The organism is Streptomyces sp. NPDC021093 (assembly GCF_044333135.1).
GTDB lineage: Bacteria > Actinomycetota > Actinomycetes > Streptomycetales > Streptomycetaceae > Streptomyces.
The window spans coordinates 170,045-227,517 of the sequence record NZ_JBIRQJ010000010.1 but is presented as its reverse complement, the minus strand read 5'-3'; the positions used below and the strand labels follow the sequence as shown (position 1 = coordinate 227,517).

Genomic DNA, 57,473 nt, shown 5'->3' with positions numbered 1-57,473 from the left:
CCGCCAGAACCTGGAGATGTTCGGACGCCTCTACCACCTGGGCGCACGCCGCGCGGGCACCAGGGCCGACGAGCTCCTCACCCGCTTCGGGCTCGCGGACACCGGCAAGAAGGCGGTCAAGCAGTACAGCGGCGGCATGCGGCGAAGGCTCGACCTCGCGGCCTCCCTCATCCCCGAACCACAGGTGCTCTTCCTGGACGAACCCACCACCGGGCTCGACCCGCGCGGCCGCACGGAGGTGTGGAACGCGGTCCGCTCGATGGTCGGCGGCGGCACGACCGTACTCCTGACCACGCAGTACCTGGAGGAGGCCGACCAGCTGGCCGACCGGATCTCGGTGATCGACCACGGAAGGGTCATCGCGGAGGGCACGGCGGACGAGCTGAAGTCCAGGACGGGCGGCGACCGCATCGACGTGGTCCTGCACGACACGGCCCAACTGGCGCTCGCGGCCTCCCTCCTGCCCGGCGACGCGCTCGTGGACCCGGACCGGCGGCTGGTCAGCGCCACGGTCGGCGACCGGATGGCGGCACTGACCAAGACCGTCCGGGCACTGGAGGCGGCCGGCATCGAGGCGGAGGACATCGCGGTCCGGCGGCCGACGCTCGACGAAGTCTTCCTGCACCTGACGAAGGAGGACGCGGCATGAGTACGACACGGAGCGCGGGCTCCCCGCACAGTACGAGCACGAGCACCGGCACCGGCACCGGCACGAGCACCAGCACCAGCACCAGCACCAGCACCAGCACCACCCCACCCGGCACGGCCTCGAAACTGAGCTGGGCGGCCGCCGACTCCTGGACGATGACCAGGCGCGAACTGGCGCACTGGGCACGGCAGCCCGTGCAGGTGGTCGTCGGGCTGGTCTTCCCGGTGATGATGCTGCTGATGTTCAGCTACCTGATCGGCGGCGGGCGCGGCGTCGACGGGGACTTCACGGACTACCTGGTCCCCGGCATGCTCACCATGACCATGGCCTTCGGCCTTGAGGCGACGATGCTCTCGGTCACCCAGGACCTGGGCAAGGGGGTCGTCGACCGGTTCCGCTCGATGCCGATGACCTCCGGCGCGGTCCTGGTCGGGCGGAGCGTCGCCGACATGCTGCAGTCGGTGGTCGGCCTGACCGTGATGATCGCGGTCGGCCACGCCATCGGCTGGCGCTGGCACCACGGCTTCGCCTCCTTCCTCGGAGCCGTCGGCCTGCTCCTCCTCCTGCGCTTCGCGATGCTGTGGATCGGCATCCACCTGGCGATGGTCGCGGGCAGGCCGGAACTGGTGCAGGCGGTGCAGATCCTGGTCTGGCCCGTCAGCTTCCTCTCGAACGCCATCGCCTCCCCGGAGTCGATGCCGTCCTGGCTGGGCGCGGTGGTGGAGTGGAACCCGATGTCCGCGACGGCCACGGCGGTACGCGGCCTGTTCGGCAATCCGGGTGCGGCAGGCGACTCCTGGGCCACCACGCACGCCGAACTGCTCGCAGCGGCCTGGCCGGTGGCCCTGATCGCCGTCTTCTTCCCCCTGGCGGTGAAGCGGTTCAGGAACCTGAGCCGCTAGCCGGAGCGCGGGGAGCACCTGCCGGGCCGCACGGCTAGCGGCTAGCGGCTAGCCGCTAGCGGCTGCGGACGCCAAAGAGCCCCTACCGGGTTTCCCCGGTAGGGGCTCTCAGCTGCGGTGGACCTGTGGGGATTTGAACCCCAGACCCCCTCGATGCGAACGAGGTGCGCTACCAGACTGCGCCACAGGCCCTTGCAACGAGTAGAACTCTAGCACCTCTTCCGGGGTGCTCGGTAATCCGTTCCGACCACCTACCGAGGCCCCCCACCTGCGGCGGGACTTCCGGCGGGCTCGTCGGGCGGGTCACTCGTTGGCGGCGCGGGGCCGCTCGTCCTCGTCGTACTGGTCGAAGAGCGGGGTACGTCCGTGGTCGCGCGTGCGGCGCCCCTGCTGCGGGCGCTGACGGCGCGGAGCCGAGTCGTCGGCCGCGGCGGCCGACGAAGCCGCGGGGCCCGCCGGGTCGGCGGTGCTGGAGCGGGCGGAGCTCCAGGTTCCGGGGGCGCCGAGGTCGAGGTCGCCGGTGGCGCGCGGCGCGACGGGGGCGGTGACGTACGTCGGGAGCGGGACCGGGACGGGCTCCCAGCTCTCGCCGCGCGCTCCGCCCCGCTCGCGCTCGCGCTGCTGGTCGACCCACTCGGCGTGGTCGGTCTGCTCGACCAGCGCGCGGCGGCCGGCCTCCTGCGGGGAGACGGCGGGAGCGGGCTCCGGTTCGGGCCGCTCACCGGAGTCCGCGCGCTGCTGCGAGTGGTGCGCGTGGTGGCCCTGGTGCTGGTCGGGCGACTGCGACTGCGATACGGGACGGCGGACCAGCTGGGTCCGCTGCTCACGCAGCCGCTGGGCGGCGAACTCGGCCCGGCGACGGTCCATGGTGAAGGCGAACCGGCGCTTCTCCTGGCCGCGCAGATGCACGATGTACGCGCTGAGGAGGACGGCCGGGATGCCGGGCGCCCACAGGTAACGGAGCCCTCCGACGGCCGCGACGATCGCGCCGAGGGTGAAGGCGGCGAAGAGCAGCACGGTGGTACGGCGGCGCCTGGCAAGGACCTTGGAGCGGCGGGCCCGCTCGGCGGACGCCGGGGAGGGCTGCGCGGGCGCGGCGGTACGGGGGCGACGGGACTGGTCACGGGCCGGCGGCTCGTCACGTACCGGCTGCTCGCGCACCGCCTTGTCCCTGGCCGGCTGGTCACGTACCGGCTGGTCACGTACCGGCTGGTCGCGCACCGACTGGTCACGTACCGACTGATCGCGCGCCTGCTGGTCGCGCACCTGTTCCCGGACCTGCTCCCGCGACTGCTCGCGTGCTGCCGGGCGTTCGGTCCTGGACGAGGGTGCCGCGAAGGCGCGGACGTCGACCGAGTCGGTCGTCGGGTCCGCGCTGTCGGGGGTCTCGGGGTCGCCGTCCGCCGTGCCGTCCTGGCTGTCGGCCGGGCGCTGCTGGAGTTCCTTGGCGTACCGGCGCTCCATCGCCGCCCGTCCGGACAGGAGCCGGATGGCGGTGCTGAAGCGTTCCGTCGGACGGGCCTCGTTGAGTTCGTCCTGCCTGCGGAGCCACATCGGCACCAAGTAGGCGGCCCAGGCCCCGACAATGACTGCGTAGATCAGGCCGCTGCTGCTCACACCCCACACCGTAGAGGGGCCTGGAGGGGGCCATCGGCCAATTGGGCCGGTGTGTCGGGCGTATCTGTCTGATATTCCGAACTTTTTTGACGCCCGGGATGGCGACCGCGATCAAATTCGAACATTTATTTCATTCTTTAGAAGTCGCTGTCTGGGATTCACTACTGGGCGTCATTGCCCGGTGTCATTACTGGGTGTCATTGCTGGGACGCGGAACGTCGGTGCCAGCGGCCGAGGACGCCTTCCGGGACGACCTCTTCCGAGGTCAGGGCGAAGACGAGGTGGTCGCGCCAGGCGCCGTCGATGTGCAGATAGCGCGGGCGCAGGCCCTCCTCGCGGAAGCCGAGCTTTTCGACGACGCGGCGGCTGGGGCCGTTCTCCGGGCGAATGCAGACCTCTATGCGGTGCAGTCCGACCGTGCGGAAACAGTGGTCGACGGCGAGCGCGACGGACGTCGGCATGACGCCGCGGCCGGCCACGTCGCGGTCCACCCAGTAGCCGACGTGGCCCGAGCACATCGAGCCCCAGGTGATCCCGGCGACCGTCAGCTGGCCGACCAGCCTGCCCTGGTACTCGATGACGAAGGGCAGCATCCGGCCGGCGTTGGCCTCCGCGCGCAGGTGGCGGACCATTTGGCGGTACGTCGGCCGGTGCGCGACCGGGCCGGTCGGCAGCGGCGGCGGAATGGTCGCTTCCCAGGGGCGGAGCCACTCGCGGTTGCGCCGGTTCACCTCGCGCCAGGCCCGCTGGTCACGCAGCTTTATCGGGCGGAGGGTGACGTCGCCGTCCACCAGGTCCACGGGCCAGGCGGAGCCGTTCAGTTGATGCTCCCCGGCCCGGAAGGACCGGTGGACCCCGTGGGCGTCGGATGGTCGCCGCCGCGCAGCTGGTCGACGGCGTGCCGCAGGATCCGGTGGAGGACGGCGAGGCCGTCGCGGACCCCGCCGGTGGAACCGGGGAGGTTGACGATCAGCGTCGTGCCCTCGGCCACTCCCGCCAGTCCGCGGGAGAGCGCGGCCGTCGGGACGTGCGGGCGGCCCTCGGCGCGGATGGCCTCCGGGATGCCGGGGATCTCGTAGTCGACGACGCGCCGGGTGGCGTCGGGGGTGCGGTCGGTGGGCGAGATGCCGGTGCCGCCCGTCGTGACGATGACGTCGTACGCGAGCAGGACGCCGTCGCGCAGGGCCGCCTCGACCGGGTCGCCGTCGGGGACGACGCGGGGGCCGTCGACGGTGAAGCCCATCCGGGTCAGGCCCTCGGCGACGAGCGGGCCGCCCTTGTCGGCGTAGACGCCCGCGGCGGCCCGGTTCGACGCCGTGACGACGAGCGCGCGGTACGGGCGGAAGCCCGGCCCCGCGTGCATCGGCTGGCCCGGCTCCTGCGGCTGGTAGCCGGGCTCGGAGACCGGTCCCGGCACGACCCCCGGGGGCGCGTGCGCCTCGGAGGCGCGGCGCTCCTCGGTGTCGGCGGGAGCGTCGGGGGCGAGGGCGGCGACCCGGTCGGCGGAGCCGGTCACCGGGAACGGGTCTGCGGGCGTGCTCCCCCCGAGCGGGGCGGCGGCCGGGCTCGCCGCGAGCAGGCCTGCGGGTGCGCTCTCCCCGACCAGGTCGGCGGGCACGCTCTCCCCGAGCGGGGCAGCGGGCACGCTCTCACCGAGCGGGCCGGGGGCCGGGGGCGGCGGGCTCATGAGCGGGTTGGTCATGAGCGGTTCCAGTCGCCGGACTTGCCGCCGGTCTTCTCCTCGACGCGCACGTCCGTGATGACCGCGCCCTTGTCGACGGCCTTCACCATGTCGATGACGGTGAGGGCGGCGACGGTGACGGCGGTGAGGGCTTCCATCTCGACGCCCGTACGGTCCGTGGTCCTGACCGTGGCGAGGATCTCGACCGCGTCGTCCGCGACCGAGAGGTCGACCTTGACGCCGGACACGGCGAGCGGGTGGCAGAGCGGGATCAGGTCGGGGGTGCGCTTGGCGCCCATGATGCCCGCGATGCGCGCGGTGGCGAGGGCGTCGCCCTTGGGGACTCCCTCGCCGCGGAGGAGCTCGATCACGCGCGGCGCGACGAGGACGCGTCCGCTCGCACGGGCGGTGCGGGTGGTGACGTCCTTCTCGGAGACGTCGACCATCCGGGCCGCGCCGGCCTCGTCGATGTGCGTCAGCCCTGTCGGGTTCGGCGGGCCCGTCAAGCTGCCCTGGCTGCCTTGCGTACTCATTAACTCCGCCTCGCGTTCCGGCGCCGGTCGTTGCCTCGGCAGTCGTTGCCACGGCGCAGCGGCAGACACCGTACCGCCACCGGCCCATTACTGGGTGAGCAGGACCACCTCGACTTCCGCGCCGGGTGCGACCTCGGTGGTGTCCTCGGGGACGACCAGCAGCGAATCGGCGTGCGCGAGGGCCGCGATCAGGTGGGATCCCGAGCCGCCCACCGGGGTGACCGTGCCCGCGGCGGCGTCGTACGTACCGCGCAGGAACTGGCGCCGGCCGGCGGGCGAGCCGAGCGGTCCGTCCGCCGCGAGGGTGGCGCGGACGGTCGTGCGGTGGACGTCCGCCAGGCCCATCAGGGCGCGGATCACCGGACGGACGAACAGCTCGAAGGAGACGTAGCTGGACACCGGGTTGCCCGGGAGGGCGAGCAGCGGGGTGTGGTCGGGGCCGATGGAGCCGAAGCCCTGCGGCTTGCCGGGCTGCATGGCGAGCTTGCGGAAGTCGACTCCGCTGCCCGGCTCGTCCTCGTCGGCGACCGAGGAGAGGGCCTCCTTGACGACGTCGTACGCGCCGACGCTGACGCCGCCCGTGGTGACCAGGAGGTCGGCGCGGACGAGCTGGTCCTCGATGGTGGCGCGCAGTTCGTCGGCGTCGTCGGTGACGGCGCCGACGCGGTAGGCGATGGCGCCGGCGGCGCGGGCGGCGGCGGTCAGGGCGAAGCTGTTGGAGTCGTAGATCTGCCCTGCCGCCAACTGCTCGCCGGGCTGGACCAGTTCGGAGCCGGTCGACATGACGACCACGCGCGGGCGCGGGCGGACCAGCACCGTGGCCCGGCCGATCGCGGCCAGCAGGCCGATCTGGGGCGGGCCGAGCACCGTACCGGCTTCGAGGGCGGTGTCGCCCGCCTTGACGTCGCTGCCCGCCGCGCGGACGTGCGCGCGGTCCTTCGCGGGGCGGTGCACCCGGACCTCGCCGGTGGAGTCCTCCGGGTTGGCCCCGGCGGCGCGGAAGGCGGTGGCGGGGCCGCCGCCGCTGCCGCCGTCGGTCCACTCGACCGGAACGACGGCCTGCGCCCCGGGGGGCAGCGGGGCGCCGGTCATGATGCGGGCGGCCTCGCCGGGGCCGACCGTGAGTGCGTCGGCACCACCGGAGCCCGCCGCCACGTCGCCGATGACGGTGAGCACGGCGGGGAACTCCGTACTCGCGTCGGCGACGTCGGCCACCCGGACCGCGTACCCGTCCATCGAGCTGTTGTCGAAGGGCGGGAGGGCCACGGGGACGGTGACGTCCTCGACGAGTACACAGCCCTGGGCGTCCGGGAGTTGGAGCTCGATGGGCTCCAACGGGCGGACCGCGCCGAGGATGTCGTCGAGGTGCTCGTCCACCGACCAGACATGGTCGGGTCCGTGGCCGCCGTCGTGGGCGGCGGCGGGCGGTACTTCGGTGGTGCTCACCTTGGTTCCTTCCAAAAGGCCCCGCCCTCCGGAAAAGCCCTTCGGCCGGGGAGAAACGAATGGCGTCCGGCGCCACGACGTCTCGGCTCACCTGTGACGAGGCAGAGAAGGACCGAGCGTACAGAACCGCTCATCTCACGCCCCGATCTCGCCGTCGGGCACGGAGCGCACCAGCGGCGTACGAAACGCAAGACCGGTGCGGAGCGACTGCCTGCCCCGCCCTTGCGTAGCAGGGCAGGGGTACAAGTGACCATAGTTCACCTGATCGGGCGAACAGGGCACGCAAGCCCGTCCGCGTACAGAACTCCTGCCTACGCTCCGGTCTCATGCAGTTGCGGTATTCCTTCCGGCTTGAGCCGACGTCTTTCCAGCAGAGGATGCTGGCGCGGACGTTCGGCTGCGCGCGGGTGGTCTTCAACGACGCCCTCACGCTTCGCCGCGTTGCGTACGCGGCGAAGGAGCCGTGGATCGGTACCGGGGAATTGTCCAAGGCCGTGCTCACCCAGGGCAAGAAGCGCGAGGAGCGCACCTGGCTGGGCGAGGTGTCCTCGGTGGTGCTCCAACAATCGTTGCGGGATCTGGAGTCCGCCTATCGTGCGTTCTTCGGCTCCCGCTCGGGCAAGCGGAAGGGCCCGCCCGTTGGAGCGCCCGCCTTCAAGTCCCGTAAGGACCGGCGGCAGTCGGTGCGGTTTACGGCGAATGCCCGCTGGAAGATCACCGAGACAGGGCGCCTGACCCTGCCGAAGATCGGCGCGGTGAAGGTCCGCTGGTCGCGCACTCTGCCCATCGTCCCGTCCTCGGTCACCGTCATCAAGGACACCGCCGGAAGGTACTTCGCGTCGTTCGTGATCGAAACCGACCCGGACACCGACACCACACGCTGGCCGGTGGAGGACGCGGCCGGGTACGAGGTCGGCCTCGATATGGGCCTCACCCACTTCGTCGTCCTGGACAACGGGGAGAAGATCGCCTCCCCAAGGTTCCTGCGCCGCGCGGAGAAGAAGCTCAAGCGCCTCCAACGCAGGCACGCCCGCAAGCAGAAAGGGTCGATGAACAAGGAGAAGGCCCGTAAGGCGCTGGCCCGCCAGCACACCAAAGTCGCCGACGCCCGCCGCCACTTCCTTCCCCAAGCTCTCGGCTTCGCTCGAGCAGGGGAGACCCCATCCGAGTTGTCCACCCGGCTGATCCGCGACAACCAAGCGGTCTACGCCGAGACACTCAATGTGAAGGGCATGGCCCGCGGTCGTCTCGCCAAAGCGGTTCACGATGCGGGCTGGTCGAGCTTCCTGACCATGCTCGAATACAAAGCAGCCCGGTACGGCAGGGTTTTCCAGCGCGTCGGACGAAGTTTCCCCTCCTCCCAGCGCTGTTCGGTCTGCCACCGCATCGACGGTCCCAAACCGCTGAACGTCCGCACCTGGGCCTGCCCAGGTTGCGGAACCGTCCACGACAGAGACACCAACGCCGCCGACAACACCCTCCAAGAGGGCCGACGGCTGCACACACAGAACCTCAAGGTCGCCGAGGGACATCACGGAGACCCAAAACGCCTGCGGAGCGACGGTAAGACCAGGGACGTAAAAGTCCCGGCATGACGCAGTGAAACAGGAAGCCTCGGACTCCCCCACCCACCACCGTGCCGCGAAGCGGCACGGTGGTGGGTGGGGGAAGGCCAGAATCCCCGGACATCAGCCCGGGGAGCATGTCAAATCTCCTCGGTGACGTAACTGCGGAGCCAGGTACGGAAGTCCGGGCCCAGGTCTTCACGTTCGCATGCGAGTCTGACAATCGCCCGAAGATAGTCCCCGCGGTCCCCGGTGTCGTAGCGCCGGCCCTTGAAGACCACGCCGTGGACGGGGCCGCCGACCTTCTCGTCGACGGCGAGCTTCTGGAGCGCGTCGGTGAGCTGGATCTCGCCGCCGCGGCCCGGCTCGGTCTCCCGCAGTATTCCGAAGACGGCCGGGTCCAGGACGTACCTGCCGATGATCGCCAGGTTGCTGGGCGCTTCGGCGGGCTCGGGCTTCTCGACGAGTCCGGTGACCCGCACGACGTCGGCATCGGGGGTGGCCTCGACGGCCGCGCAGCCGTAGAGGTGGATCTGCTCCGGGTCGACCTCCATGAGGGCGACGACGCTGCCGCCGAACTGCTCCTGGATCTCCACCATGCGCGACAGCAGCGGGTCGCGCGGGTCGATCAGGTCGTCGCCGAGGAGGACCGCGAAGGGCTCCTCGCCGACGTGCGGGGCGGCGCACAGGACGGCGTGGCCGAGGCCGCGCGGGTCGCCCTGGCGGACGTAGTGCATGGTCGCCAGGTCGCTGGACTCCTGGACCTTCGCCAGGCGGCCCGCGTCGCCCTTCTTGGTGAGGGCGGACTCCAGCTCGTAGTTGCGGTCGAAGTGGTCCTCAAGAGGGCGCTTGTTGCGGCCGGTGACCATCAGCACGTCGGACAGGCCCGCCGCGGCGGCCTCCTCGACCACGTACTGAATGGCGGGCTTGTCGACGACCGGCAGCATTTCCTTGGGCGTCGCCTTGGTGGCGGGCAGGAAGCGCGTACCGAGCCCCGCGGCCGGGATGACAGCCTTACTGATCCTGGGGTGAGCCTGAGTCATGCCGGAACGATATCGGCTGTCCCCTGCGGGAAGGTCGGCTTCCCGCCTTTTTGTTGACGTACGAGCGAATTGTGAAGGGCAAGTGACCGTGAGTGATGCGGAGATGACGGACCGTGCGGCCGAGAAGGCCGCACTGCGGCGTGAACTCCTGGACCGGCGGCGCCTGTTGTCCGAAGAGGACGCACGGGAGGCCGCCGCGGTTCTCGCCGAACGCGCGTGGGAGCTGCCCGAACTGACCGGGGCGGACACCGTCGCCGCGTACGTGTCGATCGGCCGCGAGCCCGGCACGCGCGTCCTGCTGGACGCGCTGCACGCGCGCGGGGTGCGGGTACTGCTGCCGGTGCTGCTGCCCGACAACGACCTGGACTGGGCTGCGTACGAGGGCGAGGAGGGGCTCGTACGGGCCGGACGGGGGCTCCTGGAGCCGGCCGGGCCCCGGCTGGGCGTGGACGCCGTACGGGAGGCAGGGGCGGTGCTGCTGCCCGGGCTCGCGGTGGACGGGCAGGGGATGCGGCTGGGGCGCGGCGGCGGGTCGTACGACAGGGTGCTGGCCCGGCTGGAGAGCGCCGGTCCGTACCCGCCCTCCGTACGCGCGCGCGTGGCGGCGGCGGGCACGGAAGCGCCACGCGCGCGCGTGGCGGCGGCGCGGCTCGTGGTGCTCTTGTACGAGAACGAGGTGGTCGCGGAGGTTCCGGCGGAACCCCACGACCACCCCGTGCACGCGGTGGTGACGCCCGGAGGCGCCCGGCGCTTCTAAGGATTCGTCCGAATCAACTTGCTCGCGTCAGCTAACGCAAGAACCTGCGACCCAACCCCTGGTCTTTCCGTACTGGATGAGCATCCACTGGCTGTAAGACATACCACACGCCTTGTATGATCCGCCAAACTCTGTCTGCCAACAAGAAGCAGTCTTCCCCTTGGGCAAGAGGCCAAGCGCAGTTGACGAAGACGTCGGCTTCGATCGAATCGTGACGCTCTCCTTGGCAGTACAGGGGTAGCCCGACTCCGCATGAGCCGCAGGTGCCATAACGACTCCCGCGCCAGCAATGACGATCCCGGTAGCCACCGCGCTGGCAAAGAACCTCTTCATGCAAATTCCCCTCTCCATCAACATGTTCACATGGTGAAGTTGATCATGATGGCACACCAAGAGCACCAACGACCTACGGCTTAAGTACTAGTCTCTGAGTCGCGCTCTCCTCAACTGCCTTTTCAGTAAAGGGCCAGTCGAGCAGCTCGCCCTTGGCCCACTTGTCCGTCTGGTCGGTGTAGTTCGGGCTGTACGCATGGCCCGAGGCGCCCGTCAGGTTGATCCAGCGGGACTTGTCGAGGGCGCCCAGGTTGACCACCATGCGCATCGACGGGACCCAGACGACCTCGTAGCCGCCCGCCGCGTTCCAGCCGGTGGCGTTGACGGCCGCCTCGCCGCCGCCCAGGTTCCACGGGCCGCGGTTGAGCAGGTACTGGATGAAGCCGGGGCCCTCGGTGCCGAGGGTCTGGTTCTTCAGCGTGAGCTGGTGCAGGCGGCCCCAGTTCCACGTCTTGATGTTCTTGCCGAGCTTGGCGGTGAGCTCCCAGCGGGCGTCCTCCATGGCCCGCGCGAACAGCTCGTCGCGGGTCGTGGTGGCCTTGTCCGTACGGGAGGCGGGCGAGGACCACCACTCGTTCTTCTCGTCCTTGACCAGCTTGCGCACGACCTCGAACCAGCGGTCGCCGCCGTCGGGCTGCGCCGAGTCGCCGTCCCGCTCGCCGCACTCGCGGGTGGGCTTGGCAAGGTCGTCGACCGGGCCGGAACCATCGGCTCCGCGGACGTACAGGCACTGGCCCTTGACCCGCAGTTCCTTCGGCATCTTGTTGCCGAAGGCCAGCTTCAGGATGTTGCGCCAGACGCCGTTGAAGTAGGCGGCGGCCGCCGAGTCGGACTCCTGGGTGTAGTCCCAGCCCTCCAGGAGCTTCTGCGCCTCGCGGATGTACGGGTCGGAGACGTCGATCTTCAGCAGGTAGGGCGTCAGCAGCTTGGCGATCTCGCTGCTGTTGTCCATCTGCATGGTCCGCATGTCGTCCGAGCTGATCTTGCCGCCGTCCTTGGTCTTGGACTCGATCAGGTCGTTGATGCGCTGGCTGCGGGCGCCGTAGCCCCAGTCCTCGGTGAGCAGGTAGGGGTACTTATCCGTGTCGACGACAGCCTGGTTGGCGGTCACGATGTAGCCGCGTTTGGGGTCTTGCTCATACGGCAGCTCGGACTGCGGGATGAAGCCCTGCCAGCCGTTCTTGGACTCCCAGCCCGCGGCGGGTAGGCGGCCATCGCGACCGCCCTTACGGATCGGGATTCTGCCCGGCGCCTGGTAGCCGATGTGCCCGGCCGTGTCGGCGTAGATCAGGTTCTGCGACGGCACCTCGAAGTGGCCGGCGGCGGCCCGGAACTCCGTGAAGTTCTTGGCGCGGTTGAGCTCGAAGACGGCGTCCATGGACTTGCCCGGCATCAGGGCGGTCCACTTCAGGGAGACCGCGTAGCCGTTGCCGCGGTCGGGGGCGGCGTTGGTGACGGGTGCCTTCTGGCCGACCGACTCCAGCTCGGTGTTGCGGTCGGAGACCAGCGGGCCGTTCTCGGTGGAGCGGACGGTGATCTTCTTGGGCTCGCCGCCGGCGACCTTGATGGTCTCCTCGCGGGTCTTGAAGGGCTTCTCCCGGCCGTCGTACAGGTACGTGTTGTTGGCGCCGACCTTCTCCAGGTAGAGGTCGGTGACGTCGGCGCCGAGGTTGGTCATGCCCCAGGCGATGTCCTGGTTGTGACCGATGACCACGCCGGGCATGCCCGAGAAGGTGTAGCCCGCGGTGTCGTACTGGCACTGCGCGGTGACCTGCCGGCAGTGCAGGCCCATCTGGTACCAGAGGGACGGCATCTGCGGGGCGAGGTGCGGGTCGTTGGCCAGCAGCGGCTTGCCGGTGGTGGTCTTCGATCCGGAGACGACCCAGGAGTTGGAGCCGATGCCGTTGCCGTTGGGGCCGAGCAGGGCGGGGATCTTGTCGAGGGCGTTGGAGACGCGGGAGAGCTGGGACTGGAGGCCCTGGGTGGCGGTACCGGCGCTGCCTGTGGAAGTGCTGCTTCCGCCGACGCTGTTGCGCGTGCCCGCACCGCCGCTGTTGGTACCTGTGCCGCTGGAGCCGTTGCTCGTAGCGCTGCTGCCGCCCTTCGCCCTGGCCAGGTTCTCCTCGGCGATCGGCTTGTGCCGGTCGAAGGGGTACTCCGGGTACAGGTCGGCGATCTGCTTCTGGTCGAGGCGGCTCGTCATCAGCGAGCGGTCGATCTCGTCCTGCATGTTGCCGCGCAGGTCCCAGGCCATCGCCTTGAGCCACGCCACCGAGTCGACCGGGGTCCACTCCTCGGGCGTGTAGTCGGTGGTGAAGCCGAGGGCCGCGTACTCGACGGAGATGTCCTTGTTGGGCCGCCCCTTGAGGTACTGGTTGACGCCCGCCGCATACGCCTGGAGGTACTTCTTCGTCTCCGGCGACAGCTTTTTGTCGTACTCCTCCTGCGCGACCTGGCGCCAGCCGAGCGTACGGAGGAAGGCGTCGGTCTCGACCTGGCCCGAACCGAACATCTCGGAGAGACGGCCCGACGTCATGTGACGGCGGACGTCCATCTCCCAGAAGCGGTCCTGCGCTTGGACGAAGCCCTGGGCGCGGAAGAGGTCGGTGTCCGACGAGGCGTAGATCTGCGGGATTCCGTTGGCGTCGCGCTTGACGTCGACCGGTCCCGCCAGGCCGTCGAGCGTGAGCTCGCCGCTGGTCTGGGGGAACGAGGCTCGCACGGTGCTGACGCTCCAGTACGTGCCGTAACCGACCCCCGCGACGATCGCCAGCACCAGCACGATAATGAGCAGGCGGGCGCGACGACCCTTCTTTTTCGTCCCTTGCGGGGCAGCGGAAGGGGCGGTTGTGGTGGCGGGCATCGCTGTCCTTCGAGGGGCAGGGTGGTCCTGGAGTGCTGGAGCAACCATAGGCGCAGCCCCGTACCGCTCCTGACTCGGTCTCCGGAAGCCCTCTATGAGGCAGTTGAGGAAAGGCGTTAAGGAAGCGTCAAAGATTAGGTAAGGTAATGAAACTACCTCGCCCGCAGGCACGCCGCTGGAGGAACGATCCGGCAGGCCCCATGGAAGGACCGGCCCCTGACTGTCCACCAGCTCAATGAACTCCTGCTCATCTGCGCGGTAGTACTCCTCGTCGCGGTCGCGGCGGTACGCATCTCGTCGCGCAGCGGGCTCCCCAGCCTGCTGATCTACCTCGGGATCGGCATCGCACTGGGCCAGGACGGCATCGGCAACGTCGCGTTCGACAACGCCGAGCTGACCCAGGTGATCGGCTATGCCGCACTTGTCGTGATCCTGGCCGAAGGCGGCCTGGGGACGAAGTGGAAGGAGGTCAAACCCGCGTTGCCCTCGGCGGTCGTCATGTCGACCTTCGGCGTCGCGGTGAGCGTGGGCATCACCGCCACGGGAGCGCACTACCTGGTGGGGCTCGACTGGCGGCAGTCCCTGATCATCGGTGCGGTGGTGTCCTCGACGGACGCCGCGGCCGTCTTCTCCGTGCTGCGCAGGGTGCCGCTTCCCTCGCGCCTGACGGGCGTCCTGGAGGCCGAGTCGGGGTTCAACGACGCCCCGGTGGTCATCCTGGTCGTCGCGTTCTCCACGGCGGGCCCGGTGGACTCCTGGTACGTCCTGGTGGGCAAGATCGCCCTCGAACTCGCGATCGGCGCCGCGATAGGCCTCGCGGTGGGCTGGCTCGGCTCGCTCGGCCTGCGCAGCGTGGCCCTGCCGGCCTCCGGCCTCTACCCGATCGCCGTGATGGCCATCGCGGTGACGGCGTACGCGGCGGGCGCCATGGCGCACGGCAGTGGCTTCCTCGCGGTCTACCTGGCCGCGATGATCATGGGCAATTCCAAGCTGCCGCACTGGCCCGCCACCCGCGGCTTCGCCGACGGGCTCGGCTGGATCGCCCAGATCGGCATGTTCGTCCTGCTCGGCCTGCTGGTCACCCCGCACGAGCTGCTCGACGACATCTGGCCCGCGATCATCGTCGGCCTCGTCCTGACGATGGTGGCGCGCCCCGCGTCCGTACTGCTGAGCCTGCTGCCCTTCCGTACGTCGATGCGCGAACAGGTGCTCCTGTCGTGGGCGGGACTGCGCGGGGCCGTGCCCATCGTGCTGGCCACCATTCCGATGGTGGGCGGCGTCGAGGGAAGCGACCAGATATTCAACATCGTCTTCGTGCTGGTCGTGGTCTACACGCTGGTCCAGGGGCCGACGCTGCCCTGGGTGGCGCGGCGGCTGAAGCTGGGCGACGGCGGCGAGACCGCCGACCTGGGCATCGAGTCGGCACCGCTGGAGCGGCTGCGCGGGCACCTGCTGTCGGTGGCGATCCCGGAGAAGTCCCTGATGCACGGGGTCGAGGTGGGCGAGCTGCGGCTGCCGTCCGGTGCCGCCGTCACCCTGGTCGTACGGGACGGGACCAGCTTCGTGCCGCAGCCGATGACCGTGCTGCGGCGCGGGGACGAGCTGCTGGTGGTGGCGACCGATCCGGTGCGGGACGCGGCCGAGCGGCGGCTGCGGGCGGTCGGCCAGGGCGGCAAGCTGGCGGACTGGCTGGGCACGGGCGGCTCGGAACCGGCACCGCGACCGGTACCAGCGAAAGCAAGGACAAAGACCGAGAAGCCCCTGTAGCATGAAGGTGAATTGATCGACCAACTCTGCCTGATGCAGAGCTGGCGCGACCGCACGGCGGCCTGCCCCGGTATCGACCGGGCCCTGGTATCTACCGCCGGTCCTGCGCAAGAGGACAGCTCTCGGCGGCTTCCGCACGCAATGCGTGCCCACGTACGACGTACGTGCAAAGGGATGCGCTACCAGGCGGCAGAAAGGCAAGGGCCGTGACGGAGACGGTCACGACCGACGCCACCACGGACACGTCCAAGCGTCCCGGCTACGGGCAGCTGCTCCGTACCCCCGGGGTCTGGTCCTATCTGATCCCCGGCTTCCTGGCCCGGCAGCCCTTCGCGATGCTGACCATCGGCATCGTGCTGCTCGTGCAGCACACGACCGGGTCGTACGGCAGCGCGGGCATCGTCGCCGCCGTCACGGGTGTCTCGATGGCACTGTTCGCGCCGCAGAGCGGCAAGCTCGCGGACCGGTTCGGGCAGCGCGCGGTACTGCTGCCCGGCGTACTGGTGCACACGGTGGCCGTCGCCACCCTGACCGCCCTCGCCCTCTATGAGGCGCCGCTGTGGGCACTGTTCGCGGCAGCCGTTCCCGCGGGTGCTTCGGTGCCGCAGATCGGGCCGATGGTGCGGGCGCGCTGGGCGGCCAAGCTGGACGGCTCGCCGCTGATGTCGACGGCTGCGGCCTTCGAGTCCGTGACGGACGAGTTCACCTTCGTGGTGGGCCCGGTGCTGGCGACCGCGTTGTGCACGGGTGTGCACCCGGCGGCGGGCCTGATCGCCGAGGCGACGCTGACGCTGGCGGGCGGCCTGTTCTTCGCCGCGCAGAAGCGCACCCAGCCGGCCCCGAGCCGCACGGCGGGCAGCGAGCACGTCAAGCACGCCTCCGCGCTGTCCATTCCCGGCGTACGGGTCCTCGCGGTGGCGTTCCTGGGCATCGGCTCCGTCTTCGGCGGCATGCAGGTCTCGCTGACCGCGTTCGCCTCGGAGGCCGGAAACCCGGGCATGAACGGGCTGCTGTACGGAATCTTCGCGGGCGGCAACATGCTGGCGGGCATCGCCTGCGGCACCATCGCCTGGAAGATCGGGCCGCGCCGCCGCCTGATGGCCGGCTACGTCGGTCTGACGCTCTTCGCGTCGGGCCTGTGGGCCGTGCACTCGGTGCCGCTGCTCGCGGGCCTGGGGCTGCTGGTGGGCCTGTGCATCGCGCCCGCGCTGATCACCGGCTACACGATGGTCGAGACCCTCGTCCCGGCCACCGCTCGTACCGAGGCGTTCACCTGGCTGACCGGCGCCGTCGCGTTCGGCCAGGCCATGGCCGTGACGGTGGCCGGAAGGCTGACGGACGCACACGGCTCCAGCGCCGGATTCCTGGTGCCGCTGGGCGGTACCGCACTGGCGCTGATCGTGCTGGTTCTGCTGCGCTCGCGCCTCGTACCGCAGTCGTCGGGGCGGGTCGCGGCACGTGGTGTGGGTCACCGAGTGCCGGTCACGGTGGACTGATCCAGCGGAATACGTCACTATGGACCGTCGTTAGCACTCATCGAGTGAGAGTGCCAGGAGGAGCAAGTGCCGACCTACCAGTACCAGTGCACCGCGTGTAACGAAGGCCTTGAGGCCGTGCAGAAGTTCACCGACGACGCACTGACCGAGTGCCCGAGTTGCGAGGGACGCCTGAAGAAGGTCTTCTCCGCGGTCGGCATTGTCTTCAAGGGCTCCGGTTTCTACCGGAACGACAGCCGCGGCTCCTCGTCGAGCAGCACGCCGGCTTCGTCCTCGGCCTCGAAGGCCGCTTCGCCCGCGTCGAGCGGCGGCTCGGACTCGAAGCCCGCGGCTTCGTCGTCGTCCGTGTCCTCGTCGGCTTCGTCCGCTTCGTCGTCGAAGTCCTCTTCGAGCTCGTCGAGCTCCTCCTCGGGGTCGTCCTCGGCCGCCTGAGAACCGTTTCTTTCCGAAGTCCCCGCCGTCACTGACGGCGGGGACTTCGGCGTTCCCGGGACCGCGCCGGGCACATACGGCCCGGGGCTAGGGTGACCGCCATGGTGAACGCAGCGAAGGCAGAGATACAGGCGGAGATCGGTGTCATCGGCGGCTCGGGCTTCTACTCCTTCCTGGAGGACGTGACCGAGGTCCGGGTCGATACGCCCTACGGCAGTCCCAGCGACTCGCTGTTCCTGGGCGAGATCGCCGGGCGGAAGGTGGCGTTCCTCCCCCGGCACGGGCGCGGCCACCACCTTCCGCCGCACCGCATCAACTACCGCGCCAACCTGTGGGCGCTGCGCTCGGTGGGCGCCCGCCAGGTGCTCGGGCCGTGCGCGGTGGGCGGCCTGCGGGCCGAGTACGGCCCCGGCACGCTGCTGGTGCCCGACCAGCTCGTCGACCGTACGAAGGCCAGGACGCAGACGTACTACGACGGCGAGACGGCGGTCGACGGGAAGCTGCCCGAGGTCGTGCACATGTCCTTCGCCGACCCGTACTGCCCCGAGGGCCGCAGGGCGGCGCTGGCCGCGGCGCGCGGGCGGGAGTGGGAGCCGGTGGACGGCGGGACGCTGGTGGTCGTCGAGGGGCCGCGCTTCTCGACGCGGGCCGAGTCGGTGTGGCACGCGTCGATGGGCTGGTCGGTGGTCGGCATGACGGGGCACCCGGAGGCGGTGCTCGCGCGTGAGCTGGGGCTCTGCTACACGTCGATGACGCTGGTCACGGACCTGGACGCGGGCGCGGAGACGGGTGAGGGAGTCAGCCACGAGGAGGTGCTGAAGGTGTTCGGCGCGAACGTGGACCGGCTGCGCGGGGTGCTGTTCGACGCGGTGGCGGGGCTGCCTTCGAACGCTTCGCGGGACTGTTTGTGCGCGCATGCGCTGGACGGCGTGACGACGGGGATCGTGCTTCCCTGAACCGGGGCTCTGAGCCTGGTCCGGGTGGTCTGACGGCGTGCGGTCCCCCCGCAGGGGTGAGCGAGTTGTCCACAGGGCGGGGGCCGTCCACAGGCTTCAGCGGGATCCGGGCGGAGCCGGGATCGTGAGGGGTGTTCAGAGCGAACGCCCTTCATGACCTGGTGGTGATTCTCCGTGTCGTCGACTGCTGCTTCCCTTCCCCTGCCTCTTCCTCCACCGTCTGCGCCCGAGCCGTGCGGTGTGCCGGAATTCGCCCCGTTGCGGGTGCGAGGCGGCGGGGTCCGGCACCGGTTGCGGCGGGCCGTGCGGCGCAGGCGGCGGGCGGTGGCGACCGGGCTCGCGGTGACCGCCGCCGCGTTGGCTGCCTCGGCACCGCACGCCACGGAGCACACGGGGGCACATGCGGAGGCGGCCGGCGTGCCCGAGCGGGTGCGTCAGCGGGCGGTTCCGCAGGCCGAGGTGGTGTCCGCACCGGTACGGATCGCGGACGCGGCGACGGTCCGGCTGCTGCGGCGCGGGGACCGGGTGGATGTGATCGCTTCCGCGAACTCGTCGACCGGTGGCGGCAGTTCACCGGCAAAGGTGGTGGCTGCCGGTGTCCGAGTGGTCGATGTGCCGGGTCCTGGGAGCAGCCCTTCGGACGACGGGGCGCTGGTGGTGCTGGCCGTTCCCCGGTCCGCCGCCGCACAGTTGGCGGGCGCGGGAGCGACGTCGCGGCTGGCGGTGACGCTGTGGTGAACACCGGAGCACCTAATCGCGCTGACGAACAGTGGGGTCACCGGTACGAGTTGCCGGATTGGACAGCGGCTGCCGGTGCTGCCGTAAGTTGCGGAGATATTTGCACTGCCCCCTGCACATGCGAAAAGAGGCTCATTCGTGAGCGAAGAGAAGACCAGCCTGCTGGAAGGCTTCAAAGCCTTCCTGATGCGCGGCAACGTGATCGATCTCGCGGTCGCAGTCGTCATCGGTGCCGCGTTCACCAACATCGTGAACTCGATCGTCAAGGGCGTGATCAACCCCCTGGTGGGCGCCTTCGGGACGAAGGACCTGGAGCACTACAGCTCCTGCCTGAAGGACCCTTGCAAGGTCGTCGACGGCACCATGCAGGGCATCCCGATCATGTGGGGATCGGTGCTCAGCGCGGTGCTGAGCTTCCTGATCACCGCTGCCGTCGTGTACTTCCTGATGGTGCTGCCGATGGCGAAGTACCTCGCCAAGCGCGCCGCCAAGCTGAAGTCGAAGGAGGCGGTCGCGGAGGTCATGGAGGCCACCGAGATCGAGGTGCTGAAGGAGATCAGGGACGCGCTGGTCGCTCAGCGGGGGTCGGGGCACAGCAACCCGTAGCTGCCGCGGCGCACGAACCGCGGCCGGTACCGCGGTCTGTTCAGAGGTGGTGGGGCGGCTTCTCGTCGAGGAAGCGGGCGAGGTCCGCCGCGCCGCCGCCCCCGGCGGGCCGCTCGCCCCAGCCCCGGTCCGTGTCGTCCGAGGACTGCTGGTCCAGCGGGTCGTCGAAGACCAGCCTGGGCCTGGGGCGCCCGGCCGGCGCGGGGGCGGGGTCCGGGGCCGCGTCAGGGCCGGGGCCGGGGCCGGAAGTGCCTGGAGTGCTCATTCCTCCAGGGTACGGCGGGGGTGGGGTGCGGGGACGCCGGTCAGCTGGGGGCCTCGGCGCCCTTACGGGCGTAGAACCACCAGCAGACCGCCAGACACGTCAGGTAGAACCCGATGAACACCCACAGCGAACCGACCACGGGGAAGTTCGCGAACATCGCGGGGATGAAGAAGAAGCCGTAGGCGGCGATGCCGGAGCTGAATCCGGTGACCGCGCCCGCTCCCATCTCGGACTGCTTGAGCGCTGCGGCCGTTCTCGACCATCCGCCAGCCGCCGCCCGGCATGATCGCCCTCTTGAGGGGGGCGTCGGTCTGCAGTCCGACGATGAGGTCCTTGTCGGCGTCGACGAAGCCGGGGGCGAAGGCGTCGATGCGCGACGGGGTCGCCACGTCGACGTCGTGGATGCCCTTGCTGTTCTCCTCGGGGAACATCGTGAGGAGCTTCTGCCAGACGGCGGTGGTGCGCCCGGTGGGCCCGGCCAGGAAGGCGGCGTCGCCCTCGTACGGGGTGTAGTTGCGCTGGACGAAGTCGCGGACGTCGACGGCGTCGCGCCACAGGCCGTCCCGGAAGCCCTCCCAGGCGTCCGTGGGCACCGTGTCCTCCGCGCCGTTCACCGCTGTCTCCACGGGGGCTGTGGTCATCGTCCGCACCTTCCGCCACGGGCTCGGCATACGCCCGCTGACCTGCTTTTCTCTTTGGGGCCAAAGCCCCGAGTTCACTTGTGAATGCATTCACAATATTCTCGAGGGAGACCCCTTGCGCACTACTTCCGCGCGCGCACCGCCGCCTCCTCTGGTCTCTTGGTACGCATGAGCCACTCGACCGCGCCCGCCGGCCTGCTGCGCCGCATGACGTCGCGCAGCCCCGACGAGGGACACCGCGCCGCGACGCCGCTGGAACTGTTCTTCGACCTGTGCTTCGTCGTCGCGGTCGCCCAGGTCGCCGCCCGGCTGGTGCACGCCGACGCCGAGGCGCACTACCTGACGGGCCTCGTCGGGTACTGCCTGGTCTTCTTCACCATCTGGTGGGCGTGGGTCAACTTCACCTGGTTCGCCTCGGCGTACGACAACGACGACGTGTTCTACCGCGTCGCCGTACTCGTGCAGATCGCCGGTGTGCTGGTACTGGCGGCCGGAGTGCCGCGCGCCTTCGACCAGGGCAACTGGTCGGTCGCCGTGTCCGGTTACGTGGTGATGCGGCTCGCGATGACCTTTCAGTGGCTACGGGTCGCCCGGCACAACAGCGGGCCCGAGCGCGCCACCGCCCTGAAGTACGCGATCGGGCTGGTGGTCTGCCAACTCGGCTGGGTGGCCCTCCTCTCCGCCCCGTCCGACGCGCGCCCGTACCTCTTCGTGGTGATCGGAATCGCCGAGCTGAGCGTGCCGCTGATCGCCGAGAAGGGCTTCCGGACCTCCTGGCATCCGCACCACGTCGCCGAGCGGTACGGCCTGTTCACCATCATCGTGCTGGGCGAGTCCATCACCGCCGCCACCATCGCCGTGCAGCAGGGCCTGGACGAGTACGAGGAGCTGGGCGAGCTGCTGTCCATCGCGGGCGGCGGTCTGCTGATCGTCTTCGCCGCCTGGTGGATCTACTTCTCCTCCCCCGCGCAGGAACGGCTCACCTCTATGAGGCGGGCCGTCCAGTGGGGCTACGGGCATCTGTTCATCCTGGGGTCGGCCGCGGCGATCGGGGCGGGCATCGAGGTGGCCGTGGAGCAGGTCGACGGGGAGGCGCACATCTCCGGTGTCGCGGCGGCCGCCAGCGTGACGGTCCCCACCGCGGTGTTCCTGTTCACCTGCTGGTTCCTGCAGGCGCGGCACTTCAAGCGGGACACCGCCGAGCTGGCGCTGATGCCGGTGACGGTGGTCGCGGTGCTGGCCTGCACGTTCCTCGGCACCTGGGGCGTGCTCGCCGCGGGCCTCGTGATGACGCTGGCCGTGGTCATCGGCGTACTGCTGTCCAACCGGCCGGACACGGACACCCTGCACAAGCCCCAACAGGCGTGATACTCAAGGCCCCATGGGAGAACTCACCGGGAAGCCCGGGCCGAACGACGCACTGACCGACGTGGCTGGCCTCCGGGTCGGCCACGCGCGCGTGGCGGGGGCCCATGCCCTGTCGGGGAGCACCGTGGTGCTCGCCCCCGAGGGCGGCTTCGTCGCCGCCGTGGACGTACGGGGCGGCGGGCCCGGGACCCGTGAGACGGACGCCCTGGACCCGCGCAACCTGGTGCAGCGCACCGATGCGATCGTGCTGACCGGCGGCAGCGCGTTCGGGCTCGACTCCGCGTCCGGGGTGGTGGCCTGGCTGGAGGAGCAGCAGCGCGGTTTCCGGATCGGACTCGACCCGGCGCAGGTGGTGCCGGTGGTGCCCGCGGCCTGCCTCTTCGACCTGGGGCGCGGCGGCGACTGGCGGTCCAGGCCTGACGCGTCGACGGGACGGGCGGCCGTGGCGGCCGCCGCCCGTACCGAAGTGGGCGCCCCGGTGGAACAGGGCTCGGTCGGCGCCGGTACGGGCGCGGTGGTGGGCGGCCTCAAGGGCGGCGTCGGCACCGCGAGCACACGGCTCGCGTCGGGGGCGACGGTGGCGGCGCTCGTGGTGGTCAACGCGGTGGGTTCGGCGGTCGATCCACTGACCGGGGTGCTGTACGGGGAGTACCTCCAGGGGCGCGTCGCGTACCCCGGCGAAGAGGTCCACAGGGAAGCGGTGCGGCGTGCTCAAGAGGCGCGCGAGGAGTCCGCGCGACGCTTCGCCCAGTCCGTGCGTCCCCCGCTGAACACCACCCTCGCGGTCGTCGCCACCGACGCCGAACTGACCCGCGCCCAGGCACAGAAGCTCGCCGGGACGGCCCACGACGGCTTCGCGCGCGCCCTGCGGCCCGTGCACCAGCTGACGGACGGGGACACGGTCTTCGCGCTGTCCACGGGGGCGCTGCCACTGCTCGCCGGGGAGCAGGACCCCGCGTTCGCAGCCCAGTTGACGGCAGGCGCCCTCAATGAGGTGCTGGCGGCGGGTGCGGACACCGTCTCCCAGGCGATCGTCAAAGCGCTGCGGGCGGCGGAGGGCGTCGACGGGCCGGGCGGGATCTTCCCCGCATACCGGGACCTCTACCCCGGGACGGTGTGAATCGGTGAACTACGGGATTTCGGGGGCGGTTTACGGGAACCTCTCGCACTCCACCCCTCGTTCACAGGCCAAGCAGCCCCTTCTTCCCGGGAAAAAGGGGCAACCCGGAGCGCGATGTCAGACCCAGCGGCTACTTTGAGTATTGAGAGAGTCACACGCGGCGACGGCCTGGAGAAGCCTTGAACGATCCGTACGAGAACGAGAGCGACGGCCTCGAACCCACCGAGGAACACCTCGGGCTGCTCCTGGGCCGTGCACTGAACTCCTTCGACCTGCCCGACGAGACCGTGGAGCGGCTCGCGTCGGCGCTGGCGCACAGCTCGTCGCTGCGCTCCTCGCACCACAGCGCCGGCCTGCGCCGCTCGCTCCACCTGCACACGTTCCTGCTGGCCGACGGGGACTGCCTCACCCTCTGGGAGCTGGTGCACAACGCGGGCCGCGACCACCGCACCGAGCACGAGCTGTACACCGACATCGGCGAGGCCCGGCTCGCCGCCAACCGGCTGCCGCGGGGCGCGGGTTCGTCCTCCGACGACCTGCCGCTCTTCCCCGAGTACATCGACGGGCACGACGCCATCGCCGTCCCCGACGACCTCTCGGACCACGTGGAGAGCGACCTTGAGGTCCTCTCCGGTCTGCTGGCCCACCCCCGCAGGGCGACCAGGCGCTCCTTCGTGCCGGACGACTCCCCCGACCACGCGCGCCGGGTCCTGCGCCGCGCGGAGAACGCGGACCGGCCGACCGGCGAGACGGCGCGGCTGCTCGCCGACGCCCTGGCGCACGAGATCACGCAGGTGTTCGGGCGGCAGTGCCGCATCAAGGGGCGGGAGGTCGGGTTCACGCTGTACGAGCACGCGTTCCTGCTGCTCGACGGCAGCGAGGCCAGCCTGTGGGAGGTCGAGCACACGGCGACCCCCGACGGACGCCACATGTGCGAGGTGTACGCGGACAAGCACACCGCTCGCGAGGCGATGGAGCTCCACGGGCGGGTGCGCTGACCACGACACCGCGGCCGGCCACGACACCGCATGCGGGAGCCCGCCCTCGTGCGGTGCACGGGGGCGGGCTCCCGGTGGGTTTTCGGCGCTTCGCGCGCCCGCGGGCTCAGGCGGCGACGGCCACCTTCTCCTCCGGCTGCTCCGCCTTCTGCCCGGACGGAGTCTGCGGCTGCTTGCGCGCCCCCTTGAGCAGGACGACCAGCCCCGTGGTGACGCAGACACCGGCGACGATCGCCACCAGGTAGAGCAGCGGGTTGCCGATCAGGGGCACCACGAACACGCCGCCGTGCGGGGCACGCAGGGTGTTGTCGAAGGCCATCGACAGGGCGCCGGTGACCGCGCCGCCCGCCATCGAGGCGGGGATGACGCGCAGCGGATCCGCCGCCGCGAACGGGATCGCGCCCTCCGTGATGAAGGAGGCTCCGAGCACCCAGGCCGCCTTGCCGTTCTCCCGCTCGGCCTTGGTGAAGAGCTTCCCGCGCACGGTCGTGGCGAGCGCCATCGCGAGCGGCGGGACCATACCGGCAGCCATCACCGCGGCCATGACCTTGAGGTTGCCGTCGCTGGCGTTGGCGGAGAGACCGCCGATGGCGAAGGTGTAGGCGACCTTGTTGAAAGGGCCGCCGAGGTCGAAGGTCATCATCAGCCCGAGAACGATGCCCAGGACGATCGCATTGCTGCCGTTGAGGCCGGACAGCCAGTCCGTCAGCGCCGACTGGAGCCCCGCGATCGGCTCGCCGACCACCAGGAACATCAGGAACCCGACGACGATCGACGACAGCAGCGGAATCACGACGACCGGCATGATGCCGCGCAGGGCCGCCGGGATGCGCACCTTCTGGATGGCCATGACGACCGCACCGGCGAGCAGACCTGCGACCAGGCCGCCGAGGAAGCCCGCCTTGATGGTCACCGCGATCGAGCCGCCGACGAAGCCGGGCACGAGCCCCGGCCGGTCGGCCATTCCGTAGGCGATGTAGCCGGCGAGCACCGGGATCAGGAAGCCGAAGGCCAGGCCGCCAACCTGGAACAGCAACGCCGCCCAGCTGGTGTGGTCGCCCCACGCGAAGTGCTCCATGACGGAGGGCGCCTTGTCGATCTGGTAGCCGCCGATGGCGAATCCGAGGGCTATCAGCAGACCGCCGGCGGCGACGAACGGCACCATGTAACTCACTCCGGACATCAGCCACTTGCGGAGCTTGGAGCCGTACCCCTCCCCTGCGGCGCCGGACTCCTCGACCGGGCTCCCCTTCGCGGGCGCGGCCGACAGGTCGCCCCTGGCCGCCTTGTCCCTGGCCTCGGCGATCAGTTCGTGCGGCCGGTTGATGCCCGCCTTCACACCGACGTCCACCGTCGGCTTCCCGGCGAACCGCTCGCGGTCCCGTACGGGCACGTCGTGGGCGAAGATCACCGCATCGGCGGCGGCGATGACGGCGGGGTCGAGGCGGGTGAAGCCGGAGGAGCCCTGTGGCTCGACGGTGAGCTGCACGCCGTCGCCGTTGCCCGCCTGTTCGAGGGACTCGGCGGCCATGTAGGTGTGCGCGATGCCGGTGGGGCAGGAGGTGACGGCGACGATACGGAAGGGGGTGCCGGTGCCTTCTTCGGCTTCCGCCGCCTCAAGAGGAGCTCCGGAGGCAGGGGTTGGGGCCACGTCCGGAGTCGTGTCCGGAGCCGCAGCCACAGCCGGGGTCACGTCCAAAGTGGCGTCCGAAGTCACGTCCGGAGTCACGGCCTCGGGGGCCTCGTCGCCCCGGATCAGTGCCGCCGCCGACGCCGCGTCCCCCACCACCCGCAGCGCGTCCGTGAACTCGGTGTTCATCAGCTGCCGCGCCAGGCTGGACAGGATCGTCAGATGGGCGTCGTCCGCGCCCGCCGGGGCGGCGATCAGGAAGATCAGGTCCGCCGGACCGTCCGTGGCGCCGAAGTCGACACCGGCGGCGCTGCGCCCGAAGGCCAGCGTCGGTTCGGTGACGTGCGCGCTGCGGCAGTGCGGGATGCCGATGCCGCCTTCGAGCCCGGTCGGCATCTGTGCCTCGCGCGCCGCGACGTCCGCGAGGAAGCCGTCGAGGTCGGTGACCCGGCCCAGCGACACCATCCGGGTCGCCAGGAGACGGGTCGCCTCTTGTTTGGTGTCGGCGGCCAGGTCGAGGTCGACCAGGTCCGCGGTGATCATCTGGCTCATCGCGGGCTCCTTCGCACGGATGCATCAACAGGCAGGGCGGGCACGGCAAGCGGGGCGTTCAGCACGGACAAGGCGGACACAGCAGCCGTGTGGAACCGGGCAGCCGCACGGCGGCCCCTCGCGCCGCTCACGTCGCGGGCTCCGTCAGCACGCGGTCCAGCGGCACGTCGGCCGTCACGGTCACCGCCGCCGGGTCCAGGTCGGCAGGCCTCGGCATCACGCTGCCCGGCAGCTGTACCGCCGCCGCACCGTGCGCGACCGCCGCGGCCAGGGCCTCGGGGCCCTCGCCGCCCGCCGTCAGGAACCCGGCCAGCGACGCGTCGCCCGCGCCGACATTGCTCCGTACGACATCGACTCGCGCGGTCGCGAACCACGTACCGGAGTCGGCGACCAGGAGCTGTCCGTCGGCGCCCAGGCTGGCGAGCACGGCCCGCGCGCCCAGCGCGCGCAACTGCTCGGCCGCCTCGGCCGCGTCTCCCACCGTCTTGAGCGGCCGCTCGACCGCTTCGGCGAGCTCCTCGGCATTGGGCTTGACCACGTCCGGCCGCTCCCGGAGCGCCGCGAGGAGCGACGGTCCCGAGGTGTCCAGGGCGATTCGGGCCCCCGCCTCGTGCGCGCGGGCGACCAGGGCGGCGTACCACTCGGGGGTCAGACCGCGCGGCAGGCTGCCGCAGCAGGCGATCCAGTCGGCGTCGCCCGAGTGGGCCCGTACCGTCGACAGCAGTGCCTCGGACTCGGCCGCGGACAGCTCGGGGCCGGCCGCATTGATCTTGGTGAGAGCGCCGTCGGGTTCGGCGACGGAGATGTTGGACCGGGTCTGTCCGGCCACCGGCACCGGTGCGACCTCGATGCCCTCGGCGCCCAGGAGTTCGGCGACGAGTGCGCCCGGGGCACCGCCCAGCGGGAGGACGGCGAGGGTGCGGTGCCCGGCGGCGGCGACCGCGCGCGAGACGTTGACGCCCTTGCCGCCCGGGTCGATGCGGTCGGCGGTGGCCCGCAGTACCTCCCCGCGCATCAAAGAGGGGACTTCGTAGGTGCGGTCCAGGCTGGGGTTGGGGGTGACGGTGAGGATCATCGGGTCACACTCGCTGTACTTCTGTTCCGGCCGCCTCGATGGCGGCGGCGTCCGCCGGGCTCAGCCCGGTGTCCGTGATGAGCAGGTCGATGTCTGTCAGGTCGCCGAACCGCGCGAAGTGCTCCTGGCCGTGTTTGGCCGAGTCGGCGAGCAGTACGACCCGGCGGCCCGCCGCGATCACCGCCCGCTTCACCGCGGCCTCGGCCAGGTCGGGGGTGGTCAGTCCGTGCGCGGCGGAGAAGCCGTTGGTGCCGAGGAAGACGACGTCGGCACGGATTTCGCCGTACGCCCGCAGCGCCCAGGCGTCGACGGCCGCCCGGGTACGGTGCCGGACCCGGCCGCCGACCAGGTGGAGGTCTGTCCCGGGGTGGTCGGCGAGCCGCGCCGCGACCGGCAGCGAGTGCGTGACGACGGTCAGGGCGCGCTCCAGCGGGAAGCCCGCCGCGAGCCGCGCCGCCGTCGAACCCGCGTCGAGGACGACGCTGCCCTCGGACGGCAGCTCGGCGACGGCGGCCTGTGCGATGCGGCCCTTCTCGTCGGCGGCGGTGGACTCGCGCTCGGCCAGGTCGGGCTCGAAGTCGAGCCGCCCGGCCGGGATCGCCCCGCCGTGCACGCGGCGCAGCAGTCCGGCCCGGTCGAGGGCCTTGAGGTCGCGTCGTACGGTCTCGGCGGTGACCTGGAAGGTGTCGGCGAGGGAGAGCACGTCGACGCGTCCGCCCTCGCGGGCGAGACGGAGGATCTCCTGCTGGCGCTCCGGTGCGTACATGTGGGTTTACGTCCGTTCGATGCCCGAACCTGTGGTTTCCCTGGCAGAGTACGCCCGCGCATCACTCAAGTAAACACATGTGGACCTCATCCGGGCACGAACGGACTTTGATCCCGGCTCTCGCCCGCACACACGCGAGAAGCCCGCAGGGTCCACCGGACCCCACGGGCTTCTCGCCGCACTCCCTGCCGCAGTCGATCCACTGCAGCCGACCTGCCGCGGTCGATCAGGCCGTCAGCGCGGGCTCCTTCTGTACGTCGTCAGCCCTCTCGGGCGCCTCGTGCTCCGGCGCCTCGTGCTCCGGCGCCCTCTTCGGCAGCGCGAACATCAGCAGGAAGATCACGATCAGGACGCCGACGACCCAGCCCAGCGCGTTCTGGAAAGCGTCCACATAGGCCGCCCCCACCGCGCTCTGCGCTCCGTGCGCCAGCTCCATCTTGTTGTCGACGATCCCGAAGAAGACCACCGACACCAGTCCGATGCCGAACGCGTTGCCGGTCTGGCCGGTCGTGTTGATCAGCCCGGACGCGGAACCCGCGTGCTCCTTGGGCACCTCGGACAGCACCGCGTCCGTCAGCGGCGCCACGATCAGACCCATGCCGAGGCCCATCACGATCAGCGGCAGCGCCATCTGCCAGGACGAGATCTCCTTGCCGAAGTGATCGGCCTCCCAGATGTAGAGCAGCAGTCCGGCCGCCATCGTCAGCGCACCCGTCTGCAGCACCTTGCGGCCGAACCGCGGCACCAGTTTCTGCACCGAGATGCCCGCCGCCACCGACACGGCGATGGAGAACGGGATTCCGGTGACGCCCGCGCGCAGCGCGCTCCAGCCGAGCCCGATCTGCATGTACAGCGTCCACACCATGAAGAAGATGCCGCTGAAGACACCGAAGGTGAGCTGCACGGCGATACCCGCGGCGAAGCTCTTCACCTTGAACAGCGACAGCTCCACCAGCGGCGACCCGTCGCGCCGCGTCTTCCACCGCTCGTACGCGACGAACACGGCGAGCACGACCAGGCTGCCCGCCATGGACAGGTACCCCCACAGCGGCCAGTCCAGCTCGCGGCCCCGGGTCAGCGGGTAGATCAGCGCGAGCAGCGCGAGGGTCACCAGGACGACGCCCGGCAGGTCCAGGCGCAGTGCGCGCGGGGCCTTGGACTCGGTGATGAACTTGCGGCCCAGGATCAGTCCCGCGATGCCGACGGGCAGGTTGATCAGGAAGATCGGGCGCCATTCGAGGCCGAACAGGTTCCACTCGGTGAGCAGCGCGCCGAGCAGCGGTCCCGTCACCGCGCCGAGGCCGACGATCGCACCGAACAGGCCGAAGACCTTGCCGCGCTCGTGGGCGGGGAAGGTGGCGTGCACGATCGACAGCACCTGCGGGACCATCAGCGCCGCCGTCGCGCCCTGGAGGATGCGGGAGGCGACCAGGACGTCCGGGTTGGCGGCGAAGCCACAGAGCGCGGAGGCGAGCGTGAAGCCGCCCATGCCGATGAGGAACAGCCGCTTCCGGCCGTAGATGTCGCCGAGTCGGCCGCCCGTGATCAGTCCGGCGGCGAAGGCGAGTGCGTAACCGGCGGTGATCCACTGGATCGCGCTGAAGGTCGCGCCGAGGCTGCCCTGGATGCTGGGGATCGCGATGTTGACGATCGTGACGTCGACCAGGTCCATGAAGGCGGCGGTCATCACGATGGCGAGCGCGAACCAGCGGCGGCGGTCGGTGGGAGAAGTGGCAGGTGCTGCGTCTGTGGCAGGTACTGCGGGCGATGCGGCTGCGGCGGGTATCGGAGACTCGGCCCGAGTCCCCGACGGGGGTGCTGATGTCATGTGGACGACGTTAGTCGTCATATAGGACACACTGTGTCCCACATCCCCCGCATCCTTGGTGTTATGACGGACACACCGGCACGGCTGCTGCAACTGCTCTCGCTGCTCCAGACGCCCCGCGAATGGCCGGGCAGCGAACTCGCGACCCGGCTCGACGTTTCGCGCCGGACGGTACGCAGGGACATCGACCGGCTCCGCGACCTGGGCTATCCGGTGCAGGCCACGATGGGCGCGGAGGGCGGGTACCGGCTGGTCGCGGGCAAGGCGCTGCCGCCGCTCGTACTGGACGACGAGGAGGCGGTGGCGATCGCGGTCGGCCTGCGGGCCGGCGCCGGGCACGCGGTCGAAGGCATCGAGGAGGCTTCGGTGCGCGCCCTGGCCAAGCTGGAACAGGTGCTGCCGTCCCGGCTGCGCCACCAGGTCTCGGTCCTCCAGGCCGCGACGATCCCGCTGACCAGCGGCGACGGCGCGAGCATCGATCCGCAGACGCTGACCGTGATGGCGGGGGCGGCGACCGGCCACGAGCGGCTGCGGTTCGGCTACCGCTCCGGCGACGGTACGGAGACCAAGCGCCTGGTCGAGCCGCACCGGCTGGTCAGCACGGGGCGCCGGTGGTACCTCGTCGCGTACGACATCGACCGCGAGGACTGGCGTACGTTCCGGGTGGACCGGGTCAGCGAACCCTTCGCGACGGGGGCGCGGTTCGTGCCGCGCGGGGTGCCGACGGGGAACGCGGCGGAGTTCATCCGGCGGTCGCTGACCGCGCTGGGCGGGGGCCGCCGCGAGGAACCGTACCGGCTGGTGGTGACGTTCGACGCGCCCGCGGAGTTCGTGGCGGCACGGCTGCACGGGACGCTGGGAACGCCGGTCGCGACGGGCGACGACAGCTGCCGGCTGGAGGCCGACCTGGGGTCGTCGGTGGAGTGGACGGCCTTCCGACTGGCCATGGTGGACTGCGAGTTCGCGGTGCGGGAACCTCAGGAACTGGTGGCCTACATGGAGTCGCTGGGAGCCCGGATCGGGCGGGCGGTCGCGGCATCCGGGTCCGCGTGAACCGTCTGGTTCGCGCGGGAATGGTGGGGAGCCCCGGCGCTCGGGGGGAGATGCGCCGGGGCTTCGTCCCGGGAAGGACGCGGCGGCCGATGGGTGGGATGCCGCCGCATCGTGGTCTGTTGCGCACCCACCCGTACGGGCTTGCGCGGCTCGTACGGGCTCGTACGGGGCCCCAGCGCGGCCGACTGCTTACGCGGCCGCGTCGAAGCCCGTGTCGTGGGCCATCTTCTTCAGCTCCAGCAGGGCGTGCTTCTCTATCTGCCGGATCCGCTCGCGGGTCAGCCCGTGCTGCTTGCCGACCTCGGTGAGCGTGCGCTCCCGGCCGTCCTCGATGCCGTACCGCATGCGGATGATCGAGGCCGTGCGCTGGTCGAGCTTGCCGATGAGGTCCTCAAGCTCCTCGCTGCGGAGCATCGAGAGGACGGACTGCTCGGGCGACACCGCGGAGGTGTCCTCAAGAAGATCGCCGAACTGGGTCTCGCCGCCGTCGTCGACCGGCATGTTCAGCGAGACCGGGTCGCGGGCCCAGTCCAGCACGTCGCTGACGCGCTGCGTCTTGGTGTCGAGCTCGGCGGCGATCTCCGCGTGCTCGGGGTCGCGGCCGTTCTCCCGGTTGAACTCGCGCTGCACGCGCCGGATCCGGCCCAGCTCCTCCACCAGGTGGACGGGCAGCCGGATGGTGCGCGACTGATCGGCGATGGAACGGGTGATGGCCTGACGGATCCACCAGGTCGCGTACGTCGAGAACTTGAAGCCCTTCGCGTAGTCGAACTTCTCGACCGCGCGGACCAGGCCCGCGTTCCCCTCCTGGATCAGGTCGAGCAGCGGCAGACCGCTGCGCGGATAGCGACGGGCCACGGCGACGACGAGGCGCAGGTTGGACCGGATGAACAGGTCCTTGGCCCGCTCACCGGCTTCGTAGAGCGCTTCCAGCTCCTCGCGGGAGGCACCGGCGGCCTTGGAATCGGCTATGTCGCCGTCGAGGATCTGGCGTGCGTACACACCGGCCTCGATGGTCTGGGACAGCTCGACCTCCTTGGCGGCATCGAGCAGTGGCGTCCGTGCGATCTCGTCGAGGTACATGCCGACCAGGTCGCGGTCGGCGATCTCCCCGCCTACGGCGCGAACGCTGCTTGCCCGGGTCGATCCGGTCGAAGACCGACGGGCGACGGCACGGGTTGCCATGCTTGGTGCTCCCTTGCGTGAGTAGGTCGCGTGTGGTGTGGCTGTGGCTGCCGGGACTCCTCTCGGATTCCCCGCCTCCAAAAGAACCAACGGATGGAATCGGGACAGAATTCCCCGCACTCGCACTCAATTTCGTGATCTTGCAGTACCCTGTCGGCCCACCAGGGTGGAATCTTGCCCCAAATCACCACAGAAGCGCAGGTCAGGCCAGGTATCGAGGCTGATTCGAGGAAGCTCAACGGCCTTTACCACCGCTTCACCAGTGAGACCTCGATCACCTTCGACACGGCTCCTCTCGCGCCCGGGGAGAGCCGTCCGTGGCTGCCCTCCCACCCTGAAGACGGCCCGCACCGCCGCATGGTTGCTCGCGATGCCCGAACTGCCCGGATTCTGCTTCAGCGGGTCACTCTTCCCCGCGAGGGGAGACCGGTCGCCGGACCCGCAGGTCGCAGGCCCGGTCCGTCCCGCGGCCTAGGTCCCCAGCCCGTTACGGATCTCGGGACGCGCGCCTACTGTCCGGCACATGGACACCACCGGTACGTACGACGAGGCCCTGACCCGCCTCCATGCCACAGGGCCCGAGCGGCTGGGGCGGCTCTCCAACCACGCGCCGATGGCCGTCGAGGCCCTCGCCGCCCACGGGCAGGGGCGGGCCGTGCACCGCTGGCTGGACCTGTACGCGGACAAGCTGGAGGAGTTCCCCGCCGCCCACGCGCGTGTGACGGACGCCAACTGGCGCGAGGCGCTGGGCGATTCGCGCCGGGCCGCCGACTGGATCGGGTACTTCGAGCGGCTCGTCGCCGAGCGCCCCTGGCGGGACGTGCTCGCCGAGTGGTGGCCGCGGCTGCTGCCCGGCATGTACGGCAGCGCCGCGCACCCGGTGATCCGGGTCGGCCACGCGGTGCGCTCACTGCTGGCCGACGGCGGCGAGACCGCGCCACGGACGGCCGAGCTGGCGCACGGGCTCGGGTACTGGGCGGCCTGTCAGCTCCTCGCGCCGGACGTCGTACCGCTGCCGGGTGCGGCCACCGCCGCCGCGGCCCTGGACTCCGTACCGCCCCTGGACGTACGGAACGGTGACTTTCCGGACCGCCTCTCGCGGGTGACACACCTGCCCGTGTGGGCGGCGGCCCCGGCGTCGCCCCAAGAGGCGCGGGCGAAGCTGGCCGAGCTGGTGCGGGCGACCGTCCACCGGTACGCCACGCACGGGCACGGCGAGGAGACGATGCTGGTGCACGCGTCGACGGCGCCCAACGCCGTACTGCGCACGCTGCCCGCGCTGCCGCGGGCGCTGTGGGTGCCGAGCCTGCACGCGGCCTGGACGGCGTCCGCCGCCATCACCGCGATGTACGCACCCGACGAGGCCCTGCCGTACCGCTCGCGGGCGGCCGGCCTCACCCCTGAAGAGGTCTTCGAGAGGGCCGTCGCGCACGGCGACGAGCACGTGGTGAAGTTCGCCGACACCGCGCTCGACGTCGGCGACGAGCAGGCGCTCTCCGCCACGCTGTACGCCGTCGAGATCAGCGAGCCGATGACCGCCTCATAGAGGCGGCCTCGGCCGGAACGGGAACACAGTGTCGACCACGGCAGAGAAACGGTCAGCCGAACTGCAACGAGCGCTTCGCCAGTCCCCTCCAGAACCCCTCGATGACGCTGCGTCCGGTCGCCAGTTCGTCCTCGGCCGCTCCGAGCGTCACGAACAGCGGGGCGAAGTGCTCGGTGCGCGGGTGGGCGAGGCGGCCCGCCGGGGCCTTGCGCTCGAAGTCGAGCAGCGCGTCCACGTCGGCGGCGGCCAGCGCCTGCCGCCCCCAGTCGTCGAACTCCGCCGACCAGAGCGGCACTCCGGGCCCCGTGTGCCGCAGGGCGGCCAGGTTGTGAGTGAAGAACCCGCTGCCGACGATCAGCACGCCCTCGTCGCGCAGCGGCGCCAGCCTGCGGCCGATGTCCATGAGCTTCTGCGGGTCGAGGGTCGGCATCGAGACCTGGAGGACGGGGATGTCCGCGTCGGGAAACATCTCCACCAGCGGTACGTAGGCCCCGTGGTCGAGCCCCCGATCGGGTACGTCCTGGACCGGCATTCCGGCGCCGCGCAGCAGCTTCCGCACGGAATCGCCCAGCTCGGGGGCGCCCGGGGCCGCGTACCTGACCGCGTAGTAGTGCTCGGGGAAGCCCCAGAAGTCGTAGACGAGGGGCACGGTGGCGGTCGCCCCGAGGGCCAGCGGTGCCTCCTCCCAGTGGGCGGAGACGACCAGGATCGCGGTGGGGCGCGGCAGACCGGCGGAGACGGCCGCGAGTTCACCCGGCCAGACCGGATCATCTGCGAGCGGCGGCGCTCCGTGGCTGAGATAGAGGGCGGGCATACGCGCTGCGGTGTTCGTCATGCAGGCTAGTTTAACTTTCAAGGAGGAGCTCTACAGTGGAGTGCATGAGCACACAGAAGAACGCGGCCCACAAAGAAGTGGCGGCGCCCGCACCGGAGCCGGAGCAGCGCTGGCTCAGCGGTGAGGAGCAGCGCGTCTGGCGTGCGTACGTCCACGCCACGACCCTCCTCGACGACACCCTCGACCGCCAGTTGCAGCGCGACGCGGGGATGCCGCACATGTACTACGGGTTGCTCGTGCAGCTCGCCCAGGCGCCGGACCGCAGACTGCGGATGACGGAGCTGGCGAAGCACGCGAAGATCACCCGCTCGCGGCTCTCGCACGCCGTCGCCCGGCTGGAGAGGAACGGCTGGGTGCGCCGCCAGGACTGCGCCTCCGACAAGCGCGGCCAGAACGCGGTCCTCACGGAGGAGGGTTACGCCGTCCTCAAAGATGCCGCGCCGGAACACGTGTCACTCGTACGAAAAGCCATGTTCGACCGGCTCAGCGAGGAGCAGGTGCGCCAGCTCGGCGAGATCATGTGCGTCATCGCCGACGGCCTTGAGCCGACAGGTACGGGCGCGGATCTGCCCTGGCTCCGCTGAGCGGCGGAACCAGGGCAGATCCGGGGGGCCGGCGGAACCAGGGCGGACCCGGGAGCCCGCGGAACCAGGGCGGACCCGGGAGCTTCGGAGAACCGAAGGATCAGTGCGCGACGACGGGGATGCGCACCTCGTCCTCGACGCCCTCACCGTCACCGGTGCCGGAGCCCACCGTGGTGGTGCCCGGCCGCCCGGTGGTGATCAGGGTCAGCGCGATGGCCGCCGAGACGACCAGGATGCCGACCGCCCACCAGATGGCACTGGCGTAGCCGTGCACCATGGCCTGCGCCTGGAGCAGCTGCTCGTTGGTCGCACCGGCCGCGTTCGCCGCGACGTACGCGGTGGTGGCGCTCGCCGCGATGGTGTTCAGCAGGGCGGTGCCGATCGCGCCGCCCACCTGCTGCGAGGTGTTGACCATGGCCGACGCGACACCCGCGTCCCGCGCCTCGACGCCGTGCGTGGCGAGCGACATGGCCGGCATGAACGCCGTACCCATGCCGAGGCCCAGCAGCAGCTGCGCGGGCAGGATCAGACCGGCGTACGAGGAACCGATCTCCAGCTGCGTCAGCAGCAGCATGCCGAGTGCGGCGACCAGGAATCCGGGACCCATCAAGAGGCGGGGCGGAACCCGGGTCATCAGACGGGCGCCGATCTGGGTGGAGCCCGTGATCATGCCCGCGATCATCGGCAGGAAGGCGAAGCCGGTCATGACCGGCGAGTAGCCCTTCACGATCTGCAGGTAGTACGTCAGGAACAGGAACAGCCCGAACATCGAGATGACGGCGAGGCCGAGCGAGAGGTAAACCCCGCCCCGGTTGCGCTCCAGCAGGACGCGCAGCGGCAGCAGCGGGTGCTTCACCCGTGCCTCGACGGCCACGAAGGCGGCCAGCAGAACCACCGCGGCGGCGAACAGGCCCAGCGTCGACCCGGCCAGCCAGCCGTCGCCCTCGGCGCGCGTGAAGCCGTACACGAGGGACACCAGACCGAGGGTGGAGAGGACCACGCCGGGGATGTCGAGCGGCGAGCGGTTGCGGCTGCCGGCCGGCTCACGGATGAAGAGGTACGCGCCCAGGGCTGCGACCACGGCGAAGGGGATGTTGACGAAGAACGTCCAGCGCCAGTTGAGGTACTCGGTGAGGAAGCCGCCCAGGATCAGGCCGACCGCACCGCCGCCGCCCGCGATGGCGCCGAAGATGCCGAACGCCTTGGCGCGCTCCTTGACGTCGGTGAAGGTCACCGCGAGGAGGGAGAGCGCGGCGGGTGCGAGCAGGGCGCCGAAGAGACCTTGCAGGGCGCGCGAGCCGAGCATCATGGCCTCGCTCGTCGCGGCGCCGCCGAGGGCCGAGGCGGCGGCGAAGCCGACCAGGCCGACGACGAAGGTGCGCTTGCGCCCCCACAGGTCGGCGAGGCGTCCGCCGAAGAGGAGCAGTCCGCCGAAGGCCAGCGCGTAGGCCGTGATGACCCACTGCCGGTTGGCGTCGGAGATGCCGAGGTCCTGCTGGGCGGACGGGAGCGCGATGTTCACGATCGTCGCGTCCAGAACCACCATCAGCTGGGCGAGCGCGATGAAGACGAGCGCCTTCCAGCGGTTGGGGTCGGGTATCGACTCACCGGATCGGGAGGGGGAAGTGTCTATTTTTGGCATGGGAGGAGCCACCTAGGGATGCGAAAGGCACGAAAACGGACGTAAGCCGCACTGCTTTTAGGGCACGGCCGGAGCCACTACTGGGGTCTGGGGCACAGCCGGAGCTGTCACTGGGGTCTGGCGGACGGCCGGAGCTGTCACCGGGGTCTGGCGAACAGCGGGGCCGTTACTGGGGCTCGGGGCGTGGCCGGGCCGTCACTGTGGTCGACGGAGGTCTTCCAGGGTTGCCGCGCTGCCAGGGAGAACGGAGCGTGCGGGCGCTTCGAGCCCGTCGAGGAACAGCTGCAGATGACGGTGGACGAACTGGTCGAAGTTCAGACAGCCGCTGCCGGGCAGCGGGCGGGTGAGCTGGGACAGCGCCACCATGAGGTCTCCGACGGCGACGTCGGCGCGGAGACGGCCGGCCTTCCTGGCCCGGTCCATGAGGTCCCCGACGGCCGCTTCGAGGCGTTCGCGCCCGGCCATCAGGTCCTCGTGGTTCTGGTCGAACCCTTCGGACAGCATGGGGCACAGCGCCCCGATCCGCTCGGCGGCCGCCTCGTGGACGAAGCGCCGCACGGCCTCGAAGGGGTCGCTGCCCTCCTGGGCGGCCGCCAGGACCGCGGCCTCGGCGCGCTCGGCGGTGCGGGACAGCACCGACAGCACCACCTCGTGGATCAGGTCCTTGCGGTCCGTGAAGTGACGGTAGAGCGTGGCGTTCCCGACGACCGCGCGCCGTGCGATCTCGTCGAGCGGCACCTCGGGCCCCTGCTCCACGAACATCTCGCGCGCCGCGGCAACGATCCGCTCCCGGTTGCGCAGGGCATCGGCGCGCGGACGCGGGATGCGCCGCTGCGCGACGGGGGTGTCGGTTTCGCTGGCCACCACGACTCTCCTTCGACTCTCTGTGCTCTGCCGGTCTCTGCCGGTCCTTGCCGGTCTCTGCCGCCGAAACGGGGACGCTCTCCCCACTTCGTGCGGACACAGATGTAAACGGGGAGCAGCTCCCCGGTTATTTCCACACAGCCATGTGACCTGGATCACAAGCCGCCCCACCATCGGCCCACCCAGCGAGCGACCCCGTGCGCCCCGCCGGAGGGTGGGCGAACAGGAGCAGTCGGGACTGTCCGGGACAGAACGGGCAGGGCTGCATGGAGCGGAAGGCGATTCCCATGCAGCAGCCGCGCCCCCGCCCCGGCATAACCGGCGACCGCCACGCCGGAGCCGGTGGCCCGCACAGCACCGGGACCGGCGGCCCTCACGGCACCGGCGCCGGTGGCCCGCACCGCGCCGGAGCGGGCGGCCTCCGCCACGCCCGAGCCCCTCGCCGCGCCCTCACCTTCGCTGCCGTGGCGGCCCTCACCCTCGCCGCGGTGACCTCGGCCAGCACTCCCCTCGGGGACTCCGGCCACGTCTCCCCCGGACCGGCCGGAACCCTCCGCGCCAAGGCCGCCTCGGACACCTCGGGCCAGGTCCGCACACAGCCGGAGCCCGCCGGTCCGCCCGGCTCGGCGGAAGCCGCCGAAGCCTCGGTCCGGCCCTGCCGCATAGCGGGCACCCGGGGCGTACAGCTGTCGGAGGGGATGCCCACCCCGTCCGGCTACACGCGCTCGACCGGCGAGGTCCGCGCCCTCAACCTGATGATCGACTTCTCGGACGCGCCCGGTCAGGGCCGCGCCCTCGACCGCTTCCAGGAGTTCGCCCCGCAGACCGCCGCCTGGTTCGAGACCAGCAGCTACGGGCGGCTGCGCTACGTCCCCGAGGCCCCGGTCACCGACTGGCTGCGGATGCCGCTCCCCTTCGCCGAGTACGGGATAGAGCGCGGTGCCCCCTTCGAGCCGGGATACGAACAGCTCGTGCAGGACATCGTCGCCACCGCCGACCCTCAAGTGGACTTCTCCGCCTACGACTTGGTGAACATCCTGGTCACCCCGAACGCGGGCCCCTCCGCCCTCGACACGGTCCTGTCCGTGACGTTCTCCGGCAACCACGAGGCCCCGGTCGCCGACGGCGTCCCGCTGGCCAACACCTCGTTCGTCTACAGCCGCCAGGACGACGGCTCCGGCAGCTACTCGGAGACCGGCTTCCGCGTGCTCCCCCACGAGAACGGCCACGTCTTCGGCCTGCCCGACCTGTACACCACGGACGGCGGCGCCTCCGTCGGCCACTGGGACATCATGTCCGAGGACTGGGGGGCCAACAACGACCTGCTCGGCTGGCACAAGTGGAAGCTCGGCTGGCTCGACAGCCGCCAGATCGGCTGCGCCACCGGCACCGGCAGCACCGAACTCACCCTCGCCCCGCTGTCCTCCCCGACCGGCAGCCGCAAGCTCGCCTTCGTACCGCTCTCCGACAAGACGGGGTACGCGATCGAGGTCCGCACCCGCGGCGGCAACGACGACGCGGTCTGCAAGCCCGGCGTCCTCGTCTACCGGGTCGACGCGGACGTGGACACCGGCAACGGCCCCATCACGGTCGCCGACAGCGAACGCGACAGCGGCGGCTGCACCCGCCGCCCCAACGTCCACCTGGAGCTCTCCGACGCACCGTTCGCACCCGGTACGTCCTTCACGGACAAGGAGCGCCGGGTCCGCGTCGACGTACTGGACCAGGACGAGGCAGGGAACCACCGGGTCCGCATCACCCGGGGGTAGACCGGGCCCGCATCACCCGGGGGCAGTCGGCGCCTTCGCGAAGCCCGCCGCCGCCCGCCACCGCTTTCACCCGGGGGCGACGACCGCCGTCCGCAGTGTCGCGTCCGGGCCCAGCCGGGCGAGGACGACGCTTCCGGTGGCGTCGGCGGCCAGGGACACCGCGGCGACCGCCGCCCCTGCCGCCGTGCTCCAGCGCGGGGCCGACCGGGTCAGCAGGGTGGCCAGGCTGGTGCTGCCGTCGTTGTTGCGGGCGGCGAGGAGGACTCCGCCGCCGCGCAGGGAGTGCAGGGCGAGCGCGCCGTACCCGCGGGCGACCAGGCCGGTGCGCTCGGTCCGCCACGAGTCTCCGCCCGCCTGCAGGGTGTGCACGAGCGGGATCGCCGTCTTCGCCTCGCGGTACGCCAGGAGGAGCGATCCGTCCGGGCGCAACAGTGCGGTCGGCGGATCTCCCGGCCCCGGAAGGTTTGTCAGGACAAAGACGAAGGGCCCACCGGGCTCCTCCTGACGCCAGTAGTGCATGGTGTCGTGCCCGCTGCCGAAGACGTGGACGCACCCCTTGCTGTCGGTGACAGCGCTCAGCCCTTCCTGCACGTCGGAGCCGCCGAGGTCCTTCCACGGCGTCCAGCGTCCGTCGGCACGCCGCTGCCGGCAGGCCACGCCCTTGGCCCAGTCCCGTACGAACAGCCAGGTGGTGCCGTCCCCCGCGCGGGCCACGACGGGGCCGCCCACCCGGCGGCCCCGGTCCGGTGCGCGGTCGGGGGCGCCGAGCGACGCCCAGGCGCCGAACGGACCGCCCTTGCGCGCCTGTTCGGCCGTGACGATCTCCCGCCGGTTGTCCTTGGGCTTCGCGCCCAGGGCGGCGATCCGCTCGGCGTACAGCTGCCAGCGGCCGTCCTTGGTGAGCGTGGCGGTCAGCCCGGGCAGCAGCCCGTCGCCGCCGAGCAGCCGGGCCCGCGACCAGTCGCCGCTGCCCCGCGCGGACTCCTGCCACATGGCCGCCTGCCCGCCGAGCACGGCGAACGCGGTCAGCCGCCCGCCCGCGTCCTGGCCCAGCTGCGGGGCCGCCGTCGGGTACCGCAGGGAGGTGGTGCGCAGCCAGCGGGTCTTGTACGAACGGTTGCTGCCGACGTCGTAGTCGCCGCAGCCCGCCGCGAAGTCGCAGGTGTCCGGGGCGCCGCCGTAGGCGTTGAGGGCGTCGCCCTTGCTGCGGATCAGCTTGCGGGGCAGGTTGGCGGGCCAGCGCTCGCTGTAGTAGCCGCGGTAGGCGGTGACCAGGTACGGGACGCCGTTGCCCGGGCCCCGGTAGCGGGCGAGCGCGGCGTGGGCGAACAGGGCCGCTGCCGTGTGGTCGGGGTGGTCGGAGTAGCCGGGCTGGTCGTGCCTGATGCGGTGCGTGGCGTCGTGGACCTGCATGTCCGGGTCGGGGTCCAGGGTCCGTACGAGCGTGGGCCGGTACTGGTCGAGCAGGTGCACCAGGGTGTCGGTCAGGCTCGCCCGGGTCACCCGGTGGGAGACGGTGACCGGGGAACCCGTGCTGGGCAGCGTGCTGGTGACCATGGTGGGGTCGGCCCACAGGTCCTTCAGCCCGCGCTTGGCCGTGTGCGCCGCACCGAGGTGCTGGCGCACTCCGAGGAACACCAGCCGGATGCCGGGGTGGCCGTCGAGGACGTTCACCTCTATGAGGGTGCCGTCGGGCAGTTCCTCGGCCCGGGTGGTCCAGGGCGCGCGCACGTCGCCGGTGGCCATGAGTCCGTACGCCTGGCGCAGCCCCTGGCGGCGGGCGCCCGCGTATCCGGGGACGTCGGGCACGGGCTTCGGCCCGCCGGGGACCTTGTTGCGGCCGAAGCTCTCGCCGCTGTTCAGATAGACGCTGACGAGCTGGTCGTTGGCGTCGATCGTCTGGTTCACCTCGGGGTTCATGAAGTACAGGTCGTCGTCCGGGTGGGCGAGGATCTGCATGACCCGGCTGCCGCCCGAGCCGTCCTCGGCCTCGCTCACGGCCCCGCGCCTGACGGCCTGCACGGGCACCGTCCCCGCACCCATCGTGGTGCTGCTGCACCCCGCCGCGGTCAGCGCGACGAGACCGGCGACGACGGCGCGCCGGGAGGGCTGGGTACGCAAGGCGGGATTCCTCCGGGAACGGGGAAGGACGGCGCCACAAGGGCTACGTCGGGAGGGCTACGCAGGGAGGGGGCTTCGTCGGAAGGGGCGGCGTCAGGACGGCAGTTCGTACCGTCCGGGCACCGGGAAGTACGTCTGCAGGAACGGGCGCAGCAGTGCGGTGCTCCGGTCGAAGTCGTCCTCCGTGGAGAGCGTGTCGTTGAGGCAGAACACGCTCTTGTCACGGTTGAGGAGCAGCCGGTCGAGCCGGTTGGCCGCGTTCGGCAGCGAGACGTCGATGTAGGCGTACTCGATGTCGTCGGGCAGTGCGCGCCGGGTGTGGAAGGCGTAGTAGTGGGCGAGCGAGGACGGGATGGCGATGTCCTCGCTGCTGCGGAAGCGCTGTGCGGCGGTCGCCCGGTGCTGCTCGGCGAACTCCACCTCGATCTCCGCCAGTACGGACCGGCTGAGGGCGTGCGGGACGTGCCGCATCTTGCCGACGGGGGTGGTGCCGAAGCGCTCCTCTATGAGGGCGCGGTTGTTCTTGCCCGCGACGGACACGGGGACGTCGTCCGCGCTGGGCGGGCCGAGCGGGACCAGGGCGGGCGAGGGGAAGAACTTGGTGAGCCCGTTGGCGAAGAAGAAGTCCCGCGGGGAGGCCTCGGCGCCCAGGAAGACGTCGTCGTTGAAGTAGAGGAACTGCTCCGAGAGGCCCTCGATGCGGTGCAGCTGGCTCTCGATGGCGTGCGAGTTGAACGTCGGAAGCACCGAGGTGTCGGAGAACATCTCGCGGTGGGAGACGACCTCGATGCCCGGCTGCGAGGTGTCCAGCCAGGCCGGGGTCTGGTCGTCCGTCACCAGGTACACGGTGCGCACCCAGGGCGCGTACATCTCCAGCGACCTCAGCGAGTAGCGCAGTTCGTCGTGGTTGGCGTAGCGCGCGGCGTTCGCCGCCTCCTCGTGGTAGGCGCTGCCGGTGACGCCCGCCCGCCGCTCGATCCACGCCGGGTCGGAGCCGTCCACCCAGGTGTAGACGACGTCGACGGGGAAGGTGATGTCGTGCGGGGTGAGCGCGCCGAACTCCGGCCGCGTCCGCACCGTCGTCCGCGAGACGTCGCGCGTCCCGAAGGGGGCCGCGAACGTGGCGACGGGCACCTGTACGGATTCCCCGTCCACGGGTACGGACTCGGTGATGGCGTTGCGGCGCGGAGCGGTCAGCCGGTCGCCCTCCTGCTTCCAGAACTCGATGTCGCAGCCGAACTCCGGACCCAGCACGAGACGTCGCGACGCCTCGGTGCGGTACCAGAACAGGTGCAGCGACTTCGCGCCCGCGTACCGCTTCCAGCCGGCCGGCCGGTAGGCGGGAACGGTGCGCCGCCCGTCCTCCCCGTGCGCCCCGAAGTAGCCGGGCACCGTGCGGCACAGTTCCTGGAGGGCGTCGAGCGCCCGGGCCCTGTCCCGTACGGCCACGGCGACGGTGGTTCCGCGGGGCTCGGGCGCCCCGCTCCTCCCCTGGCCGCGGTGCTGGCCGTGGTCCTGGCCGTACTCCTGGCCCCGTACGCAGAAGTAGTCGATCCCGGCGCCCTCCAGGGCGGCGGTGACGGCGGTCAGATTGGCGCGGCGGGCGGCCTGCGGCGAGAGCCGCTCCTCGACGAACGCGATGCGCGGCCGTCCGTCGAAGGCGAGCACCACACCCCCGGAGCCGTCGATCAGCGGGCGGTGCTGGGCACTGAGCCGTGCGTTGCGCACCTGGTGGACGCTCTGTACGACGGTCGCCGCACTGACCGCCCTCTTGATGCCGCGGCGCATCTCGGGCGAGTACCGCCCGGCTATCGCGCGGCGCAGCCGCTTGGGGGTGACCTTGCGGTAGACGGCCACGAGCGGGGACGCCTCAGTGTTGACACCGCCGGTGGAGCCGGGGACCACACCGGGAGCGACCGGCGCGGCCGCAGCGGGGGCAACGGAAACAGCTGGTGCGACAGGGTCGGCAGGGGCAGCAGGGCCGGACCCCGTGGCGGCCACGGCGGCGGAGTCGCCCCCCGTGCCCTGCCCGGTCGGTTCCACCGACCTCGCGTCCTCGATCTGCTTCATGCCCTCGCCCCACTCGGTCACCGAGGGCAGCCGTTCCCCCTCTTCACCTAAACTCTACAAATGAAACGCACTGACCACTTTTGCATCTCAGGCGTTCACCCAAAGGTGAGAGTGAGTTCACAGCGTGCTCGCTCCCTTTTGCACCAGTGATCTGAATCACTCTTCCGATCGGGCTGCCGACCGGGGAAATTGGACAGAACCTCAGATTTGCCGGGCCCCCGGGGCCTTGACACGATGCCCTGGCCCCGCAGGTCGTGAAGGGGCCAGGAGGAGAGATGACCGAAGATCATGAGTGATGCCCTGCTGTCCCATGCCGTGGCCGCCGCCAAGCGCGCCCGGCGCACCGCCGGCCGCGTCCGCCGCCGCGTCGAGCGGATCAACACGGTTCCGGCACTCGGCGCCCGCGTGGTGCCCCGCCCCGTACTGCGCCCGGTCCACCTCTCCGTCCTCTCCGGCCGCACCCTCAACCTCGCGCTGCCGTGCCCGCATCCGGCCACGCCCCCGGTCCGGGCCCGCCTCCTGCTGGAGCACCGGGGCCGCAGCCAGAGCGTCCCGCTCGACCTGGAGCGGCACCCCGAGGGCCTCCTCCTCACCGGCACCGCGTCGCTGCGGCACGCCCGGCACGACGACCCGGCCGCGCCGGGACCGCAACTCACCGACGGGGTGTGGCGGTTGACGGTGATCACGACCGACGCCACGGGACACGAGAGCCGTTACTCGGTGGCCGACCCCGCCTCCCGAAGCGTCGAAGGACCCACCCTCCCGCACCCGCAGAGCGCCACCACCGGCGCCGGTTTCCGCCCCGTCCGCTCGGTCGACGGCCACGCCATGATCAAGGTGACCGGGCCGCGCGAACAGGCCGAACTGCTCGGCTTCGACCTGCGCTGGGACCGCATCACGGTGCACGGCAGGCTGCTGGCCGGCTCGGCCCCGCAGCAGGAGTTCACGGCCGAGGCGGTACGTCGCGGCGGGTCGGGCCAGAGCGTGCGCATCGCCCCGCGCTGGGAGGGCGACCGCTTCACCTTCGACATACCGCTGGACGCGATGACGCGCGGCTCGAAGAGCCAGCGGATGTGGGACCTCCAGCTGCGCCGCGGCCGGACCCGCATCCGGATCGCACGCCGGCTGACCGACGTACGCCACCCCAAGAAGGTGTTCCGTACGCCCTTCCGGACGATCGCCACCGAGGAGGGCGCGCTGCTGCGCGTGCACGCGCACCTCGCGGCCTCCGGAAACCTCGCGGTCAGCTGCGCGCCGATCGCCCCGCAGGCCACCCCGACCACCGCGGCCGCCGCCCCGCGGACCACCCCGACCGCCACGACCGCCCCCACGGCCATCACCACCGAGGAAACCGCCTGATGAAGATCACGTTCCTGCTCACCTGGGGCGACGAGATGGGTGGCACGGAGATGGCCACCTACACCCAGGCGGCACACCTCGCGCCGCGCCACGAGGTCGAGGTCATCAGCGTCCTCAAGACCCGGCCGGAGCCCTTCTTCACGGCCGGCCGGTCCATACCCCGCCGCTACCTCGTCGACCGCACGGGCCCGTACGGCCGCCCGGTGCGCGAGAGCGGCCTGGACGAGAAGGCCTGCCGCACCCTGGCCTCCCTCCCCAGCGAGATCATCAAGCCCTCCTGGGAGTCGACCTTCGACCGGCTCACCGACATCGAGATGTCGACGGCGCTCGGCTCCCTCGACACCGACGTCCTGGTCACCACCACGCCCGCGCTGATGGCCGCCGCCGCCGAGCTGGTGCCGTCCCGGGTGATCACCGTCCACCAGGAGCACCGCGCCTCCCAGCTGCGCGACGTCAGTGGCGAGCCGCTGCTGGTCTGCGCACCGCGCTTCGACGCGCTGGTCTCGCTGACCGAGCGCACCAACGACTGGTTCGCCGACTCGCTCGGCGCGTCGGCCCCCGAGCTGGTCGCCATCCCCAACGCCGTTCCGGACGGCTTCCGTCCGCGCTCCGACCTCGGCAACAAGTCGATCGTCATGGCCGCCCGGATGACCCCGGAGAAGCAGCTCGACCACGCCATCGAGGCGTTCGCCTCGATCGCCCACGAGCACCCCGACTGGACGATGCGGATCTTCGGCGACGGCCCGCAGGAGGTCAGGCTGCGCCGCCTGATCGACGGCCTCGCCCTGCACGACCGGGTCCAACTCCTGGGCCGCAGTGCCGACATGGAGCAGGAGTGGGCCAAGGCGGGCCTCGCCATGCTGCCCTCCCGCAACGAGGCGTTCCCCCTCGTGCTCCTCGAAGTCTTCGCCGCGGGCGTCCCCGTCATCGCGTACGACATCGTGACGGGACCCGCCGAGATCGTCCGCCACGGCGTCGACGGCCTGCTCGTCCCGGCGGGCGACAAGGACTCGCTCGCCGTCGCCATGGCGAAGCTGATGTCCGACGACGACACGCGCCTCGCGTACGGCAGGGCCGCCCGCGAGGGCGTGCACGAGCGGTTCGGCGCGGAGCGGATCACCGCCCGCTGGGAGGAGCTCTTCAGCCGCCTCGTCGCCCGCCGCGACGACCCGGCCAGGCTCGCGGAGCGCGCCGACCGCACCGCCCGCCGGATCGCCGCCGGGGGCAGCCGCAGCTTCAACGTGGCCGCGCCCATCAGCGTCCTCGCCGGTTCCGCCGACGAGCAGAAGGCCCGCGAGGTCCTCCTCCAGGCGCAGGACCGCTCCGGCAACCTGGTCCGCTCGGCCGGCCGGCTCGCCGAGGTGCGCGACGACATCCTCGCCCCGCGCATGGCCGACTGGAACCTGGAGCTGGCCGCCGACGCGCTGACCGCGCACGGCGTCCCGTTCGTCGTCCTGCGCGACAACGGCACCTCGCACCGCATCGCCGTCGAGGTCGAACGCCGCACGGAAGCGCTCGCCGCCCTCGCCGCCGACCTGCACGGCAAGCCCGTCTACGCCGAGCTGGTCACGCCGCGCGGCGCTGCCCCCGGCGCGGTCCTCGCGGAGCGGCTGCGCACGGTCGGCGACGTCGCGGGCGTACGCGTCTTCAAGCCGGTGGTGACCGAGAGCCGCACCCTGCGCTACGGCCCCGCCTTCGGCTGCACCGTCGAGTTCTGGACCCTGAACGCCGAGGACGAAGAGCTCCCCGGCTGGCGCAGCGCCCCCCGCGGCAGCACCCTGCTCGGCCCCCGGCTGCCCGCCCTGGAACCGACGGCGACGCTGCGCGTGGGCGAGCGCGAGCACCCGACGGTGCCCGCCTTCACCGAGCGCCTGATGTGGGACGTCGACTTCCCCGTCGACGTCGTCTACACCTGGGTCGACGACAGCGACCCGAAGTGGCGCGAGCGCCGCGACCGGGCCCGGCACGACGCGGGCCTGACCACCGGCCCCGCCCCGGACGCCGACACGGACGCCTCAGCGGGCAGCGACGCGGGCCACGCCCCGGCCGACGGCGCCACGGCCCACGCCGACGCGGACAGCGGCGACGTCCGCTTCCGCAACCGCGACGAGCTCCGCTACTCCCTGCGCTCCCTCGCCATGTACGCCCCCTGGGTCCGCAACGTCTACCTGGTCACCGACGACCAGACCCCGTCCTGGCTGGACACCGCGCACCCGAACGTCAAGGTCGTCTCCCACCGCGAGCTCTTCGCGGACCCCTCGGCCCTCCCCACGTTCAACTCCCACGCCATCGAGAGCCAGCTGCACCGCATCGAGGGCCTCTCGGAGCACTTCCTCTACTTCAACGACGACGTGTTCCTGGGCCGCCCGGTCACCGCCCGCTCGTTCTTCGACAGCAACGGCCAGGCGCACTTCTTCCGCTCCCCCACCGCGGTCCCGCCGTCCGCACTCTCCCCCGACGACGAGGGCTACTTCGCCGCCGCGAAGAACAACCGCACCCTCCTCCAGGAAGCCTTCGGCCGCACCGCCACCCACGGCTTCCTGCACGCCCCGCACCCCCTGCGCCGCAGCGTCCTGGCCGAACTCGCGGAGAAGTTCCCCGCCGAGATCGCCACCACCGCCGCCAGCCGCTTCCGCGCCCACACCGACCTCTCGGTCGCCTCCTCGCTCCACCACCACTACGGCTACCTCACCGGCCGCTCCGCCCCCGCCACCCTCTCCTGCTCCTTCATCAACGCGGGCGACTACACCCACCACACCCGCCTCAGCCGCCTGCTCGCCGCCCGCAGCCACACCGTGTTCTGCATCGGCGAGTCGGCGAACGCCGAGGTGCCCGCCGACGAACAGGACCGCGTCCTGCGCGCCTTCCTCGGCGCCTACTTCCCCGTCCCCTCCCCCTTCGAGCGGACCACCACCTCCATCCGCTAACCTGTCCAGAGCTGCCCCCAGGGGCAGTGTCGCCTCCGTAGCTCAGGGGATAGAGCACAGCTCTCCTAAAGCTGGTGTCGCAGGTTCGAATCCTGCCGGGGGCACAGCGAAGCAGCAGGTCAGAGGCCCTGCCGTCCTTTCGGGCGGCAGGGCCTCCGGCTTTGCGGCACACAAACGGTGTCCCCGACGGTGCCCCAGGGGGAATGCGACCCCCGCCTCGGACCTTGACCTGTACGTCCCCCGTGGGGCCGAGGACGTACCGGAAGCGGAGAGGGAACGGAAAGGGAGCGGCCGAGGATGCGGATCGGAGAATTCGCGGCGCGCGTGGGTGCCAGCCCCCGCTCGCTGCGGCACTACGAGCAGCAGGGGCTGCTGTCGCCCGACCGGGACGCCAACGGGCACCGTACGTACGACGCGCATGCCGTCGAAGTCGCCCGGAACATCAAGGAGTTGCTTGCCTCCGGGCTCACGACGGGCGATGTGCTGGGGTATCTGGAAGCCGGCTGTCTAGGTCGCCCGCGTGCGGATTCTCCGCGCTGCGCGGCCGAACTGGACGCGGCGGAGCGGCGGTTGGCGGGGGTCGAGGAGCGGCTCGCCCGGCTTCAGGAGGCCAGGGAGCGGCTGGTGGGGCACCGTGCCCGGGTGGCGGCGGGGGTTGCCGCACGGCAGGCGAAGGGCGAGCCCCAGTAGGCCGCCAGTAGTCCGCCCGTAGTCCTCCCGGCGCTCGGGCCCGCCTCCTCGCTTGCTCTTGACACTGGTGTCAGGGTCCTACCGTGCCCGCATGGATTCCCAGAAGAGTGGTTCCGGTTCCGTGCGTCCGAGGGGGTCGGGGTGGCTGGTGTGTCTGCTGCTGACCACGTTCGTGATCGGTACGGACGACTTCGTCGTCGCGGGGGTGCTCCCGGAGATCTCCGGCGATCTCCGGGTCGGTGAGGCGTGGGCGGGGCAACTGGTGACGGCGTTCTCGGTCACCTACGCGGTCGCGGCGCCTGCACTGGCCGTGCTGATGTCCCGGGTGCCGCGCAGGGCACTGGTCGTGGGCGGGCTCGCGGTGTTCGCGCTGGCGAACGTGGCGACCGCGGCGGCACCGACGTACGCCGTGCTGATGACCCTGCGCGTGGTGACCGCTCTGGTCGCGGCGTCGATCACGCCTGCGGTGTTCGCGACGGCCGGGCGGCTGGCCGCACCCGAGCGGGTCGGCCGGGCGATCGGTACGGTCGCGGCGGGGCTGACCGTGTCCCTGTTCGTGGGGGTGCCGGTCGGGACGCTGCTGGGGGCGACGTTCGGCTGGCGCTCCACCTTCGTGGCGGTGGCGGTGCTCAGCGCACTGGTCGCCGCCGCGGCCTCGTACTTCCTCCCGGCCCTGCCCAGTGCCCCGGAAATCTCCGTGCGCCAAAAGCTGCGGACGCTGAGCCGGCCCGCGGTCCTGCTGTGCGTGTCGGGCACCGTGCTCGGCGCGAGCAGCGGGCTGATGACGTACACGTACGTCGCCCCGCTCACCGAGGAGCTGACCGGTCGCGGCGGAACGGTACTGGCCCTGTTCATCGCGGTGGTCGGCATGGCCGGGGCCGTCGGCACCTTCGTCGGCGGGCGGATCACCGACCGGTGGGGCGCCGACCGCGCCCTGCTGGCCACCTTCGCCGGCCTCGTCCTCTCAAGCGCCGCCCTGGCGCTGACGGGGGTGCTCGGGCGGGGTGCCGCGCCCGTCTGGCTGGTGGCCGTGCTGCTCGGGCTCTGGGGATTCGCCGCGTGGGGCTTCAACCCGCCGATGAACACCAGGGCGCTCCGCCTGGCCGGTGCCGCAGGCGCCGAGGCCGTCGCCCTCAACACCAGCGGCATGTACCTCGGCATCGCCGTCGCGGGCGCGGCCGGCGGCACGGCCCTGGCGTCCCACGGCGGGACGGGCGTCGCCGCCACCGCCGCCGCTGTCGGGCTCGCGGCGCTGCTGCTCATGGCCGCGTCCGTACGGAGATACCCGACGCGGGCCGCTGCCGCTCCCGCCGGTCCAGCGGGAGCAGAAGCGGAAACGGGAGCAGGTGCGGGATTGCTGGATGCCGCTCCATGACGCGCGCCAGGTGCGCCTGCTTCGTCACGAGTGACGAGTCACGAGTGACGAGTTACGAGGCCCTGCGTACCGCCGCAGCCTTGCGGGCCGCCGCCATCTCGGCGCTCTCGCGGCGGCCGCGGGTCGGCACCGGGGAACGGCGGGAGCGGCCGGGCCGGCCCCGGCCCGCGTCCTCGGAGCCGGAACCAGAGCCGCCGGAGCGCGTGCGCTCCTTGTCGAGCGGGCGGACCGGGACGCCCGACGGGGCCTGGGCGCCGGTGATCCGGGTCAGCTCGGCGTCGCCGGAACGTACGGCCGCGGTCTGCGGGTTGATGCCCGCCTCGCGCATCAGCCGGTGCATGTCCCGCCGCTGGCCCGGCGTGACCAGCGTGACGACCCGGCCGGACTCGCCCGCCCTGGCGGTACGGCCGCCGCGGTGCAGGTAGTCCTTGGGGTCGGTGGGCGGGTCGACGTTCACGACGAGGTCGAGGTTGTCGATGTGGATGCCCCGGGCGGCGACGTTCGTGGCGACGAGGACGGTGATCTCGCCGTTCTTGAAGCGGTCGAGCGTGCGGGTGCGCAGCGGCTGCGACTTGCCGCCGTGCAGGGCCGCCGCGCGCACGCCCGCGTCCTGGAGGTCCTTGGTGAGCCGATCCACGGCGTGCTTGGTGTCCAGGAACATCAGGACGCGGCCGTCGCGGGCCGCGATCTCGATCGTCGTGGCGTGCTTGTCCGCGCCGTGCACTTCGAGGACGTGGTGCTCCATCGTCGTCACGGCGCCCGCCGACGGGTCGACGGAGTGGACGACCGGGTCGGTCAGGAAGGTCCGCACCAGCTTGTCGACATTGCGGTCGAGCGTGGCCGAGAAGAGCATCGTCTGGCCGTCCTCCCTGACCTGCTGGAGGAGTTCGGTGACGTCGGGCATGAAGCCCATGTCGCCCATCTGGTCGGCCTCGTCGAGAACCGTGATCCTGACCTGGTCGAGACGGCAGTCGCGGCGCTCGATGAGGTCCTTGAGACGGCCGGGGGTGGCGACGACGACGTCCGACCCGCGCCGCAGCGCGGACGACTGCCTGCCGATCGACATGCCGCCGACGACGGTGGCGATGCTGAGGTTCAGGACCTTCGCGTACGGCGTGAGCGCGTCCGTGACCTGCTGGGCGAGTTCACGCGTCGGTACGAGGACGAGCGCGAGCGGCAGCTTGGGCTGCGCCCGCCGGCCGTACGCGGCGGTCCGCGTGAGCAGCGCCAGACCGAACGCGAGGGTCTTGCCCGAGCCCGTACGGCCACGGCCGAGTACGTCGCGCCCCGCGACTGCGTTGGGGAGGGTCGCGGCCTGGATCGGGAAGGGCTCGGTGACGCCCTCCGCGACCAGTGCACGCTGCACGCTGTCCGGCATGTCCAGCTCGGTGAAGGCCGTGACCGGGGGCAGGGCCGGGGTGACCGTGACCGGGAGGGCGAACTCGCCCTTCAGCGCCACGGGGCGACGGGAGCGGCCGCCGCCACTGCTGTTGTTGCTGCCGCCGGTGCGGTTGCCGCCACTTCCGTTGGCACGGCCGCCCTGGGTGCGGCTGCCGCTGCGGTTGCCGTTTCCGGATCCGCCGCCGGATTTCTTTCCGGCACTGGTGTCACGATTTCCGCCGAAGCGGGCAAAGTTCGTACTCACGGAGAGTCCTCTCGATACCGGCACGTATCGAGGAAATCCAGGCGCCAGCAATGGGCCTTGTTTCAAGAACGAGCCGAATTTAATTAAAAACAAAAATTAGGTCCGGCTCGTTTCAACAACGAACGGACCCGTTCCATTCCCGGCCCCACGCGCAAAAACGGGCTGGGACCTGCACCCGAGGTGCAGGTCCCAGCCGCGCTTGTCACCGCTGATCAGGCACGAAGCCGATGATCAGTGATTAGGCGGGAACGATGTTCTCCGCCTGCGGGCCCTTCTGGCCCTGCGTGACGTCGAAGTTCACCTTCTGGCCTTCCTGGAGCTCACGGAAGCCGGAGGTGGCGATGTTCGAGTAGTGGGCGAAGACGTCGGCGCCGCCGCCGTCCTGCTCAATGAAGCCGAAGCCCTTTTCCGAGTTGAACCACTTCACGGTGCCAGTAGCCATGTCAAATCTCCTTCGGGGTAAAAACCCGGGGAACACACACTGTGCGTGTTCCACGTCGCGCGATGATGACCCCGTCCGGGAGAAAAGCACCGGAAATACAAAAGAAAAGTGCGCCCAACGGAGACGAATGTGACGAATCCGAGGAGAGCACTTGTAAGTCTTTTCGGGAACCACAACTGCAACTACGAATAACCGTAGCATGCCGCGAGCATTTCGGCACGGCGAGTATTCGATCCCACATCTCGTGGCGGAGTGCGACAGAGTGCGGGCCGGAATGTACCCAGGTGATCAAGAAGGTAACCGTCCTGGGCACGAAGACTTTGCCGACGGGCCGGACGGGCGGGGGTCGGCCACTGGGTGGGCCAGACGGGCCGGGCGGGCCGAAGACTCCTACGTCCTCGGCCCGCCCACCCGCGTCAGCACACCCGCGTCAGCCCACCCGCGTCAGCTTCGAGCCGAAGCCCGGCTCGACCAGGTCCGACTGGAGCGCCACCGGCGCCGAGACCTTCCCGGGGCCCGTCCCGACGGTCACCTCGCCGACCACGTCCCCCGCCTTGCCGGAGTGCGGCACCGTCTTGCCCTCCGCCGCGCCGATCGCCAGGTTCACCTTCAGGCCCGGCCAGCCCACCGCCTTGAGCTCCTTCGTCGCGACGACCGGCGTCCGTCCGCCGAGCCCGTCGTCCACGTGTCCGACGACGTCGCCCTTCTTGATCACCTGCGCCGACGTGACGACCTCCTGCGCCTTCTGGATCAGCTTCAGGCTGTCGAAGATCGCCTTGTCGAGCCGGTCGTTCAGGACGGCTCCGGTGGTCTGGTTCATCACCGCGCCGATGATCCGGCGCTCCTTGCCGTCGATGATCGTGCTCGCCGTGAACAGCAGGTTGCCGCCCGCCGGTGTCGTCGAGCCCGTCTTGATGCCGTTCACGCCCGGCTTCAGCAGGATCTTGTTGTTGTTGTAGATCTTGCCCGGCAGGCCCGGGATCTCGATCTCCGGCATGTCCACGATCTTGCGGAAGATGTCGTTCTCCATCACCGCCTTGCCCAGCTTGATCTGGTCGACCGGGGTGCTCACGGTGCCCTTGTCGAACCCGCTGGAGTCGGTGTACGTCGTGTTGGTCATGCCGAGGTCCTTGGCGGCGGCGTTCATCTTCTTGAGGAACGCCTCCTCCGAGCCCGCGTCCCAACGGCCCAGCAGCCGCGCCACGTTGTTGCCCGAGGGGATCATCAGCATCTGGAGCATCTGGCGCTGCGTGTACTGCTGGCCCTTCTTGATCTGCGCCGTCGACTCGTCGCTCTTGCCCGCGTCGTCCTCGCCCTGCTGGTCCACCTCGATCTTCGGGCCGTCCTGCTTGCCCGTGATCGGGTGGTCCTTGAGGATCACGTACGCCGTCATGGCCTTGGCCATGCTCGCGATCGGCGCGGGCTTCTGGGCGCCCTCGGTGCCCATGCTGCCGACGCCCTCGACCTCGATCGCCGACTGGCCCTCACCGGGCCACGGCATGTCGGTCCTACCGCCGTCGAAGGTGTACGAGGGCGTCGCGCTCAGCGTCAGCGTCGGGTCCGGCAGCGGGCGCACGAACTGCACCACCGCGAAGACGACCAGCAGCAGGAGGACCAGCGGCGTCCAGATCTTGAACCGGCGGACGGTCGTCCGTACCGGCGTCTCGGGCGGTGCGGGCTTGTTCGTCAGCTCGGCCAGCAGGTCGAGCGGCGGCTTCGGCGGCAGCGGCTGCTGCTTGGTCCGCTCGGCCTCGGGGAGGCCGGGAGCCGCCGCTGCGGCAGGCGCCGGCTGCGGCCCGGCGGCCCACGCGGGCCGACCGGGCTGACCGGCCGTCTGGCCGGGCCTGCGGGCCGGGCCGGGCGGCCGTACGTCGTCCGGCTTCAGCGGTACGAAGGTGCTGGTCCGCTCGGTGTCCGACTCGGGCCGGTCCGCCTTGGCGCCCTTGGCACCCTTGGAACCCTTGGAACCGGTCGGCTCCTTGGGCGGCAGCTTCAGCATCGCCGTCGGCTGGTCGGACTGCGGCGCCGAACGCGGCATGGTCCTGAAGACGGCGGTGGCCTGGTCCACACCCTTGCCGTCGTCGGAGCTTTCGGGGTCGTCGGAGCCTTCGGGGTCTTCCGATTCGCTGGACTCGTCGGACCCGTCGGCGTCCGCCCCAGAAGCGTCGTCAGCGGCCTTGTCCTGGCCCTTGGCGGCCTGGCCCTTGGCGTCGCCCTTCGCCGCAGCGGCCGTACTCCCGGCCTCGGCGGAGTTCTCGGCCGCTTCGGGTTCGTCGGGGTCGTCAGAGTTGTCGGAGTCGTCGGAGCTTTCCGGGGCGTCAGTGGCCTTGTCCTGGCCTGCCGCGCCGTCCTTCGCAGCAACCGGAGTCGCGTCGTCGGCACCGGCGTCGTCGGCAGCCTCGTCGGCGTCGGAGGAACGGTCCTGCCCGCCACCGTCGACATCCGCATCCGCGTCCGCGTCCGCGTCGGGCTCCTCCGCCGTCGCCACCCAGGCCGCCACCGCCGCACGCAGCCGTGAGTCTTCCGCCACCGGGGCATCGTCGGACGCCCCTTCCGGCTCAGGCTTCGGCTCGGGCTCGGGCTCGGGCTTCGACTTCGGTTCCTCGGGCGCGGATTCCGCATCCGTGTCCGCGTCCGAGTCCGCCTCCGCGTCGTCCGCGGCAGCCGATTCGTGCATGACCTCTTCGGAGTCGGCACCCTCTGCCGCAGGCTCCGGCTTTGACTCCGGTTCCGACGGTTCCGACAGTTCCGACGGTTCCGACTCCGCGACCGACTCCGCCGTCTCCGACGTCCTCTCGCGGTAGACCGCGAGACGGGGATCGCGTTCGCGCCCAGCCGTCTCCCCCGACGACTTCCGCTGCTCCGACTTGCCGGGGGACTCGCCCGCCACCGATGCCTCCTCAACGCAAAAAAGGTCGTAGCGGGGGACTCCCCCGCCTGTCCGATCCATGGACCAGTGTCCCGCTACGGGACCCGCACCCACGTGCTAGACGAGAACGACATACCTACTGGTTCCCGCAGAAAGCACCCAGGCGCCCTCGACAGATGAATGTGAGAGGGGTCACCCTGTCATTCATCCACGCGGGGAGGCATGGATGGGCAGGAGCCGCAGAACAATTCCGGAGGAGCTTCTGTTGCTCGCTCTGGACCCGGCAACGGGTACCACAGCGCAGCCGCAGTCGCTCGACCTCGGCCTGGCCGGGGCACAGCTAGTGGAGCTGGCTCTGGCAGGACGGATAGCCCCTGACGGGGATCGTATCGCCGTGGTGATGCCACGGCCGACCGGAGATCCGACACTGGACTCCGCACTGGAACTGCTGCGCCGACGCGGCAGCCCGGTTCGGGCGGTCCACTGGATTGGCGGGCCCCGACTGGGGCTGCGCCAGATCTATCTCGCGCACCTGGAGCGGTGCGGCATGGTGCATGCCGTATCGGGTCAGATGTGCGGGGTACTGCCGACGACTCGCTATCAGGCGACCGACACGGCAATCAGCCGGGACATCCGTGCCCGGCTGGACAGTGCGATCCGCACCGGCGTACCGCCGGACCCGCGGACCGCGGCGCTCGCCGCGCTGGCCCACGCAGTCGGGCTCGGCAAGCACCTGTACCCCGGCAACGAGGGCCGGTCGTCCAGGTCCCGTCTCCGGGACCTGATTCGGCACGACCCCATGGGCGGACTCGTGGCGCACGCCGTGATGGACGTCCAGAACGGCGTGGCCGCTCAGCCGCGCCGGGCAGCACCCGGCCCATCCGCAGCTCCGGGCACCCCGGGCGGCGGCGGTGGCGGGGTGCGCCAGTCCGCATCGGCATCGGTGTCCGCGCAGCCGCACCGCGGCAGCATGGCCCGGGTCGCGGCGCACTGACCCGACGAGAAACCAGCACAGCCAGTACGACCCGCACCATCAGCACGAGTGAGCCGCCGCACCGACGTCCCCAAAGACCCGGTTCGGGAGCCGCACCAAGCGCGCGGGGCAGTGGACCGGCCGTCCGGACGAGGGCCGGGCCACCGCCCCGCGCGTCACTCGTACGTCCTCATCGCCGCGACCGCGCCCGTACGGATGCGTACCCGTCGCACCACCCTGTGTTGCCATTCGCCAGCGCGGCCGGGCCAGTTGGTGGCAGTCTGCTGAAAAGCAGCTAAGCGCAGCACGCAGCCGGAGGTGCAGTTCCCGTGGCGTCCCCCAACATCAATCCCACCGTCAGGCGACGCCGACTGGGCCAGGAGTTGCGTCGGCTCCGCGAGACCAAGGGCCTCACCGCCGAGGGCGTGGCCGAGAAGCTGCTGGTCTCGCAGTCCAAGATCAGCAGGCTGGAGAACGGCCGTCGCAGCATCAGTCCGCGTGACGTCCGAGACCTGTGCGGGGTGTACGAGGTGGAGGATCCCCGGGTCGTCGAGTCGCTGATGCAAATGGCCAAGGACTCGCGCCAGCAGGGCTGGTGGCACGCCTTCGGCGACATCCCGTACAGCGTCTACATCGGTCTGGAGACCGACGCCGAGAGCCTGCGCGTGTACGAACCGCAGGTCGTGCCCGGCCTGCTGCAGACCCCGCAGTACGCGGAGGCGGTCATCTCCGGCGCCCTGCCCGAGAGCACGCCCGAGGAGTGGGCGAAGCGCGTCGGCGTCAGGCTGCGCCGGCAGGAACGAATCACCACGGCCCCCGCGGCGCTGCGGCTGTGGGCGGTGGTCGACGAGGCGGCGCTGCGCCGGATGGTCGGCGACCGGCACCTGATGCTGGCGCAGCTGGAGCACCTCCAGGCACTGGCCCGGCTGCCCCATGTGACGGTGCAGGTGCTGCCGTTCAAGGCGGGCGCGCACACGGGCCTCAGCGGGCACTACGCGATCCTGGAGTTCCCGGAGACGACCGACTCCAGCGTGGTCTACATCGAGGGCGTGACGAGCGACCTCTATCTGGAGAAGACCGCCGACGTGCAGAAGTACACCGTGATGTACGAGCACCTGCGGGCGAAGGCGCTGAGCGCGGAGGAGTCGCAGGAGTACATCGACGACATCGCCAAGGGCTACGCGACCTAGCACGGCGTCCTCGGCCCGGCACGGCGTCGTCATCGACCCGGCACGACGTCGTCATCGGGCCGGCACGACGTCGTCATCGGGCCGGCCTTCGACCGCGGTGGCCGGCCCTCGGCCTGAGCGGGCCGGGGCCGGGCACAGTACACCGTCCCGCTGGAGCAGTGGAAGACCCACCGGTATATGCCATCCGGTCGAGTGAACGGCCCCTGTGCGCAAGGGAGTTCCGGCGTAGCGTCGATCACGCCAAGCAAGAGCGTTGGCACCTCACAGTGAACGACGAACGACTGGTGGAGGCTGAACGAACATGGCAATTCTCAAGGGCGCGACGGCCGAGTGGACGAAGTCCTCGTACTCCGGCGGCAACGGGGCGTGCGTGGAGGTGAAGTCCCCCGCGGTTCAGGCCATTGACGTACGGGACTCGAAGGCTCCCGAGGGCCCTTCGATCTCCTTCGCCCCCGGCGTGTGGACGTCGTTCATCTCCGAGGTCGGCCAGGGATCCCTCGACCGCGGCTGAGTCCCGCGCAGCACCGCGGCAGAGCCCCCACGCGACGCCGCACGGAGCACCACGCATGTGAGCCCTCTCGACTGGTCCGCCGTCCTGGCCGAGGGGGCTCCTCGCTTTCCAAGTCCCTTCTGATTCACCTGAGTCGGTCGACGTACCGGTCCGTCCCCACGACCGTCGGGACGAACGGCGCGACCAGCTCCACCCG

Annotated in this window: 46 protein-coding genes, 2 tRNA genes and 1 pseudogene (2 of these 49 running past the window's edge); 25 read left to right on the top strand and 24 right to left on the bottom strand. The window is 70.9% G+C overall.

Annotation, left to right across the window (positions count from 1 at the left end; all coding sequences use genetic code 11):
- On the top strand, positions 1-649 hold the 3' portion of the coding sequence (locus ACH4SP_RS30460) for an ATP-binding cassette domain-containing protein (RefSeq protein WP_398419496.1). 290 nt of this gene lie to the left of the window's left edge; the window shows 649 of its 939 coding nt (coding positions 291-939); its start codon lies off the left edge, out of view; it ends in the stop codon at positions 647-649.
- Positions 650-804: 155 nt separating this feature from the next.
- Positions 805-1,551, top strand: a complete 747-nt coding sequence (locus tag ACH4SP_RS30455) for an ABC transporter permease (RefSeq protein ID WP_398419773.1) — start codon at positions 805-807, stop codon at positions 1,549-1,551.
- A gap of 118 nt (positions 1,552-1,669) precedes the next feature.
- Here ACH4SP_RS30455 and ACH4SP_RS30450 read toward each other — a convergent pair.
- The 6 genes from ACH4SP_RS30450 to glp form a co-directional block, all read right to left on the bottom strand.
- Positions 1,670-1,743, bottom strand: a tRNA-Ala gene (locus tag ACH4SP_RS30450).
- A 111-nt stretch (positions 1,744-1,854) separates the two neighbouring features.
- A complete protein-coding gene (gene glpR / locus ACH4SP_RS30445) occupies positions 1,855-3,168 on the bottom strand; it encodes a gephyrin-like molybdotransferase receptor GlpR (RefSeq protein WP_398419495.1) in 1,314 nt (437 codons plus the stop codon).
- Positions 3,169-3,365: 197 nt separating this feature from the next.
- Entirely contained in the window at positions 3,366-3,968 is a 603-nt protein-coding gene (locus ACH4SP_RS30440; protein ID WP_398419493.1) for a GNAT family N-acetyltransferase, read from the bottom strand.
- 17 nt (positions 3,969-3,985) lie between these two features.
- Positions 3,986-4,531 carry a molybdenum cofactor biosynthesis protein B gene (locus ACH4SP_RS30435; protein WP_398419772.1) on the bottom strand — a complete coding sequence of 182 codons (546 nt, stop codon included), beginning with the start codon at positions 4,529-4,531 and terminating at the stop codon, positions 3,986-3,988.
- A gap of 335 nt (positions 4,532-4,866) precedes the next feature.
- Positions 4,867-5,382: a cyclic pyranopterin monophosphate synthase MoaC gene (moaC, locus tag ACH4SP_RS30430; RefSeq protein WP_398419492.1), complete on the bottom strand. Its 516-nt coding sequence runs from the start codon at positions 5,380-5,382 to the stop codon at positions 4,867-4,869.
- Between the two features lie 87 nt (positions 5,383-5,469).
- Complete coding sequence (gene glp / locus ACH4SP_RS30425; protein ID WP_398419490.1) at positions 5,470-6,828, bottom strand: gephyrin-like molybdotransferase Glp; 1,359 nt, start codon at positions 6,826-6,828, stop codon at positions 5,470-5,472.
- 326 nt (positions 6,829-7,154) lie between these two features.
- On the opposite strand from glp, the gene ACH4SP_RS30420 reads away from it, so the two are divergent.
- Positions 7,155-8,423, top strand: a complete 1,269-nt coding sequence (locus ACH4SP_RS30420) for an RNA-guided endonuclease InsQ/TnpB family protein (protein WP_398419488.1) — start codon at positions 7,155-7,157, stop codon at positions 8,421-8,423.
- Between the two features lie 110 nt (positions 8,424-8,533).
- On the opposite strand, the gene galU is transcribed toward ACH4SP_RS30420, so the two are convergent.
- Complete coding sequence (gene galU / locus ACH4SP_RS30415) at positions 8,534-9,436, bottom strand: UTP--glucose-1-phosphate uridylyltransferase GalU (protein WP_398419487.1); 903 nt, start codon at positions 9,434-9,436, stop codon at positions 8,534-8,536.
- Between the two features lie 103 nt (positions 9,437-9,539).
- Here galU and ACH4SP_RS30410 point away from each other — a divergent pair, with 103 nt between their 5' ends.
- Entirely contained in the window at positions 9,540-10,193 is a 654-nt protein-coding gene (locus ACH4SP_RS30410; RefSeq protein WP_398419770.1) for a 5-formyltetrahydrofolate cyclo-ligase, read from the top strand.
- Between the two features lie 406 nt (positions 10,194-10,599).
- Here the strand turns inward: ACH4SP_RS30410 and ACH4SP_RS30405 are convergent, their stop codons facing one another.
- Complete coding sequence (locus tag ACH4SP_RS30405; RefSeq protein ID WP_398419484.1) at positions 10,600-13,389, bottom strand: penicillin acylase family protein; 2,790 nt, start codon at positions 13,387-13,389, stop codon at positions 10,600-10,602.
- Positions 13,390-13,575: 186 nt separating this feature from the next.
- Here ACH4SP_RS30405 and ACH4SP_RS30400 point away from each other — a divergent pair, with 186 nt between their 5' ends.
- The 6 genes from ACH4SP_RS30400 (at position 13,576) to mscL (ending at position 19,384) form a co-directional block, all read left to right on the top strand.
- A complete protein-coding gene (locus ACH4SP_RS30400) occupies positions 13,576-15,156 on the top strand; it encodes a potassium/proton antiporter (protein ID WP_398419768.1) in 1,581 nt (526 codons plus the stop codon).
- Positions 15,157-15,362: 206 nt separating this feature from the next.
- Complete coding sequence (locus ACH4SP_RS30395; RefSeq protein WP_398419482.1) at positions 15,363-16,652, top strand: MFS transporter; 1,290 nt, start codon at positions 15,363-15,365, stop codon at positions 16,650-16,652.
- 66 nt (positions 16,653-16,718) lie between these two features.
- Positions 16,719-17,084: an FmdB family zinc ribbon protein gene (locus tag ACH4SP_RS30390; RefSeq protein WP_398419480.1), complete on the top strand. Its 366-nt coding sequence runs from the start codon at positions 16,719-16,721 to the stop codon at positions 17,082-17,084.
- Between the two features lie 101 nt (positions 17,085-17,185).
- Positions 17,186-18,040 (top strand): S-methyl-5'-thioadenosine phosphorylase, encoded by an 855-nt coding sequence (locus ACH4SP_RS30385; protein ID WP_398419478.1) that lies wholly within the window; start codon positions 17,186-17,188, stop codon positions 18,038-18,040.
- Between the two features lie 240 nt (positions 18,041-18,280).
- Positions 18,281-18,778 carry a hypothetical protein gene (locus ACH4SP_RS30380; RefSeq protein ID WP_398419476.1) on the top strand — a complete coding sequence of 166 codons (498 nt, stop codon included), beginning with the start codon at positions 18,281-18,283 and terminating at the stop codon, positions 18,776-18,778.
- Between the two features lie 138 nt (positions 18,779-18,916).
- Positions 18,917-19,384, top strand: a complete 468-nt coding sequence (mscL, locus tag ACH4SP_RS30375) for a large conductance mechanosensitive channel protein MscL (protein ID WP_398419474.1) — start codon at positions 18,917-18,919, stop codon at positions 19,382-19,384.
- A 40-nt stretch (positions 19,385-19,424) separates the two neighbouring features.
- Here mscL and ACH4SP_RS30370 read toward each other — a convergent pair whose 3' ends face one another.
- Both ACH4SP_RS30370 and ACH4SP_RS30365 read right to left on the bottom strand, forming a co-directional pair.
- The gene (locus tag ACH4SP_RS30370; protein ID WP_398419472.1) at positions 19,425-19,649 is read right to left on the bottom strand and encodes a hypothetical protein; all 225 of its coding nucleotides are present in this window, start codon (positions 19,647-19,649) and stop codon (positions 19,425-19,427) included.
- A gap of 239 nt (positions 19,650-19,888) precedes the next feature.
- Positions 19,889-20,290: pseudogene (locus ACH4SP_RS30365) on the bottom strand (pyruvate formate lyase family protein); the annotation flags it as partial.
- Between the two features lie 168 nt (positions 20,291-20,458).
- On the opposite strand from ACH4SP_RS30365, the gene ACH4SP_RS30360 reads away from it, so the two are divergent.
- The 3 genes from ACH4SP_RS30360 to ACH4SP_RS30350 all read left to right on the top strand — a co-directional run bounded on the left by ACH4SP_RS30360 (position 20,459) and on the right by ACH4SP_RS30350 (position 23,776).
- Positions 20,459-21,658 (top strand): low temperature requirement protein A, encoded by a 1,200-nt coding sequence (locus ACH4SP_RS30360; protein WP_398419470.1) that lies wholly within the window; start codon positions 20,459-20,461, stop codon positions 21,656-21,658.
- 13 nt (positions 21,659-21,671) lie between these two features.
- Positions 21,672-22,778, top strand: coding sequence for a P1 family peptidase (locus ACH4SP_RS30355; RefSeq protein ID WP_398419468.1), 1,107 nt, complete (start codon positions 21,672-21,674; stop codon positions 22,776-22,778).
- 179 nt (positions 22,779-22,957) lie between these two features.
- Positions 22,958-23,776, top strand: coding sequence for a DUF6227 family protein (locus tag ACH4SP_RS30350; RefSeq protein ID WP_398419466.1), 819 nt, complete (start codon positions 22,958-22,960; stop codon positions 23,774-23,776).
- A gap of 106 nt (positions 23,777-23,882) precedes the next feature.
- Here the strand turns inward: ACH4SP_RS30350 and ACH4SP_RS30345 are convergent, their stop codons facing one another.
- The 4 genes from ACH4SP_RS30345 to ACH4SP_RS30330 all read right to left on the bottom strand — a co-directional run bounded on the left by ACH4SP_RS30345 (position 23,883) and on the right by ACH4SP_RS30330 (position 29,627).
- Positions 23,883-25,958, bottom strand: coding sequence for a fructose-specific PTS transporter subunit EIIC (locus ACH4SP_RS30345; RefSeq protein WP_398419465.1), 2,076 nt, complete (start codon positions 25,956-25,958; stop codon positions 23,883-23,885).
- A gap of 127 nt (positions 25,959-26,085) precedes the next feature.
- Positions 26,086-27,033, bottom strand: coding sequence for a 1-phosphofructokinase (gene pfkB, locus ACH4SP_RS30340; protein WP_398419463.1), 948 nt, complete (start codon positions 27,031-27,033; stop codon positions 26,086-26,088).
- A 4-nt stretch (positions 27,034-27,037) separates the two neighbouring features.
- Positions 27,038-27,799, bottom strand: coding sequence for a DeoR/GlpR family DNA-binding transcription regulator (locus ACH4SP_RS30335; RefSeq protein WP_398419461.1), 762 nt, complete (start codon positions 27,797-27,799; stop codon positions 27,038-27,040).
- Between the two features lie 226 nt (positions 27,800-28,025).
- The gene (locus ACH4SP_RS30330; RefSeq protein ID WP_398419459.1) at positions 28,026-29,627 is read right to left on the bottom strand and encodes an MFS transporter; all 1,602 of its coding nucleotides are present in this window, start codon (positions 29,625-29,627) and stop codon (positions 28,026-28,028) included.
- Positions 29,628-29,690: 63 nt separating this feature from the next.
- Here ACH4SP_RS30330 and ACH4SP_RS30325 point away from each other — a divergent pair, with 63 nt between their 5' ends.
- Complete coding sequence (locus ACH4SP_RS30325) at positions 29,691-30,680, top strand: helix-turn-helix transcriptional regulator (RefSeq protein WP_398419457.1); 990 nt, start codon at positions 29,691-29,693, stop codon at positions 30,678-30,680.
- A 189-nt stretch (positions 30,681-30,869) separates the two neighbouring features.
- Here ACH4SP_RS30325 and ACH4SP_RS30320 read toward each other — a convergent pair whose 3' ends face one another.
- Positions 30,870-31,865, bottom strand: a complete 996-nt coding sequence (locus tag ACH4SP_RS30320) for an RNA polymerase sigma factor RpoD/SigA (RefSeq protein WP_398419455.1) — start codon at positions 31,863-31,865, stop codon at positions 30,870-30,872.
- 523 nt (positions 31,866-32,388) lie between these two features.
- On the opposite strand from ACH4SP_RS30320, the gene ACH4SP_RS30315 reads away from it, so the two are divergent.
- Positions 32,389-33,411, top strand: coding sequence for a questin oxidase family protein (locus tag ACH4SP_RS30315; RefSeq protein ID WP_398419453.1), 1,023 nt, complete (start codon positions 32,389-32,391; stop codon positions 33,409-33,411).
- 52 nt (positions 33,412-33,463) lie between these two features.
- Here the strand turns inward: ACH4SP_RS30315 and ACH4SP_RS30310 are convergent, their stop codons facing one another.
- Positions 33,464-34,246, bottom strand: coding sequence for a DODA-type extradiol aromatic ring-opening family dioxygenase (locus ACH4SP_RS30310; protein WP_398419451.1), 783 nt, complete (start codon positions 34,244-34,246; stop codon positions 33,464-33,466).
- A 44-nt stretch (positions 34,247-34,290) separates the two neighbouring features.
- Here ACH4SP_RS30310 and ACH4SP_RS30305 point away from each other — a divergent pair, with 44 nt between their 5' ends.
- A complete protein-coding gene (locus ACH4SP_RS30305) occupies positions 34,291-34,830 on the top strand; it encodes a MarR family winged helix-turn-helix transcriptional regulator (RefSeq protein ID WP_398419450.1) in 540 nt (179 codons plus the stop codon).
- A gap of 100 nt (positions 34,831-34,930) precedes the next feature.
- Here ACH4SP_RS30305 and ACH4SP_RS30300 read toward each other — a convergent pair whose 3' ends face one another.
- The gene (locus ACH4SP_RS30300; protein ID WP_398419448.1) at positions 34,931-36,472 is read right to left on the bottom strand and encodes an MFS transporter; all 1,542 of its coding nucleotides are present in this window, start codon (positions 36,470-36,472) and stop codon (positions 34,931-34,933) included.
- A 195-nt stretch (positions 36,473-36,667) separates the two neighbouring features.
- The gene (locus ACH4SP_RS30295) at positions 36,668-37,336 is read right to left on the bottom strand and encodes a TetR/AcrR family transcriptional regulator (protein WP_398419446.1); all 669 of its coding nucleotides are present in this window, start codon (positions 37,334-37,336) and stop codon (positions 36,668-36,670) included.
- A gap of 287 nt (positions 37,337-37,623) precedes the next feature.
- Here ACH4SP_RS30295 and ACH4SP_RS30290 point away from each other — a divergent pair, with 287 nt between their 5' ends.
- Complete coding sequence (locus ACH4SP_RS30290) at positions 37,624-39,105, top strand: M6 family metalloprotease domain-containing protein (protein WP_398419444.1); 1,482 nt, start codon at positions 37,624-37,626, stop codon at positions 39,103-39,105.
- A 66-nt stretch (positions 39,106-39,171) separates the two neighbouring features.
- On the opposite strand, the gene ACH4SP_RS30285 is transcribed toward ACH4SP_RS30290, so the two are convergent.
- Together ACH4SP_RS30285 and ACH4SP_RS30280 are read right to left on the bottom strand one after the other, a co-directional pair.
- Positions 39,172-41,226: a PIG-L family deacetylase gene (locus ACH4SP_RS30285; RefSeq protein WP_398419443.1), complete on the bottom strand. Its 2,055-nt coding sequence runs from the start codon at positions 41,224-41,226 to the stop codon at positions 39,172-39,174.
- 93 nt (positions 41,227-41,319) lie between these two features.
- The gene (locus ACH4SP_RS30280; RefSeq protein ID WP_398419441.1) at positions 41,320-43,296 is read right to left on the bottom strand and encodes a stealth family protein; all 1,977 of its coding nucleotides are present in this window, start codon (positions 43,294-43,296) and stop codon (positions 41,320-41,322) included.
- A 288-nt stretch (positions 43,297-43,584) separates the two neighbouring features.
- On the opposite strand from ACH4SP_RS30280, the gene ACH4SP_RS30275 reads away from it, so the two are divergent.
- The 5 genes from ACH4SP_RS30275 (at position 43,585) to ACH4SP_RS30255 (ending at position 49,647) form a co-directional block, all read left to right on the top strand.
- The gene (locus ACH4SP_RS30275; RefSeq protein ID WP_398419439.1) at positions 43,585-44,655 is read left to right on the top strand and encodes a hypothetical protein; all 1,071 of its coding nucleotides are present in this window, start codon (positions 43,585-43,587) and stop codon (positions 44,653-44,655) included.
- On the top strand, positions 44,655-47,582 hold the full coding sequence (locus tag ACH4SP_RS30270; RefSeq protein WP_398419437.1) for a stealth conserved region 3 domain-containing protein: 2,928 nt from the start codon (positions 44,655-44,657) through the stop codon (positions 47,580-47,582). The genes ACH4SP_RS30275 and ACH4SP_RS30270 overlap by 1 nt, the downstream gene beginning before the upstream one ends.
- 31 nt (positions 47,583-47,613) lie before the next feature.
- Positions 47,614-47,686, top strand: a tRNA-Arg gene (locus tag ACH4SP_RS30265).
- Between the two features lie 193 nt (positions 47,687-47,879).
- Complete coding sequence (locus ACH4SP_RS30260) at positions 47,880-48,272, top strand: MerR family transcriptional regulator (RefSeq protein ID WP_398419435.1); 393 nt, start codon at positions 47,880-47,882, stop codon at positions 48,270-48,272.
- 91 nt (positions 48,273-48,363) lie between these two features.
- The gene (locus ACH4SP_RS30255) at positions 48,364-49,647 is read left to right on the top strand and encodes an MFS transporter (RefSeq protein ID WP_398419434.1); all 1,284 of its coding nucleotides are present in this window, start codon (positions 48,364-48,366) and stop codon (positions 49,645-49,647) included.
- 52 nt (positions 49,648-49,699) lie between these two features.
- On the opposite strand, the gene ACH4SP_RS30250 is transcribed toward ACH4SP_RS30255, so the two are convergent.
- The 3 genes from ACH4SP_RS30250 to ACH4SP_RS30240 all read right to left on the bottom strand — a co-directional run bounded on the left by ACH4SP_RS30250 (position 49,700) and on the right by ACH4SP_RS30240 (position 54,624).
- Positions 49,700-51,292, bottom strand: coding sequence for a DEAD/DEAH box helicase (locus ACH4SP_RS30250; protein WP_398419432.1), 1,593 nt, complete (start codon positions 51,290-51,292; stop codon positions 49,700-49,702).
- A 238-nt stretch (positions 51,293-51,530) separates the two neighbouring features.
- On the bottom strand, positions 51,531-51,734 hold the full coding sequence (locus ACH4SP_RS30245; protein ID WP_189825182.1) for a cold-shock protein: 204 nt from the start codon (positions 51,732-51,734) through the stop codon (positions 51,531-51,533).
- A 430-nt stretch (positions 51,735-52,164) separates the two neighbouring features.
- The gene (locus ACH4SP_RS30240) at positions 52,165-54,624 is read right to left on the bottom strand and encodes a D-alanyl-D-alanine carboxypeptidase family protein (RefSeq protein WP_398419429.1); all 2,460 of its coding nucleotides are present in this window, start codon (positions 54,622-54,624) and stop codon (positions 52,165-52,167) included.
- A 205-nt stretch (positions 54,625-54,829) separates the two neighbouring features.
- Between ACH4SP_RS30240 and ACH4SP_RS30235 the strand changes: the two genes are divergently transcribed.
- The 3 genes from ACH4SP_RS30235 to ACH4SP_RS30225 all read left to right on the top strand — a co-directional run bounded on the left by ACH4SP_RS30235 (position 54,830) and on the right by ACH4SP_RS30225 (position 57,277).
- Complete coding sequence (locus ACH4SP_RS30235) at positions 54,830-55,597, top strand: GPP34 family phosphoprotein (RefSeq protein ID WP_398419428.1); 768 nt, start codon at positions 54,830-54,832, stop codon at positions 55,595-55,597.
- A gap of 308 nt (positions 55,598-55,905) precedes the next feature.
- Complete coding sequence (locus ACH4SP_RS30230) at positions 55,906-56,766, top strand: helix-turn-helix transcriptional regulator (RefSeq protein ID WP_362417643.1); 861 nt, start codon at positions 55,906-55,908, stop codon at positions 56,764-56,766.
- A 301-nt stretch (positions 56,767-57,067) separates the two neighbouring features.
- Positions 57,068-57,277: a DUF397 domain-containing protein gene (locus tag ACH4SP_RS30225; RefSeq protein WP_398419425.1), complete on the top strand. Its 210-nt coding sequence runs from the start codon at positions 57,068-57,070 to the stop codon at positions 57,275-57,277.
- 124 nt (positions 57,278-57,401) lie between these two features.
- On the opposite strand, the gene ACH4SP_RS30220 is transcribed toward ACH4SP_RS30225, so the two are convergent.
- Positions 57,402-57,473, bottom strand: partial view of a hypothetical protein gene (locus ACH4SP_RS30220; protein ID WP_398419423.1) — the 3' end only. It continues 768 nt past the right edge of the window; only the last 72 of its 840 coding nucleotides appear in the window; its start codon lies off the right edge, out of view — the gene reads right to left on this strand; the stop codon is at positions 57,402-57,404.

Bases quoted from the DNA above. Each gene is read 5' to 3' on its own strand.
- ACH4SP_RS30370 (WP_398419472.1), bottom strand. From the start codon at position 19,649: ATGAGCACTCCAGGCACTTCCGGCCCCGGCCCCGGCCCTGACGCGGCC.
- ACH4SP_RS30320 (WP_398419455.1), bottom strand. From the start codon at position 31,865: ATGGCAACCCGTGCCGTCGCCCGTCGGTCTTCGACCGGATCGACCCGG.
- ACH4SP_RS30245 (WP_189825182.1), bottom strand. From the start codon at position 51,734: ATGGCTACTGGCACCGTGAAGTGGTTCAACTCGGAAAAGGGCTTCGGC.
- ACH4SP_RS30280 (WP_398419441.1), bottom strand. From the start codon at position 43,296: ATGAAGCAGATCGAGGACGCGAGGTCGGTGGAACCGACCGGGCAGGGC.
- ACH4SP_RS30405 (WP_398419484.1), bottom strand. From the start codon at position 13,389: ATGCCCGCCACCACAACCGCCCCTTCCGCTGCCCCGCAAGGGACGAAA.
- ACH4SP_RS30345 (WP_398419465.1), bottom strand. From the start codon at position 25,958: ATGAGCCAGATGATCACCGCGGACCTGGTCGACCTCGACCTGGCCGCC.
- ACH4SP_RS30455 (WP_398419773.1), top strand. From the start codon at position 805: ATGACCAGGCGCGAACTGGCGCACTGGGCACGGCAGCCCGTGCAGGTG.
- ACH4SP_RS30330 (WP_398419459.1), bottom strand. From the start codon at position 29,627: ATGACATCAGCACCCCCGTCGGGGACTCGGGCCGAGTCTCCGATACCC.
- ACH4SP_RS30225 (WP_398419425.1), top strand. From the start codon at position 57,068: ATGGCAATTCTCAAGGGCGCGACGGCCGAGTGGACGAAGTCCTCGTAC.
- ACH4SP_RS30300 (WP_398419448.1), bottom strand. From the start codon at position 36,472: ATGCCAAAAATAGACACTTCCCCCTCCCGATCCGGTGAGTCGATACCC.
- ACH4SP_RS30355 (WP_398419468.1), top strand. From the start codon at position 21,672: ATGGGAGAACTCACCGGGAAGCCCGGGCCGAACGACGCACTGACCGAC.
- ACH4SP_RS30260 (WP_398419435.1), top strand. From the start codon at position 47,880: ATGCGGATCGGAGAATTCGCGGCGCGCGTGGGTGCCAGCCCCCGCTCG.
- ACH4SP_RS30305 (WP_398419450.1), top strand. From the start codon at position 34,291: ATGAGCACACAGAAGAACGCGGCCCACAAAGAAGTGGCGGCGCCCGCA.
- ACH4SP_RS30290 (WP_398419444.1), top strand. From the start codon at position 37,624: ATGCAGCAGCCGCGCCCCCGCCCCGGCATAACCGGCGACCGCCACGCC.
- ACH4SP_RS30270 (WP_398419437.1), top strand. From the start codon at position 44,655: ATGAAGATCACGTTCCTGCTCACCTGGGGCGACGAGATGGGTGGCACG.
- ACH4SP_RS30275 (WP_398419439.1), top strand. From the start codon at position 43,585: ATGAGTGATGCCCTGCTGTCCCATGCCGTGGCCGCCGCCAAGCGCGCC.
- ACH4SP_RS30235 (WP_398419428.1), top strand. From the start codon at position 54,830: ATGGGCAGGAGCCGCAGAACAATTCCGGAGGAGCTTCTGTTGCTCGCT.
- ACH4SP_RS30315 (WP_398419453.1), top strand. From the start codon at position 32,389: ATGGACACCACCGGTACGTACGACGAGGCCCTGACCCGCCTCCATGCC.
- ACH4SP_RS30410 (WP_398419770.1), top strand. From the start codon at position 9,540: ATGACGGACCGTGCGGCCGAGAAGGCCGCACTGCGGCGTGAACTCCTG.
- ACH4SP_RS30420 (WP_398419488.1), top strand. From the start codon at position 7,155: ATGCAGTTGCGGTATTCCTTCCGGCTTGAGCCGACGTCTTTCCAGCAG.
- ACH4SP_RS30325 (WP_398419457.1), top strand. From the start codon at position 29,691: ATGACGGACACACCGGCACGGCTGCTGCAACTGCTCTCGCTGCTCCAG.
- ACH4SP_RS30435 (WP_398419772.1), bottom strand. From the start codon at position 4,531: ATGCACGCGGGGCCGGGCTTCCGCCCGTACCGCGCGCTCGTCGTCACG.
- ACH4SP_RS30385 (WP_398419478.1), top strand. From the start codon at position 17,186: ATGGTGAACGCAGCGAAGGCAGAGATACAGGCGGAGATCGGTGTCATC.
- ACH4SP_RS30310 (WP_398419451.1), bottom strand. From the start codon at position 34,246: ATGACGAACACCGCAGCGCGTATGCCCGCCCTCTATCTCAGCCACGGA.
- galU (WP_398419487.1), bottom strand. From the start codon at position 9,436: ATGACTCAGGCTCACCCCAGGATCAGTAAGGCTGTCATCCCGGCCGCG.
- moaC (WP_398419492.1), bottom strand. From the start codon at position 5,382: ATGAGTACGCAAGGCAGCCAGGGCAGCTTGACGGGCCCGCCGAACCCG.
- pfkB (WP_398419463.1), bottom strand. From the start codon at position 27,033: ATGATCCTCACCGTCACCCCCAACCCCAGCCTGGACCGCACCTACGAA.
- ACH4SP_RS30360 (WP_398419470.1), top strand. From the start codon at position 20,459: ATGAGCCACTCGACCGCGCCCGCCGGCCTGCTGCGCCGCATGACGTCG.
- ACH4SP_RS30255 (WP_398419434.1), top strand. From the start codon at position 48,364: ATGGATTCCCAGAAGAGTGGTTCCGGTTCCGTGCGTCCGAGGGGGTCG.
- ACH4SP_RS30335 (WP_398419461.1), bottom strand. From the start codon at position 27,799: ATGTACGCACCGGAGCGCCAGCAGGAGATCCTCCGTCTCGCCCGCGAG.